Source organism: Limnohabitans rimovensis (SeqCode) (assembly GCF_965234775.1).
Lineage (GTDB): Bacteria > Pseudomonadota > Gammaproteobacteria > Burkholderiales > Burkholderiaceae_C > Limnohabitans > Limnohabitans rimovensis.
In genome coordinates this window covers 1-47,309 of the sequence record NZ_OZ248563.1, presented here as the reverse complement: position 1 = coordinate 47,309, position 47,309 = coordinate 1, and the positions used below count along the sequence as shown (strand labels likewise).

Genomic DNA, 47,309 nt, shown 5'->3' with positions numbered 1-47,309 from the left:
GAACCCCTTGGTGCCTGGTTCCACCATTCCCGAGGCGCTGCCTGGCGGCCCCAATTTGATGGGCAAACCGCTCACCCGCACCTTCATCAGCTCGCTGCAAGGCGCGCAAGATGTGCTCAAAAAGCTGGATGTGGCGATGGACAAGGTCAACCAAACCCGCGCCACCATGGGTGCGGTGATGAACCGGCTCGACCACGTGATCAACAACTTGACCAATGTGTCCATGAACCTGTCTGCCTCGCGCAGCCAGATCGAGGACGCCGACTACGCCTCGGCCAGCACAGAGTTGGCCAAGACGCAGATCATGCAGCAGGCAGCCACGGCAGTATTGGCGCAGGCCAATACCAGCCAGCAGTCGGTGATGAAGCTGTTGCAGGGTTGATGGCCTGACCTCAACCTGCACCGGTAAACCATGAGGCCCCATCGTGCCTGACCACACCGCCAACACAGGCGTGGGTGTCTACGCGAATGGACCCAACTGCATGAAGTGTCACTACTTCGCGGTCAGTTGGGACCCTGGAAAGCCGTATTCATGCCGTTTGATGGGCTTTAAAAGCCGTCGCTTGCCCGCCTTGGAGGTGCTCAGCACCGATGGCGCACCTTGCATGGGATTTGTCGAAAAACAAAATCCCTCACTGGCCATGCCATTGCCCGCCAAGTCAGACCCCAAGACGCCCGTCAAAGCAGCTGCCCCGTTGCGCAACCTGCGCTCGACCCAAGTGTGGGAAGCCTGAGGGCTTGTCGACACACCGGCCATGTCGGGTTTTCGTCTCAGCATTTAATTACAAACACATTAGGTTTCATTTTTAGCTTCACTTGACATTGAAAGGGTTGCATTAGAGGTTGGCACATCCCTTGCATAACAGTCTTACCTTAATTACAGGCTGTTCAAAGTGAATGCTTCTTCTGTCAACGCCATTCAAGCCGTCTGGTTGGACCCCTTCAGTCCACTGGCCGACGCCGATCGCGCTCAGCTCGATGCCGCTGGTATCAGCTTGCAAACCGTCGCTACCCTGGGTGAATTGCATGTGGCCTTGCGCCGCGCCCATGTGTTGATCATCCGCTTGGGTGACAACGCTGAGCTCTTGGGTGAAGTGCAAACCCTGATTGGCCAATTGGGTCACCGCATGCCGGTGATTTGCCGTGTCGAGCGCCGCCGCATGGAGGTCGCTGTGGACGCCATGCGCCTGGGTGCTTTGCATGTGCTGCCCGCCGATGAGTGGAGCACCCCGTTGTGGGCCGATGCCGTCGCCGCTTTGAACGTCAAGGCCCAAGCCCCTAAAAGTTTTGTGTTTGTCGATCCCGTCAGCCAACAGCTATTGGCCTTGGCCCAACGCGTGGCCCAAACCGAAGTCACCGCCTTGTTGGTCGGCCCCACGGGTGCCGGCAAAGAGGTGTTGGCCCGCGTGCTGCACGAAGCCTCGCCCCGCGCCAAAGGCCCGTTCGTGGCCCTCAATTGCGCGGCCTTGCCCGAGCACTTGATCGAAGACATGTTGTTTGGCCATGAAAAGGGTGCGTTCACTGGCGCGCACAAAGAACACAAAGGCATGTTCGAGCAAGCCCATGGCGGAACCGTGTTTTTGGACGAGATTGGCGAAATGCCCATCCATTTGCAAGCCAAGTTGCTGCGTGTGTTGCAAGAGAAAAAGCTCAACCGCTTGGGCGGCGAAGCCACCATTGATCTGGACGTGCGCTTGATCGCCGCCACCAACAAAGACCTGCGCGCTGCCATCGATGCGCGCGAATTCCGCGAAGACCTGTACTTTCGCATCAGCACTTTCCGCCTGCGCATCCAACCCCTGCGCGAGCGGGTGGGCGACATCTTGCCCTTGGTGGCGCAATCATTGGCGCGCCATGCCAAAGGCGGCGTGGCCTTGTCGGTGGAGCCCGATGCGCAAAAAATGTTGCTTCAGTACCCTTGGCCAGGCAATGTGCGGGAATTGGAAAACGTGGTGCAGCGTGCCGTGGTGCTGTGCACAGGCCGCACCATCACGCCTTCGCATTTGATGTTCGATGAAGCCATGGATGCGCAAGCCTCGTCCCCCGTGGCCTTGGGCCGCGACAACACCGGCGAAGCATCCGCCACAGATTTCGACACCCCATTGTTTGCGCCGCCTGCGCTCGCTGAAGCGGCACCGGCGGCGGACAGTGCGGCAGACCCCATGCCCATGCATTCAACCCTGGGGGTGCTGAAAAGCGCGGTCACCCATGCGATGAACGACGCGGCCAAGGCCATGCTCGTGGGTTTGCCAGCCAAAGGTGACCACAGTGACGTCAGTGCAGGCTGGTCCTTGCCCCCCACATTCGCCCCAGAGGCCGACAGCTTTTCATTCAGCCGCTTTGGCACCACCGATCCCATCCAGCCCACCTTGGACGGCTTGGACTTGCAACATGCCGTCAAAGTCAGCGAGCATCAAATGATCATGTCGGCCATCCAAACCACCGAAAGTCGTGTGGAAGCTGCCCGCAAACTGGGCATCAGCCCCCGCACCCTGCGCTACAAATTGGCGCAACTGCGCGAGCGTGGCATGCACCTGGCTTTTGCCGACTGAAGGGGTAAAGCATGATTGATCGCACATCCGCCACCAACATCCAGTCCATGCTGGAAACCATCCGTGCTTACCAAGCACAGGCCAGTGGCCAGGCGCAAAAAACCGAAGACACGGTGGCCCCCAAAGGCACACCCAGCTTCACCGATTCGGTCAAAAACCTGCTGGAAAAAGTCAATGACACCCAGGTGAAATCGACCCGCTTGCAAGAGGCCTATCAGCGTGGCGACGACATTCCCTTGACCGATGTGGTCTTGGGCATGCAAAAGTCGTCGCTGTCTTTTGAAGCCACCTTGCAGGTGCGCAACAAAGTGGTCAAAGCGTATGAAGAAATCATGAACATGCCCGTCTGAACTTAAGAGAACCCCATGGCAACAGCAACAATGAACACCGCGCTCACTGCGCCTGGCACCCCGCCCGCAGCGGGCGGCAATGAATCCAACGCGCCTGGGCGCAGCAGCGAAACCGGTTTGGCACCGGTGCGCAGCAATGACATCACCCGTGGTGCGGCCAGCACGGCCCTGACCGACCCGATGGGCATGGTGCGCGACATGATGCGCCAACCCACGGTGCGCAAGGTGCTGCCCCTGGCGGTGATTTTGCTGGTGGTGGCCGCTTTTGGTTTGGCCTCTTTGTCCATGAAAGCGCCGCCCTATCGCCCGCTGACCATGATGCTGTCCGAGGCCGACAAACAAGTGGCCTTGGAGGCCTTGAAAACCGCCGACTTCAAACCCGAAATCGACATCAACACCGGCCAAATCACCGTGCCGGCTGCGCGCTTTCATGAAGCCAAGATGCTGATTGCTTCCAAAGGCTTGCCGCGCAATGACCAACAAGGCATTGAGGGCCTCAAAGACATGCCCGCCATGACCACCAGCCAATTCATGGAGCAGGTGCGCTACAACAACGCCATGGAGCAAGAGCTGTCGCGCAGCATTGCCCAAATTGCCGGCATCAAAAGCGCCAGAGTCCACCTGGCCTCACCCAAACAAAGCGTGTTTGTGCGCGACCGCGTGCCGACCAAAGCTTCGGTCATCATCACCCGCGCGCCGGGTCGCGCCGTGTCGGCGGCCAACGTGACCGCCATCATCCAGTTGGTGTCGGCCAGCGTGCCCTATTTGGCCCCCGAAAACGTGTCGGTGGTCGACAACTTTGGCACCTTGATGAATGAAATGCTGGTCGAGCAGCCTTTGGGCTTGACATCGGCCCAGTTGCAGCAAAAGCAACAAATGGAAGACCTCTACCGCACCCGCTTGGTCCAGTTGCTCGCACCGATTGTGGGCGAGGCCAATGTCAGCGCCCAGGTCAGCATGACCCTGGACTTCAACCAAAACGAAATCACCACCGAAGACTTTGACCAGCGCAAAGAGGGCTCCAAAACCCGTTCTGAGTTGTATGTCGAAGACCGCAACACCATGCGGGACGCGATCGGCATCCCTGGCTCGCTCAGCAACACGCCGCCGGTGCCCAACATCAACCCAGCGGCTTCGGGCGACAACAACCCCGATCCGACCAAGGGTCAATCCGAAAAAGGCGTGCAAGTCACCGCCCGCAGCACCAAAAACTACGAACTCGATCGCCAAGTGCGCCACACCAAAACTGCCATGGGCAGCGTCCAGCGCCTGGGTGTCGGTGTGTTGATCAACGAGCGCCCCATTCCCGCTGGCATGAAAGTGGAAAAAGCCGCCGATGGCTCCACCCCCACCACCATTCCCTATACCCAAGAAGAGTTGGAGCGCCTGAACCAATTGGTGCGCGGTGCCGTGGGCTTCAAAGAAGACCGTGGCGACGTGGTCACCGTGGTGTCCACCCGTTTCGAGCCGCAAGTCGACCCCGACGCTGTGCCTTGGTACAAAGACGAATCCATTGCTGGCATGGCCAACAGCGCGGTGGTGGCCTTGTTGTTCCTGTTGTTCCTGTTCTTGGTGGTGCGCCCCATGGTGCGCAAGCTCACCACACCTGATTTTGACCCCGCCGTGATTGCGTCTGCTGCCGCCGATGCCGCTGCCCGTGAAGCCTCTGCCGGTGAACGACTCAAGGCCGAGCGGATTGCGATTGCCGTGGCCGAAGCCGCCGCCAAAGCGGTATCTGACAAAGCCGCTGTCGAGGCCGAAGCCGAGGCCAAAGCCAAAGAACAAGCCGAAGCCCTGGCCGCAGCGCAAGAAAAAGTGGCCGAACTCAGTGCCAAGGTGGAAACCATGGACGAGCCGCCGCAAGAGATTGAAATCCAAGACGGCGAGAGCCTGGAAGAGATCAAGGCGCGCATGTCCAGCCTCAAGCCCAAAAAGCCCACCATTTCGGCCGATATGCTCAACACCGCCAACACCTACGACGACAAAGTGGCCCTGATCCGCATGATCGTCTCCGATGACTCCACCCGGGTGGCGGGTGTGCTCAAAAACATGATTCAATCGTGATCTGAACAAGAGACTGCAGGACAGCAACATGGCCGACGATAAAAACCCCTTGGACCGCGCCAACTGGACGCCCAAATTGCGTGCCGAAATGGAGGCCATGACCAGCACCCAACGCGCAGCCGTGTTGATGCTGTTGCTCGGTGAAGACCAAGCGGCCAACATCATCAAATATCTCAACCCCAAAGAGGTGCAAGCCCTGGGGGCGGCCATGGTGGCTGCGGCCGACTTGTCGCAAGAGGCGGTGAATGTGGTGTTGGACGAATTTGTCGAGATGCTGAAAAACCAAACCAGCTTGAGTTTGGGCAATTCCGACTACGTGGAAAAAGTCATGCGCCGCGCCCTGGGCGATGACAAAGCCAATTCGGTGCTCAACCGCATCATGCCCGGACAAGGCACCAAGGGTTTGGACATCTTGAGCTGGATGGATGCGCGCGGCATTGCCGACATGATCCGCACCGAGCACCCACAGGTGATTGCCATCATCTTGTCCTTGCTCGACGGTGTGGTGGCGGCCGAGGTGTTGATCTTTTTGCCCGCTGAAGTGCGCCCCGAGGTGATTCAGCGCGTGGCCACCTTGGACACGGTGCAACCGGCGGCCATGGCGGAGCTGGAATCCATCATGAAGCAGCAGTTCTCCAAGAGTGCGTCGCAGCAGTCGTCGAGCTTTGGCGGCATCATGGCAGCGGCCAAGATCATGAATTTGACCAAGACCGAGTTGGAGTCTTCCATCATGCAAGGCCTGGGCGATATTGACCCAGATCTGATGATGAAGATCCAAGATCAAATGTTCACCTTTGACAACTTGGCCACGGTGGACAACAAAGGCGTGCAGGTGCTCATGCGCGCGGTCGAACCCGATTTGCTCATGACCGCCCTCAAAGGGGCCAGCGAAGAAGTGGCCAACCGTTTTTACGACAACATGTCCGAGCGTGCCCGTGGCATGTTCAAAGATGACATGGAAGCCAAAGGCCCGGTGCGTTTGTCCGACGTGGAAGAGGCACAAAAGAAAATCATGCGCCAAGCGCGCAAGCTGTCCGATTCGGGCGAGCTGATGCTGGGGGGCGCCGATTTTGTTTAAGCCCGACGCACTGGCGCCCGCAAACGCTTGGCACGGCGACCCCTTGTTGTCGACTGCGTCCAAGCACGCTGGTTTTTTGACTGCCGATTGGACGGCGGTGCCCAAAGTGGGCTTTGAGCGCGTGTTGATTCGCCAGCTCGAGGAGCACCCCTCGGCACGCGTGTTTGACGATTCGGTGGGCTTTGAGTTGGCTGACTACGAATTACGACCCGCCGCCAAAACGGCCGTGGCACCGGCCCCGGTGGCAGACGATGCGTTCACCGTGGATGCGGATGTCAGCCCTTTGTTGACCGAATCCGACACCGTTGTGACGGATGCGCCCCAGGTGCAGCTGGTCGAAGCGGTGCAAGCCAATGGGCGAACCGAAGATGCACATGCTGGGGCCAGTTTGGCATCGGCAGCGGATGAACAAGCGCCCAATGCCTTGGCTTTGTCCGCAAGCCATGACTTGGCACCCGCCACCGCCCCCGCCGAATCTGCCGCTGACCCGGCCATGTTGGCCCAATGGCGTGAACAAGCTTTTCAGGAAGGCTTGGCCCAAGGGCGCAGCGAAGGCTTGGCGCAAGGCCTTGAAGAAGGCGAGATCAAAGGGCGCAGCGACGGAGAGACAGCGGGCGAGCAACGTGGCATTGCCATGGGGCAAGCCCAGGCCCAGCAGGTGCAAGAAGAGCTGATGCAGGCTTTGCAAGAGCAAATGCAAGCGCAGGTCGATGCAGAGCTGAACTTGCTGCGCGAGGTCACGCAACGCGTGCAGGCCTTGGTGGAAAACCCCCAAGACCTGTACGAACCCCTCAAGCGCTTGGCTTTGCATGTGGCCGAGCAATTGGTCTTGGCCGAGTTGAATTTGTCGGGCAGCGCCATCGAGCGTTTGGTGCAACGTTGTTTGGATGAATTGGATTTTCACGGCCAAGGCCTTGTCACCATCGAGCTCAACCCCCAAGACAAAGCCCGCTTGGAGGAAAAAGCCGGCGACATGATGAAAAACATCCAATTGCAGGCGGTCACCCAGCTCAAGCCGGGCAGTGTGCGCGTGATCGCCAACGACACCCAGGTCGAAGACCTGGTGCAAACCCGTTTGCAGGCTTTGGCCCACAGCTTGTTGGGTCAGCCTGAAGTTTGGCGTGAGCAATCGTCGTTTTTCAACCAGCCCCTGGCACAGCGGGACACCGAGGTGACGGACGCCGCATCGCGCGACGTGGTGGACCCGCGCCAAGTGGTCGATGCGCGCCATTTGGGAGACATTGAACATGGTTGACCTGCTCAATGTGTTGTTGCGCGCTGTGATGTGCATCGCCTTCATCATGTGGGTGGTGCGGCCCATGCTCATGACCTTTAGCCGCCGCGAGTTGGACCATGCTGAAATTGAAGAGGCGGCCCAAATGGCCATCACCTCGGCTTTTCAAGCCTATAGCAATAACAACAACGCCAGCAACTATTACGACAACCCGCAGCTGGCGGTGTACATGGCCCAAAACCCAGACCTGCATATTCCCAGCGATGAAGAGCTGGCCCAACGACAAAAAGCCGCATTGGAGCAAGCCCAGGCTGATGAAGCCGCAGCCCAGCTGGCAGCCGCCAATCCCGAGGCTGAGGTGGTTGCCACCGAGGGTCCCACTGGTGAGGTCAGCGCCAGCGCTGGAACTGATCCGAATGCCACCACCGTGGCGCAGCAGTTGCCTGTCGAAGGCATACCTGCCGACGCCACAGCCGTGGCCGTGGTGGAGGGCACTGAAGGGGACGACGAAGGCGAAAGCTTGGCGCAAATGCGCGAACGCGTGAAGCTGGAGAACAAGCAGAAAAAGCCCACGATTCCCCCTGAATTGCTGCAAAACGCCAACAGCTATGAGGACCAATTGATGGTGGTGCGCATGATCGTGGACCAAGAGCAAAGCAGGGTAGCATCCGTCATCCGCAACATGATTCAGGTGAAGTGATGGCGCGCATTGTCGATTTTGACAGCGAGGTGACCCGCAGCATGGCCCAGCTGCGTGCGCCCGAGCCCCAGCGCAGCGGCACCTTGGTACGCTTGGTCGGGCTGACGCTGGAGACGCGCGGCATCATGGCCCCTTTGGGTGCCTGTTGCGAGGTGTTGGGCCGCCACGGTCACCGGGTGGAAGCCGAGGTGGTGGGCTTCAACGACAAAACTTTATTTTTGATGCCTTTCAGCGAGCCGACAGGCGTGGGCCCGGGCGACGTGGTGCGGGTGGTCAGCCACTCCTCCAACGTGAAGCTGGGACCGGCCTTGCTCGGGCGTGTGATCGACGGCCGTGGCGAACCCTTGGATGGTTTGCCCGCGCCGGAATGCCACGACACCTTGAGTTTGCTGGGTCGCCCCTTGAACCCCATGGAGCGCGGACCGATCGACAAGGTGCTCGATGTCGGGGTCAAGGCCATCAACGGCATGCTCACCATGGGGCGTGGGCAACGCATCGGTTTGGTGGCTGGCTCTGGCGTTGGCAAGAGTGTGTTGCTGGGCATGCTCACCCGATTCACCAAGGCCGATGTGGTGGTGATTGGTTTGATCGGTGAGCGCGGCCGAGAAGTGCAGGCCTTCATCAGCGAATCGCTGGGCAAAGAGGGCTTGGCCAAGTCGGTGGTGGTGGCGTCTCCGGCCAATGTGTCACCGGTGCTGCGCCTCAAAGCCACCCACATGACCCATGTGATTGCCGAATATTTTCGCGACCAAGGCCTGAATGTCTTGATGCTGGTCGACAGCCTCACCCGTGTGGCCCATGCCCAGCGTGAAATTGGCTTGGCCATTGGCGAGCCACCCACGGCCAAGGGTTACCCACCGTCGGTGTTTGCCTTGCTGCCCAATTTGATTGAGCGCGCCGGTGTGGGCCGCCATGGCGTGGGGTCAATCACGGCCATTTACACCGTGCTGGCCGAAGGCGACGACGCCTCCGACCCCATTGTGGACATTGCCCGTGCCTCCCTGGATGGCCAGGTGATGTTGTCGCGCAAATTGGCCGATGCGGCCCATTACCCCGCCATTGACCTGACCGGATCGATCTCACGGATCATGCAAAGCTTGCTCGATCCCAATGACCTCAAGCAAGCCAACCGCTTCCGCCGCATGTGGACGCTGTACCAGCAAAACCTGGACTTGATCCAGGTGGGCGCTTACGAGCGCGGCACCAACCCAGAGTTGGACGACGCCATACGCTTGCACGACCGCATGGTGTCGTTTTTGCAGCAAGACATGCACATCGACCAAGACTACGAAAGCACGCGCACTGAACTGCGCGCCTTGTTGGAATCATGAAAGCCCGTGCCGCCTGGCCCTTGCTGGCCCAAAAAGCTGAAGACGCGGTCAACGCGGTCATGGTGGAGTTGGTGGCCTCGCGCAAACGCATCGAGCATTTGCAAGACAGCCGCAGCCGCATGCTCACCATTTACGAAGACTATCGACAACGTGCTGCCCAGGCCCAAGAAAAGCTGCACACCATGGCAGAGACCACCAGCTATCGCCACTACATGCTTCAGTTGCAAGGCTTGGTGCAAAGGGTGGACAAAGATTTGGAGCTTGCGTTTCAAGACCAGCAGCAGATCAAGGTGAAACTGATCAAGGCAGAGCAGCACCAAATGCGCATGAAGTCTTTGGTGGAGCGCGATCTAGAAGCGATTCGCAAACACAACCGGGTGCAAGACCAAAAGCAAATGGACGCTTTGGGCCTGACGCTGTTTAATTTGCGTTCTTGACCCAGCCCGCTTGCAGCCAGTGCCAATGGCGCGGTTTGAAGGCCCAGGGGATCATTTGCCCGGGCGTTGGCGGTGGTAGTAGGTCGGCGGTGAGGTGGTCCAGCCACTCACCCTCAGCGCCGACGGATGCCAACAGGTGTTGCGCCCAGTCACTGTGGGTGAAGGTTCGCCCGGCATGCACCACGCCGCTGGTGTTGCGTTCAAACGCCAATGCCAAGGTGGCAGTGATCGCGGGTGGATGGGCGCGCACGCGACCCGAGTAGGCGTCGTGCACGCTGCCCCAGGGGTGGCCGCGCAGGTCGTGGTGCAACTGCCGCAAGCGATCTTGGGCCGCATCGGTATCGCCAAAGCGGTAACGCAGCTGGCCCAGCAAGTTATCAAACCACAGGCAGGCTTGCGGGTGCTGGGCGAGCAGGGCGGGTAAATGGGCGATGGCGTCGTGCCGGTGGTAGTGCAGCGCCACGCCGTGGGCGCGCAAATGTTTGGCGTGTCGGGCGCGAAACCACAGCCCGGCCAGGGGGTCGATGTCATAGGCATCAATGCGTTCAAAACGCTGCAAGAAGCTGGGCGGCATCATCCAACCCGCACTCGCGCCAATCAGCAGCAAATGGCGCCGTTGGGGGTGGATGCCTTCCAAATAAGCGGACAAGGCCTGCACCGTGGGTTGCCAGCGCTGACGCGATTGGTGGGCATGCAAGTGCCAGTTCAAGCCGCCCGTGCCGCCCGCGTGCCAAGCTTCGCTCAGCCAAGTCCACCAAGGCGTGCTGGGCTCAGTGGGCACACACCGCCTTCAGGATATTGGCCATGGGGGTGCTGGGTGGCACGCCCATCCAGTCTTGGAACACGCCTTCGCTCACCAGGACTTCGCCAGACAACCTGGAACCACTGTGAAACGACACCGTCAAGGCCCGCACCCGTTTGTCTTTGCAGTCGAATTCCATTTGCGCCCGGGTCGATTTGAAGCTTTGGCCCTGTTTGTTTTTTTGCGGGTCGCGGTAATCGAGCATGGTCCAGGCACGGCGCCGATCACCTTGGTGCTCAATTGCAGATGCATCGTAGTAATAAATGCCCAAATCGTGCAGGCCTGCGGAGCTCCATTGCGCGGCATGAGACAAGGCAGCGCAGAGCAAGAGGGGCCATACAGCAAGTCGACTGGAACAGTTCATGCTTAGATGATAACGCTGGACCTGTCGTGTCAAAAAATTGGCACGCGAGTTGAATCATTTGGTATTCATCAAAACCTGTTTTATCTGGACACATCAATGCAAGCCACCGATTGGTTTCAATACGCTTTCAGTGCCGTGGTCGTTTTGGCCACCTTGGGCGCTGTGTTGTGGATTTTGGTGCGGCGCAAAAATGCGTTTGCGCCCAAAGCCCAAGGCCGCAAGATTCAGCTGGTTGAAACCATGCCCTTGAGCCTCAAAAACAAACTGATGTTGGTGCAGGTGGACAACCAAATGGTGTTGCTCAGCGTCAACCCTCAAGACATCCACACCTTGCACGCTTGGCAACCCCAGACCGGCTCTGAGCCCAGCGCCGCCTCCCCCACGCCACCTGCCATCGATTTTCGGTCGGTGATGCAGTCCAAACTGTGAGAACCCCATGCGCAAAAACACATTGATCACGGTTTTGTTGTTGGTGGGCTTGCTGGTGATGGCACCGTGGGCGCAAGCCCAGGGCATTCCCATGCTCAATGTCAGCAATGCCAAGGGCGGTCAACAGTACAGCTTGACCTTGCAGCTGTTGGCCTTGATGACCACATTGACGCTATTGCCGTCGATGTTGGTGATGATGACCTCGTTTGTGCGCATCATCATCGTGTTGTCGCTGCTGCGCCAAGCACTGGGCACAGGTCAGACACCGCCCAACATGGTCTTGGTGGGCTTGGCGCTGTTTCTCACCTTGTTCATCATGTCGCCGGTGTTTGACAATATTTACCAAAATGCCTTGCTGCCTTACATGAACGGCAGCATGCCCTTTGAAAAGGCCTTGGCCTTGGCCGAAGCGCCGGTGCGCAACTTCATGACGCTGCAAACGCGCGAAGACGACATCACGATGTTCATGCAAATTGCACAGAAAAAAGAAGTGACCAGCGCTGCTGAAGTGCCCTTCACCACCTTGATGCCCGCCTTCATCACTTCCGAGCTGAAAAGCGCCTTCACCATAGGTTTCATGATCTATATCCCGTTTGTGGTGATTGATTTGATCGTGGCCAGCGTGCTGATGTCGATGGGCATGATGATGCTCTCGCCCATGATCATTTCCATGCCCTTCAAGCTGATGCTGTTTGTGTTGGTGGACGGCTGGTCCCTGATGATGGGTTCATTGGCCTCAAGTTTCATTTATAAATAAGGATTGCACCATGTTGGATTCCGCTTTGGTTGTGGATTTGGGACGCCAAGCCCTGTGGATGACCATGCTCATTTCAGCGCCTATTTTGGGCATTGGTTTGGTTGTGGGTTTGACGGTGGGCGTGTTTCAAGCGGCCACCTCGATCAACGAGCAGACCTTGAGCTTCATCCCCAAGTTGGTGGCGATGGGTGTGACCCTGGCCTTGGCCGGCGGCTGGATGATCAACACCATGGTGGATTACACCCGGGTGCTATTTGGCCGCATACCTACCTTGTTTGGTTGAGCGCAGACCATGAACCTGGAGATGCTCAACCTGCTGGACAAGTTTTATGCTGTGATCTGGCCGTTGCTGCGCATCTCTGCTTTTTTGGCGTTCGCCTCTATTTTTTCCATCCGAGCCGTTAACTTGCGCATCCGCGTGGTGATTGCTTTGGTGTTTGCTTTTTTCGTGTCGATGCAAATTGACATCCCTGTCATCGATCCCCTCACCGGCCCTGGTTTGGCGGAAATTTTCAATCAGGTGTTCATTGGCTTTGCCATGGGCATGATCATGCAAATTGCCACCGCTGGCGTGGTGGTGGCGGGCCAAGTGGTGTCGGGTTCCATGGGTTTGACCATGGCCACCTTGATCGACCCCAACGTGGGCAACGTGCCGGTCATCTCGGGTTTGTTCAATGTCTTGGGCACTTTGTTGTTTTTGGCCATGGGTGGCCATTTGATTGTGTTTGGCATTTTGTTGGACTCGTTCACCGTGTTTCCGATTGGCAAAAACCTGATGAGCCAAGATGTCTACGGCAAGATGCTGGCCTGGAGCGCCATGATGTTTTTGGCCTCGGTGCTGATTGCCTTGCCGGTGATGATGACCTTGTTGTTTGTCAACGTGGGCTTGGGCTTTGTGACCCGCGCCGCGCCGAGTTTGAATATTTTTTCGGTGGGTTTTTCGGCCATGTTGATGGCTGGCTTTGTCATTTTGTGGCTGGCCTTGCCCAGCACCGTGGGCCGGATGAACTGGCTGTGGGTTCAAACCTATGCGCAAATGCGCAATTTGTTATTGGGGTGACACATGGCTGACGACAGTGCAGAAAAAACCGAAGAACCGACAAGTCGGCGGCTGGAAAAGGCGCGTTCTGAAGGGCAGTTACCGCGTTCTCAGGAGTTGCCCATTGCGGCCATGGCTTTGGGCGCAGTCGGGTTTTTTAGCCTCATGGGTGGGTGGTTATTCAGTGGCATGAGCAAAATGTTTGTGTCCCAGTTGGAGTTTGACCGCAAGATCACCGACAAGGCGGATTTGCTGCCCGGGTATTTTGCGCAAGCCTTGGTGGACGCCTTTTTACTGATTCTGCCCATCATGTTGCTGATGTACTTCATTGCCATCGTATCGACCGTTTTGTCGGGTGGCATGGTGTTTTCTTTTGGCATGCTGGCACCCAAATTCAGCAAGCTCAACCCCTTGAGTGGTTTAAAACGCATTGTTGGAACCAAAGCATTGATCGAGCTGGGAAAGGCGATTGCCAAGTTTGTGGTGGTGGGCGGTATTTTGTTGTTGCAGGTGAGCAACCACATGGAGGAGTTGCTCAGCTTGGCCAATACGGACTTGAACCAAGCCATGGCGGTTGCGGGCAAATTGATTGTGGACGCCTGCTTTTGGCTGGCCATGGGCCTGTTGCTGATTGCCATGATTGATGTGCCCATCCAGCATTACCAGGTGCACAAAAAGCTGATGATGTCGCGTCAAGAGGTGAAGGACGAGATGAAAAATTCTGAAGGTTCACCGGAGATCAAGCAAAAAATCAAACAGCGCCAACGCGAAATGGCCAACAACAAAATGATGGCCAAAGTGAAAGACGCGGACGTGGTGATCACCAACCCGCAGCACTTTGCCGTGGCTTTGTCCTACGACCCCAATGGCGAGGGCGCACCGATTTTGTTGGCCAAGGGCAGCGATGAAATGGCGCGGCGCATCCGTGAGGAGGCGCAGGCCCATGCGGTGGAATTGTTCCCCGCCCCCGAGTTGGCCCGTGCTTTGTACTTCACCACCCAAGTTGATGAACCCATCCCTGAAGGCCTGTACCACGCGGTGGCCCAAGTGATTGCTTATGTGTTCAGCTTGAACCAGTCTTATGCCGCTGGCGAGGGCGTGTTGAAGCCCGTCCCGGTTGTGCCTGAGAATATGCGCTTTGACAGCAACGGTTTGCCAGTTTGATGGGATGGATGGACAAATGAGCAGTGTGTACCAAAGCCCGGGCGACAAGATGCGCTATGAGATCTTGGTCAAGTCCTTGATCGAGGGGCGTTTGAACCTGGCTGTGCTCAGTGAAAGCGACCTGACCCTGGACTTTTACGCCAACGCCATTCACGACGATTTGCGCGCCCGGGGTGAGCGCATGGTGGAGTTTTGTTTTTCTGCCGACTCGGCCAAACTGGTCGAAATGTTCAACGGCATTTTGTCTGAACTCACGGTGTCGCAAGCGCGGGACAAGCAGGTCAAGAGCGCACCCAAGCGCTATTTGATTTTTCGCGACATCATGGCCATGCAAGAGTTTGAGTTGCAATTGTTGGCCCGTTTGGTCAACGGCTTCCCAGCCAGCAACATCAATGTGGTGTTGTTGGTCAATTCCAGCGCATCGCACACCAGCAAGTTACAAACCTTTGGCAAAAACCTGTTGACCTGGGAGGTCGAAGGCGAGCCCGGCTCCGTCAAGGCCGAAGCGCCCGAACCACGCGGTTGGGCCAAGAGCGCCGAGCGCGAGCCCTGGCTGGCCCCCGCTGAACCCAGCGCCACGCCCATCAGCAAGCCCGCATCCCCCGCGGTGGCATCCACCGCGAACACTCGCAAAGACGAGCCCCCCTTGGCCCCCGATCTGGGCAAGCTCTCACCCAAAGACATCGCCGCTGAGGGTGATGCGACCGATCCCTGGGTGCCGGCCCAAGCGGCTGCGCCGCGCAAAGGCCTGGTGTGGGCCCTGGCGGTGGTGCTGATCTCGTTGGTGACGTTTGGCTTCATGTACAGCGACTTGTTGGTGCAAGAGTTCACCGCACTGAACAACTACATCAACCGCACGCCTGCACCCGCTGCTGCCCCCGCTGCACCTGCGGCCAGCGTGGGCATGGCCACTTCGGTCCCTGCGCCGCCCATCAATCCCACCGAATCTTTGGGGGACAAAGAAGAAATCGTTGACACCAAGCAGGCCGCCCCCACAGACGCAGCCCCTGCCGTCGCCCCTTTGCCGGCACCCCCCGCACCAGCGCCCGAAAAAGTGGCTGCCGAGGCCAAAGCGGAGGCCGTCAAACCCGCCACCGAAGCGGTCAAACCCAAGGCCGAAGCGGTCAAACCCGGATTGAGCGACAAGGCCGCAGCAGCCACCCAGGGCAGCTCACAAGATGGCGCCAACTGGGCGCGCCAATTGCCTGAAAAGAGTTTTGTGTTGCAACATGCGGCCTTTGATGCTTTGGACGATGCGTTGGCTGCGCAAAACAAATCCCCCGCTTTGGCCAATGCCCTGTTGTTGATGGCCAGCAAGAAAAATGGTGCCAAATATTTCATCATCGTCACCGGCCCGTACGAAAACCGGCTGGCCGCCGAAGGCGCCATGAAAGCCGAGCCCGCATTCGCCAAGTCGTGGATGCGTTCTGCACAGTCGGTCAAGCAGCAATACGCTGCCCTTTGACACCCCACACAGGAGCCGTCCATGGGTGAAGAAATTTTTGGCGATAAATCTCCACACCAGGTCAGTGTGTCTGAGGGGTCGGGCAATGCCGGAAGCTCTCGGAACCGATCGGGCAAATTCAAAGCCGACACTTCGCGCCGCATCAGCGTCGACGCGGATGAAGGCGAGATGGTGTCGCGCCACATCAGCAGCGACGGCGAAACCCATGTGACGGGTGGCCCGGGCCGCAACAACCCCGACCCGTTGGCTGCCCACCCAGAGAACGGCCACCCTGGGGGCACGCAGCAAAACACCGGCGATGACCGAACTGGGCCCATGCTGGGGCGTGAGGGCCTGTCCGACCGTTCTCTGTCTGTGAGCGAAGGATCGGCTGAAGAAAACCGCCAAGCCTTGCCCGGCAATGTAGCCCAGGCCACGCAGCGGCTCCGCATCCCAGCGACAGATGCGGCAGACAACCAGCAGCTGTTGCCCGACACCGACGCCGCTGCGCCCAACTTGGCGCGATTGCCCGCTCAAGGCGATGTGTCAAATCGCATCGCCTTGCCCGACATGGCCGACAGCGATGCGGGCCAGGGCCCCATCATCGAAGCCGATGGCTCGCGCCATTCGCCATCGGTGACCGGCACGGAATCTGCACCCGCGAGCGGCCCGGCGATAGAGCCTTCCAACTATCCGCATGCTGCTCCATTGGCGAAGTCTGACCCCACCGACCACCACGAAGGCTTGGTTTCCGTGGGACACAGCGACAACATGGTGCCCGTGCAAGGCGTTGGTTTGGCCGATCGACATGTGCCAGTGCCTGGCGAAGACGGCCCTGCCGACAACCGGCAAGCCGTGGACTCCCAGGCCTTGCAGGACCGCCACGAACCCGCCCCAGGCCCAGCGCGGGCTTCAAATGTGCAGCATTTGCCCACCGGCGATGGGGTGCTGGCGCACGCGGACATCGGCCATGCTCAGCCCAATGACGGGCATGAAAATGACGAAAATATTGATGAAAATGAGGCGTTTGCGCCCACTCACATGGATGATGGGGCCGAGCTGGCCATGGCCGAGGTGGGGGAAGAAAGCCATCCAGCGCCTCAAGCCATCAAGCTTCAAGCCGATCTATGGCGTGAGGGGTTTCGCGGCCGGGTGGCACAGATCAAGGAGCAAGTGGCCTTGATCCATGAAAACCTCGACAAGCTCGAAAAGTAAAAAACGGAACAACACATGTCGGACGAGAACAAGGGCCAAGACACCGAGCCCACACTGCAAGACCCCAACGGCGCGGACGCTGCGTCCGAGCACGGTCACGCCAGTCATCTCGACGACGTGGCCGCCGAGGTTCAGGCGGCTTCAGAAGCCCTGGCCGAACTGTCTGGCCAACCGCTGGACGCCGATGAGGTCGCCCGCCAGTTGGAGGAAATCACCAATGTGGTGTTGAACTCGGCCGAGGTGTCCACCCGATCGGCGTCAGTGGCGGCCAGCATTGGTCACCAATTGCGCGCCGTCAGCAATGACATCACCGATAACAACAAACGCAGTGTGTTGCATTCACGGGTCATCATGGGTGTGTTCATGCTGTTTGTGGCGGTGGCGGTGGGGACCTTCTTTGCCATCTCCACCCGCATGCAGCAAAACATTCGCCAGCTCGACACCATCACCACCGCCGCGGCCAAGCGCGTCATCGAACTCGACGCGGCCATCAGCTACTCTGTGGACTCGACCAAACGCCAACAAGAGTTGCAAGACAAGCAGGCCGAGTTCACCGAAAGCCAGACCAAGATCACCGCGCGGCTCGATGACATGAGCAAAGCGGTTTTGGCCCTGCCCCAATCGGTGGCCGATCAAAACACCAAGGCCAACGACGCCAAAATGGCCGCCTTGGAGAAAAAGCTTCAAAGCCTAGAGACCAAGCTGCAAACCTTGGTGGACAAACCCGCGCCCAGCATGGGCCCGAGCCAGCAAGCGCTGATGGCCGACAAGCAGGCCTTGACGGCAGAAAAGCAAAACCTGAACGCCGAAAACCAAAGGCTGAAAAAAGAGATCGACAACCTCGCGGCCAAGTTGCGCGAAAAACCCCCTGCGCCCAAACCGGCCGTGGCCGAACCCAAGCCCACGCCACCGCCCAAGCCTGCGCCCAAACCCGCACCTGCGCCCAAAGCCGAGGTTCAGCCCGAGCCCAAGCCCATTCCTGCGCCGGTGGCCGTGGCACCAGAGCCGCGCCCCGTGGTCCCAGCGGTGCCTCAAACCCCGCCCCGCGAGCGGCCCATTCAGTACCCGCGACCAGCCGACTGACAGCGACGCCGTTCAGGCAAAGCGCGATGCGCTGGCCATGGGGTATTGGTTGAACGGTGCGGGCAAAGCGCCGGCACCTTCCAGCAAAGCATTGGCTGGCAATTGGGTGAACAAATCAGACAAAGGCTTTGACTCGGTATCGCTGACACGGCGCATGATGTGGCGCAGCGCCAAATCTTGCGGTTGGTGCAAGCCAGCGGCCTCCAGCAGTTCTTTGAGCGCTTCCAAGGTGTGGTGGTGAAAGTGCAGCACGCGTTGTGCTTTGTCGGGCACCACCAGGGCGATTTGGCGTTTCGGGTCTTGGGTGGTCACACCCGTGGGGCAGTTGCCGGTGTGACAGGTTTGCGCTTGGATGCAGCCCAGGGCAAACATGAAGCCACGGGCGCTGTTGCACCAATCGGCGCCCAAAGCCAAGGTGCGCGCCACATCAAAAGCACTGATGATTTTGCCGCTCGCCCCCAGGCGGATGTGCTCGCGCAAGCCCACGCCCACCAGCGTGTTGTGCACCAAGCGCAGGCCTTCTTGCATGGGCGTGCCCATGTGGTCCGAAAACTCCAAGGGTGCAGCACCGGTGCCACCTTCGGCGCCGTCGATGACGATAAAGTCAGGGCGGATACCGGTGTGCAGCATGGCATGCACGATGCCAAACCATTCCCAGGGGTGGCCGATGCACAGCTTCATGCCCACCGGTTTGCCTTGCGACAAGGTGCGCAGCTCTTGCACAAAGGCCATCAACTCCAGTGGTGTTGAAAACCGGCTGTGGGCGGCGGGGGAGACGCAATCCACGCCCTCGGGCACGCCACGGGCTTGGGCGATTTCGGGGGTCACCTTGGGGCCGGGCAGCACGCCGCCATGACCGGGCTTGGCCCCTTGGCTGAGTTTGATCTCCACCATCTTGACTTGCGGGTCGCGGGCTTGGGCGGCAAATTTTTCGGGGTCGAAGTTGCCTTGTGCATCGCGGCAACCGAAATAACCTGAGCCAATCTCCCAGATCAGGTCCCCGCCATGCAGCCGGTGGTGGCTGGAGATGGAGCCTTCGCCGGTGTCATGGGCAAAGCCGCCCAACTTGGCCCCTTGGTTCAAAGCCATGATGGCGTTGGCACTCAAAGCGCCGAAACTCATGGCCGACACATTGAACAAGCTCATCGAATAAGGCTGGGTGCATTGGTCGCCGCCCACCGGCACGCGAAAGTCGTGGGTTTCAATCCGGCTGGGGGCGATGGAGTGGGTCAGCCACTCATAGCCCAAGGCGCGCAGATCGAGTTGGGTGCCAAAAGGCCGTTTGTCCGACTGCCCCTTGGCCCGTGCGTAAACCAAAGAGCGTTGCGCACGAGAAAAGGGCGCTGCGTCGGTTTCGCTTTCTAAAAAATACTGTCGAATTTCAGGCCGGATGTACTCCAACATGAAGCGCAAGTGGCCAATGATGGGGTAGTTGCGCAACACGGCATGGTGTTGCTGTTTCAGGTCATAGGCCCCAATGGCGGTGAGCGCTCCAAAAAAAAGCAACCACAACACATGCCCTGCCCCGGCAAAGACCATCAAAGCCGACAGGCTAAAGCCCGCCATGGCGACCAAAAAAGCCGTGTAGCGGATCGGGTAAATTTGATTCAGGCGTTCAAGCATGTCTGATTCCGCCCAATGGAGCGGCCTATTCTGGGGGATGTTGCAAGCGGGTGGCCAAGCGATTTTGCGCCAAAGTTGAAACCTCGCTGCGCAGGCGCGCTTGCACCAATTGGTGATCGGCGATGCGCTGAACCAGATGCAAGTCATTCAAGATGGTGCTGCGCAAGTCCAGCAACTGGGCTTCGATCGTGGCCAACTCTTCGCGCAGGCGCTTTTGTTCGCGCATGCCTTGGTTGAGTCGGGCCACTTCTGCGGCGATGCGCTGCCAGTGGTCGGTCAACTCATCGGTGGGCGGGGTATGCAGTTGCTCGAGCAGCTCGCCCAACAAAGGGTCGCGCAGGCCTTCGCCCAAGTGGCTGTCAAAGGTGGGCGTGGGACTGGCGCTGTGGCCAGCGCTTTGCAAGTCCTCAGTCGGCACAAGGTCTGCGGCGTCCAGGGTCGGTTCATCTGGAGGGACCAACGCCGTGATGGCGGGGTCAGTCGCTGGCCCAGGCGTGACCCAGCCTTGATCCGGAATGTATTGTTTGAGCCCCTTGCGGGGGATGAATCGGCTGGTCTTCATGCGCGTGGCGTTCACGGTTTGGTGTCCACAGCGGTGCGTGCCATGCGGCGCAAAAACTGCGGTATCCCCAAGGCGGTCATGCTGCGAGCAGCCAATGAAGCGGGTTCTTTTTCGAGCACCTTGCGCTGGCGGTGTTGGCCCAGCACCGAGTGTTGTGGGCTGGCCGAGGCCTGGGCCAAAATGCCTGCCCCCGTGCTGGGCATCGCTGCCGTGGTTGCACCTGGCAAGGGGTTGTTGCGCCGACCCAAGATGGGCCCAGCAGGGGCTCGGGTGGTGCGCAGCGCGGCTTCGCGGTTGTGCATATCGCGCACTTCGCACACGGCGCGGGCAAACTCCAAGAACGATTGGCCGCAGTCGTTGCGCGCATCCATCAGGTAGCCGCGCTGGAACATGTCGCGCGCGGTTTGCGACTCCAACACGGGCGGTGCCAGCATGAAGCTGACCGGAAAACGCTGCATGGAGAACATGTCGGTCTCAAGTTGTTCCAAGGTGACCCGTGTCGGGCACAGCAACAAGGTGGGCGAGCGCAGGGTGGCTGAGTCAAACACCCAGCGGTGGCGGGCCAAAAAGCCGGCCGTGGTGGCCATTTCTATCTCTGACACCGAGGTGGGCACGATGATCAGATCAAACTCAAACATCAGCTCGGCCGCGATGGCGTCGCTCCAGGTCAGGTCGCACACCACCACCTCGCTGCTGCTGGCAGCGCGGCGCAGGTGCAACCGCGCTTCCAAAATGGGCCGGTTACCGCCTTTGTCCAAGGGCAGATGCTCGTGCAAGACCACCACGCCAACCTGAGGTGCTTGTTTCAGCCAGGTGCTGGATGACCCGTGTGAGTCCCAATCGATCAGCGTGGTCTCCAAGGCCATGCGACGGCGAAAAAACGCCGCCAAGTTGGCCGAAACCGTGCTTTTGCCCACGCCGCCCTTTTGGCTGGTCACCAAAATTTTGTATGCCATGTCGATCAACCTTTTTGTTGCCAACTGCCCGAGAAGTCGCAAGTGTTTTAAATCAACTACTTGCGAATATTTCCTCGTGCAGGGGATCGGATGTTATCCGGAACCCTTTGTATGTCAACAAAACTGTTGCTGAAATGTTAAATACGCAAAAAGCATTAAAAAATTAAATTACCTTGGCCAGGCCCAATTTTTCGATCAAGCGCTTTTCGCTGGCATAGGTGCGCTGGGCAAAGCGGGCATATTCATCGCTGCCCATGTAAATCACCGGTTGGTCGTACTTTTCAAAGCTGGCGATGACCTGTGGATCTTCCAAGGATTTTTTGAACGCCTCGTCCAAGCGTTTGGTCAAGGCCGGGTCCATGCCGCGTGGGGCGCCAATGCCAAAGGGTGAATCGGACACCGTTTCAAAGCCCAGCTCGTTCAAGGTGGGCACCTGCGACCAGCGTTTGGTGCGCTTGCTGCCGTAGGTGGCGAGCAAGCGCATGGTGCCTGCGTCCACATGCGGGGCCCAACCGGTGGCATCGCTGTGCGCCGCGATATGGCCTCCCAGCAAAGCCTGCAGCCCGTCGCTGCTGCCTTTGAAGGGCACGTGCTGCAATTCAATGCCCGCCTTCAGGGCGAACTCTTCCACCGCCAAGTGGGGGGTGGTGCCGGTGCCGGTGGAGCCATAGGTGAACTTGCCCGGGTTGGCCTTGGCAAAGGTGACCAGGTCTTTGATGCTTTTATAAGGACTGTCCGCACGCACCGCCATGCCAAAGGTATAGCCGGTTAAGCAGGCGATATAGGTGAAGTCGCTCAAGGGATTGAAGATCATTTTTTGCATGTGCGGCAGTCGCAATACGCCGATGGTGAGTTGCGACAAGGTGTAGCCATCGGGCTTGGCCGATACCAGCTCATTGGGGCCGAGCATGCCGCTGGCACCGGGTTTGTTCTCGACCACCATGGTGCCGCCCAGCACGCGCCCCGTGGCGTCGGCCAGCGCGCGCATGACCTGATCGCTGGAGCCGCCAGCGGGCCACGGACAAATGAGCTTGATCGGACGATTGGGGTAGGACGCTTGCGACCAGGCCGGTGCGGCCAATGTGCCAGCGCCCACGGCCAAGGTTTTGAGCAAGCTGCGGCGAGAGGGTGCGGTCTTCATGGATGAACCTCAAAGTTGAAAATGGTTGGCGCGGGCCACAACGTCAACCCACCCCTGTATTTTCAAGGGCCTGGGTGGCGGGTCATACAGGGTTCATATGGAAGTGAAAACCCCATTCCCCAATGACTACATTTGGCCCCATGCTTTGCCCTGTTCCTCATGCCTTGTTTGAAAGCGCCGAAGATGTATAAAAAACTGTTGTTGGCTTATAACGGCTCTGTGGCCGGACAAAAAGCTTTGCTCGAATCGCGCGAGCTGGCCCAATGGGGGCAGGCCGGTTTGCACTTGGTGGCGGTGATGCCCATGGCGCTCAATGCGGTGGTGGCCGAGGGCATTGTGTTCTCTAGCGAACAAGAAGCGGCGCATCGCAAAGGTTTTGAGCAGGTGCTGGCGCAAGGCTTGTCTATCTTGGCCGACCAAGGTTTTGCCGCCACCGGCGAGTTGCTGTTGGGCGACCCGGTGCATGAAATATGCGCCTGTGCCAAGCGCATTGGCGCCGATTTGATCGTGGTGGGGCACCAACACAAAAACAGTTGGGTTCAGCGCTGGTGGCATGCCTCCATCTCACCGTCGCTGATTGAAGAAGCCCCGTGCAGTGTGCTGGTGTCCATCGTTTAGGCCGCGTTCGCACTGGCAAGCCGCGTGTGGACGCGCGCTGATGGGTTTTATTTGTCCACCGATGCGCTCCAGCGCTCGTCCCAACCGTGGCGCGCTTGTTCCAAATCGCGCCGATCGCGCTTGGTGGGGCGGCCTTGCTCTTGGCTCAAAGCGGGTTCGCGCGCATAACGCTGTTGCAAAGCCTGTTTGGCGCGTTGTTCAATGCTGTCGGCGGTTTCTTGGTACAGCAACTGGGCCACGGGGGCGGGTCCCCGCTGGGCGCTCAAGCCCGCAATCACCACGGTGCGCTGCACCGCACCTTGGCGCACTTGAACCGTGTCGCCAGTTTTGACCTCGCGCGAGGGCTTGGCGGTTTGGCCATTCACCTCGATCCGGCCTTTGTCGATGTCTTCGCTGGCCAAGGAGCGGGTTTTGTAAAAACGGGCCGCCCACAGCCATTTGTCGATGCGCATTTTCTCCATGCCGCCATTGTCGCCCCTGGGCGGCACAGGCAGGCTGGGCCTGAATGGGGGGCACCCCAGGCGTTGGAAAACCCAATGTCCTTTTGGCCCCAGGGCCCAGTCCAGGTCGGTTAGGCTATGCCCCCTATGTTGCCCCGCCTCACCCAAGCCCGTGCGCCACTGACCTGCCCCGTGCAAGCGGTCAATGAGCATGGCCAGACTGAAGACTTGTCCATACCTGCCGAGCGCGCTTTGACCGTGTATGTGGACAAGCGCGAGTTGGTCACCTTGATGACCTTGGGCGCCCACCCCGAATGGCTGGTGCTGGGCTATTTGCGCAACCAACGCCTGATCGATGCGCCCAGCGCGGTGGATTCCATCACCGTTGATTGGGACGCGGGCGAGGGCGGCGCAGGGGTCGCGGCGGTCAAAACCCATGGCGGCATTGCCGACCTCAGCGCCAAAACCGCGCAGCGCGTGGTCACCACCGGTTGTGGCCAAGGCAGCATGTTTGGCGACTTGCTCACCGATTTGGATGGGCTGAGCCTGCCCGCGGCGCAATGGCCTCAGGAGGACTTGTACGCCATGGTGGACTCGATTCGCCTGCAGGAGAGCACCTACAAGTCGGCCGGTTCGGTACATGCCTGCGCGCTGTTTCACAACGGCGAGATGAAATTGTTTGTCGAGGATGTGGGCCGCCACAATGCCATTGACACCATTGCCGGATGGATGTGGATGCACGGCATCCACCCCGACCAAGCGCCCATCCACGCGCCTTGGGCTTTTTACACCACGGGTCGATTGACCAGTGAAATGGTGCTCAAAGCCGCGCAAATGCAAGTGCCAGTGGTGGTGTCGCGCAGTGGCATCACCCAAATGGGTTTTGAGATGGCCCAGCGCTTGGGTCTGTGCACCGTGGGGCGCGCCACCCACAAGCGTTTTCTTTGTTACACCGCGCCCCAGGTGCTGTTGTGGCAACCCGAGTTGGCGCAAACCAATGTGAAAAGAGCCCCCACATGATGCGTTTATGGTCTTTGGCGTGGCGCAACCTGTGGCGCGATGCACGGGCTGGCGAGTTGCGCTTGCCCATGGTGGCCGTGGCCTTGGGCGTGGCCGCACTCAGCTCAGTGGCATTTTTGGCCGATCGCATGCAAGCCGGCATGGCGCGCGACGCCCGCCAGTTGATGGGCGGTGATGTGGTGGTGGTGAGCGATCAGCCCACGCCGGCGCCCTTTGTGCAAAAGGCCAAGGCCCTGGGTCTGAACAGCGCCACCACGCTCAGCTTTCCCACCATGGCGCGGGCCAGCGACGAGCGCGGTGGCGCCAGCCGCTTGATTGCCCTCAAAGCGGTGGAGCCGGGCTACCCCTTGCGCGGGGCTTTGCAGGTGTTGCAATCCACGGCAGGCGATTTGGTGGGCGCTGTGTTGCCCACACCGGGGCTACAGCCTGGCACGGTGGCCGCGCCCAACAACCAAACGGCCTACGACGGCCCCTCTGTGAAGGTGCGCACCATCCCAGCGCCGGGGCAGGCGTGGGCCGAGCCGGGCTTGTTGGAAGCGCTGGAATTGCAACCCGGCGACAGCTTGTGGCTGGGCAAACACCGCGTCACCTTGTCACAGGTGCTCACCGCCGAGCCCGATCGGGGCGCAGGCTTCATGAACTTTGCCCCGCGCTTGTTGATCAACATCACCGACCTGGACGCCACCGGTTTGGTGCAACCGGCCAGCCGCATTGCTTGGCGCTTTGCGGTGGCCGGGCCAGACAAACAGGTGGCAACCTATATGCAATGGGCCCAGGACCAAGTGGGCCTGGCAGAGGTGCGCGGTGTGCGCCTGGAGTCGATGGAAGCGGGTCGCCCCGAAATGCGCCAAACCCTGGAGCGCGCAGAAAAGTTCCTCAACCTGGTGGCGTTGTTGGCCGCCTTGCTCAGTGCCGTGGCCGTGGCCTTGGCTGCGCGCGGTTTTGCGGCACGCCATTTGGACGACTGCGCCATTCAGCGCGTGCTCGGGCAAAGCCAGCGCCAGATTGCTGCGGTGTATGCCATCGAATTTGGTTTGCTGGGCATTGGCGCGAGCTTGATCGGCGCGGCTCTGGGTTACGGCTTGCACGAGGTGTTTGTGGGCTTGCTCAGCGGTTTGATTGAGGCCGACTTGCCCGCGGCCGGTTGGCGGCCTTTGGCTTACGGGGTGGGCACCGGCCTGACGCTGTTGGTGGCCTTTGGGTTGCCGCCGGTTTTGCAATTGGCCCGGGTGCCACCTTTGCGGGTGATCCGCCGAGATGTGGGCAAACCACAAGCCGCTTCCTTGGGGGTCATGGGTGCGGGCTTATTGGGTTTTTCGTTGCTGCTCATGGCGGTCAGCCGCGACCTGGTGTTGGGCCTGTGGGTGGTGCTGGGCTTTGCTGGGGCGGTGGCTTTTTTCGCAGCGCTGTCCTGGCTGGCGGTGCGCAGTTTGCGTTGGGCGGTGAATGAAGCGCGCTCGCCACAATGGCTGAGTTTGGCCACGCGCCAAATTTCTGCCCGACCGGTGTTTGCCATGGTGCAAGTCAGTGCTTTGTCGGTGGGTTTGTTGGCCCTGGTGTTGTTGGTGTTGTTGCGCACTGACTTGGTGGCCAGTTGGCGCAACGCCACACCTGCCGACGCGCCGAATCGCTTTATTCTGAATGTGCAACCCGATCAGTCGCAGGCCTTTCAAGACCATTTGCGCCAAGCCCAGGTTCAGCGCTACGACTGGTACCCCATGATCCGCGCCCGCTTGGTGGCGGTCAACGGCCAAAACGTATCGGCCCAAAACTACACCGACGAGCGGGCCAAGCGATTGGTGGACCGCGAGTTCAATGTGTCTCACAGCGTGGCTGCACCGGCGCACAACAGCATCGTGGCGGGTGCTTGGGTGCCCGACGAGCCCGAAGCCTTGAGCCTGGAAGAAGGTTTGGCCAAAACCCTGGGCTTGAAAATGGGCGACCGGTTGCGCTTTGACATGGCGGGGGTGGCCATAGAAGCGCGCGTCACCTCGATACGCCGGGTCGACTGGACGTCGATGCGCGCCAACTTCTTTGTCATGTACCCACTGGCACGCATGCCCGATGTGCCCATGACCTACATCGCCGCGTTTCGCGCCCCATCGGTGCGCGGCTTTGACAATGCCTTGGTGGCGCGCTTTCCCAACATCACCAATGTGGACTTGGGTGCCAGCCTCAACCAGGTGCAAAAAGTGTTGGGCCAAGTGGTCCAAGCGGTGGAATTTTTATTCGTCTTCACCCTGGCCGCTGGTTTGGTGGTGATGTTTGCCGCCGTCACCGCCACCCGCGAAGAGCGGGCCCGCGAATATGCGGTGTTGCGCGCTTTGGGTGCATCCAACCGTTTGTTGGCTCGGGTGCAAGCCGCCGAATTGGTGGGCGTGGGCGCCTTGGCAGGTGCCCTGGCCTCCTTGGTGGCCTTGGCCGTGGGCTGGGGCTTGGCCCGCCATGTGTTTGAGTTCGCTTGGACACCGCCCATCTGGGTGCCACTGGTGGGCACGCTGGCAGGTGCGCTGTTGGCGCTATTGGCCGGTTGGTGGGGCTTGCGCGAAATTTTGCGCCGCCCTGTGGTGCAGACCTTGCGCCAAGCAGCGATGTGATGTTTTCGGGACCACTGCATGGATGACGCCAACCAACCCGACAGCGTCACCGCGTTTGACATGGTGGGTGGCGAAGCCCAGGTGCGCGCCTTGGTGGACCGGTTTTACGACCTGATGGATTTGGAGCCGGCATACACCCATTTGCGCGCTGTGCATGGCAGCGACTTGCAATCGGCACGGGATAAATTGTTTTGGTTTTTGTGCGGTTGGCTGGGCGGGCCATCGCATTACACCGAGCGCTTTGGCCACCCGCGCTTGCGCATGCGCCACATGCCGTTTGCGATTGGGGTGCGCGAGCGCGACCAGTGGCTGGCCTGCATGGCCCAGGCCATGCAAGAGGTGCAGTTGCCAGAGGCCCTGCAAACGCGTTTACAGGAAAGCTTTTTCCAAACCGCTGACTGGATGCGCAACCTCAACGGAGCGTGATGTGGCCCGGGCCCGACCCTGGGGCCAGCAACACCCGCAAGGCCCCGGCCCCGCCTTCCGAGGGCGTGGCCTGCACAAACGCCAAGACCTCGTTTTTTTGCACCAACCAGCGCAGCACTTTGTTTTTCAGCACCGGTGTTTTGCCAGGCGAGCCCAGGCCCTTGCCATGCACCACCCGCACGCAGCGCCACCCTTGGCGGTGGGCTTGGCGGATAAAGCCACCCAAGGCCTCGCGCGCCTCGTCGCTGCGCAGACCGTGCAAGTCAATCTCGCCTTGTAAAGCCCAATCGCCTTGGCGCAACTTGCGGATCACGTCGCGGCCCATGCCGTCGCGCAGGTAGCTGAGTTGGTCATCGGTGTCGATCATGCGGCTGATGTCGATCTCATCGCTCAAACTCTCGCGCAGCACCGCTTCTTGGTCGCGTTGCAGTTGCAGTGGCTCGGGCGCTGGCGCCGGGGTTTGCAGCCGCACACGCGCTTGGGGGTTGAGGGGTTTCACGGCCCCGACGGAACGCACAAATAGTTCTTGTTCGGCCCGCGCTTGGCGCAGCGCCTCGGCGCGGGCTTGGGCCGCCAATGCGTCGCTCGCTTGCTGCTGGGCCAATTTTTGGCGCAGGGCATCCAGGTCTTTGAGGGAGCGCGATTTCATGGGGGCAACACAGGCAGGGGTGGGGACGGTGCCACGGAAGTGGCCGAGAGCATGGTTGGCATCATAGCCAGCCACAGCCAGTGCCGGACCATCGCTTTGCGGCGCAACTTCAGTGACCCAGCGGTGCAGCGCTGGGTGTGTCGAATGCTTGGATTTTTTAGATCAAGCCCGCCTCGGCCATCGAAAACGCGCAACCTGGGGCCACGATGATGTGGTCCAGCACCCGCACATCCACCAGGGCCAAGGCCGACTTCAGAGTTTGCGTCAGGGCTTTGTCGGCGGCCGAGGCTTGCACGCTGCCACTGGGGTGGTTGTGGGCCAGCACCACGCCGCTGGCGCCCACATCCAGGGCCAGCTTGACCACTTCGCGCGGGTACACGCTGGCTTGGCTGAGCGTGCCTTGGAACATGGCGCGGTACTGCAACAAGTGGTGTTGGTTGTCGAGCAACAGCAGTGCAAACACCTCATGGCCCAAATGACCCAATTGCAGTTGCAAATATTGCTTGACGCGTTCGGGCGAGTCCAGCACCGGGCGCTGGCGCAGTTGCTCGGCCAAGGCCCGGCGCGACAGCTCCAACACCGCCAGCAATTCGGCCCGTTTGGCCGTGCCGCCCAAACCTTTGAAGCGCTGCAAGTCCTTGGCCTGGGTCTGCAGCAGGCCCGAAATGCCGCCAAACTGCGCCAAAAGCTCGCTGGCCATGTGCAACACATGCCGGCCCGGTGTGCCGGTGCGCAGCAGCAAAGCCAGCAACTCGGTGTCGCTCAGGGCGGCAGGCCCCAAGGCCAGCAGCTTTTCACGGGGGCGCACTTCGGTGGGTAAATCGCGCATGGGGGTGTGGGTGGAATATTTTTGTTCTAATGCCACCCGAGCACCATTCGTTGACAGGCCTCTATCAGGGATTTCTACAATGGGATGAGAAATCCCACCGCTTTATGACCTCTCCCACCTCTGAACCCATTGTGCGTGTCACCCCCGGCGCCTTTTTGACCTTGCACTACCGCTTGACCGGCCCGCAAGGCGACATCATCAACACCTTTGAGGACAAGCCCGCCACCTTGTCGCTGGGCTCGGGTGAGTTGTCGCCGGCCCTGGAGCAGCATTTGATGGGCTTGGCCGAGGGCGCGCGCACCAGCTTTCAGTTGGCCGAGGGCGAAGCCTTTGGGCCGCGTAACCCCGACATGGTGCAGTGGGTCAGCCGCGATTTGTTGCGCCAAATGGGCGACCCGCATGAAAGCTATGCCGTGGGCGATGTGGTTGCCTTTCCGGCGCCCGATGGCGCGGGCAGCTATGCCGGCGCGGTGTGCCAGTTGGGCGACGCTGCGGTGCTGTTTGACTTCAACCATCCCCTGGCCGGTCAGGCCGTCCAATTCGAAGTGCAATTGATCGGAGTGTTATGAACGCACCCACACCCTCTGAAATCATTTTGGCCGAACCCCGGGGTTTTTGTGCCGGTGTGGACCGGGCCATTGACATCGTTGAGCACGCCCTGAGCAAGTTTGGCGCGCCCATTTATGTGCGCCACGAAATCGTGCACAACACCCATGTGGTCAACGACTTGCGCTCGCGGGGCGCCATCTTCATCGAAGACTTGAACGATGTGCCTCCCGGGGCCACCTTGGTGTTCAGCGCGCACGGGGTGCCCAAAGCGGTGGAGCACGAGGCCGAAAGGCGTGGCTTTCGGGTGTTTGATGCCACCTGCCCGTTGGTGACCAAGGTGCACGTCGAAGTGGCCAAGCTGCACCGCGAAGGCTATGAATTCATCATGATTGGCCACAAAGGCCATCCTGAGGTCGAAGGCACCATGGGCCAGTTGTCCGAAGGCATCCACTTGGTGGAAGACGTGGACGATGTGGCCACGGTACAGCCCAGCCAATCCGAGCGCCTGGCGGTGGTGACCCAAACCACCTTGAGCGTGGACGATGCCGCAGAAATCATGGCGGCTGTGCAAAAACGCTTTCCGCAAATTCGCCCACCCAAACAGCAAGACATTTGCTATGCCACGCAAAACCGCCAAGACGCGGTCAAATTGCTCAGCCCCCAAGTGGACATCGTGATCGTGGTGGGCAGCCCCAGCAGCTCCAACAGCAACCGCTTGCGCGATGTGTCGCAAAAGTACGGCACGCCCAGCTACATGGTCGACCATGCCGACGAATTGCAAGCGGCTTGGTTTGAGGGCAAGCAACGCATTGGTTTGACCGCAGGCGCGTCTGCGCCCGACATCTTGGTGCAACAAGTCATCACCCGCTTGCGAACCCTGGGCGCGGTGTCGGTGCGCACCTTGGACGGGATCCAAGAAACCATCAAATTCCCCCTGCCCAAAGGCCTCAAGCACGATGCCTGATGCCGTTGGCCGTTGCTGGGCCCGATAAAAATTACAATCGCCCCCCATGCTCGATATCAATTTGCTCCGACGCGATCTGCCCCACGTTTTGGAGCGCCTCAACGCCCGCAAGTCACCGCAACTTTTTTTGGATGTTGACGCCTTTCAGGCCATGGAGGGTGAGCGCAAAACCTTGCAAACCCACACCGAAGAGCTGCAAGCCCGGCGCAACAGCCTGTCGAAGCAAATTGGCCAGCGCAAATCCAAGGGCGAAAGCACCGACGACATCATGGCCGAAGTGGCCAGCATCAAAGACGATCTGGAGCGCTCCGCTCAGCGCTTGGAGTTGCTGCAAGCCGACATGCTGGCCTTGCTGCAAGCCCTGCCCAATTTGCCCCACCCCAGTGTGCCGGTGGGCAGTGACGAGCATGGCAATGTGGAATTGCGCCGTTGGAGTCCGCAGCAGGGCTTGGGTGGGGAGCCTGCCCCCCTGAGTTTCGAAGTCAAAGACCATGTGGACATCGGCGAACCCCTGGGCCTGGACTTTGAAACCGGCACCAAATTGGCGGGATCGCGCTTCAGCGTGCTCAAAGGCCCCATCGCCCGATTGCACCGGGCGCTGGCGCAGTTCATGCTCGATGTGCAAACCCAAGAGCATGGCTACACCGAGTGCTACACGCCCTACATCGTCAATGCCGATAGCCTGCGTGGCACGGGGCAGCTGCCCAAGTTTGAAGCCGATTTGTTTGCCGCCAAAAAAGGCGGCCAAGACGGCGACGACGCCACCGCCCTGTACCTCATCCCCACCAGCGAAGTGCCGCTGACCAATTTTGTGCGCGATGAAATTGTGGCCGAGGCCGACTTGCCCATCAAGCTCACCGCCCACACACCGTGCTTTCGCTCAGAAGCGGGCAGCCACGGGCGCGACACGCGCGGCATGATCCGCCAACACCAATTCGACAAAGTGGAGATGGTGCAAATCGTCCACCCCGAAAAGAGTGATCAGGCGCTGGACGACATGACCGCCCACGCCGAAGCCATTTTGCAAAAGCTCGGTTTGCCCTACCGTGTCATGCTGCTGTGCACTGGCGACATGGGCTTTGGTGCGGTGCGCACCCACGACTTAGAGGTGTGGTTGCCTGCGCAAAACACCTATCGCGAAATCAGCTCGGTCAGCAATTGCGACGCCTTTCAAGCCCGGCGCATGCAAGCGCGGTTTAAAAACGCGCAAGGCAAAAACGAATGGGTGCACACCCTCAATGGCTCTGGCCTGGCCGTGGGCCGCGCCTTGGTCGCCGTGCTCGAAAACTACCAGCAAGCCGATGGTTCGGTGCGCGTGCCAGACGTTTTGCAGCCCTACCTCGGGGGCCTGAAAACCCTCCAACCCTTGAAAGCCCTCCCATGAAATTCCAAACCTTGTGCCCCCTGTTGGCTTTGTGTTGCCTGGCTGCATGCAGCACCACGCCCATGGGCGCAGACGGTGGTCCGGCGGCCTTGCCCATCCAAGAGTTGATCGGCCAAACCCAACTGCCTCCGGGCAGCCGGGTGGTTCATGAGCAGTCGCTCATCTTGGGCGCGGGCGACAACTGGGTGGGCCGTTTGGCTCTGGATGTGGGGCGCGACACCAGCACCGCCTACAACTACTTTTTGGACCAATACCAACGCAATGGCTGGGGCTTGATTTCAGCCAGCCGTGGCAAGACCAGTTTGTTGGTGTTCACCAAACCCGACCGCAGTGCCACCATTGAAATATCCGAAGGCGGGGCCCTCAGCGGCCCCAACCTGGTGATGACCATCACCCCGCGCAGCGCCAACACGCCGCCGGTGGCGCGGCCGCCAGCCGCCTCCGTGCCTCCAACCACCGCAGTGCCCAACCCGGTGCGCCCCTGAAGACGGCCCGCCACACCCTTTGAGGCCCGTGGCGTGCATGGGGCGCTGATAGAATCGCGCCCTCGACACGCGGAGAGATGGCAGAGTGGTCGAATGCGCCGGACTCGAAATCCGGTATACGGTTTTTGCCGTATCGAGGGTTCGAATCCCTCTCTCTCCGCCAGTGACTTCTTTCAATATTTCAATCCTTCAAACGCCTGTTTGTAAGTTGTTGATCTGATTGAATTTTTTCTTCTCAAGCTTTCCCCGATCTTGAAGAAAGTCACCCTTTTAAATGGTGATCGAACTGTTGAGACGGCTTTCTGCTCAAAACCTCTTGACTTAGCCCGTTCAAAACCTGAATTTGAACCGTACCGATTGCACGCGGTTTTATGCGATGCTGCACACCAACATGAGCACAAAAAATACTCTTGCGAATGCCAGAATCCCGTCAGTCGTCCCAAGGTTTCTCAGCTTTTGAACCTGTCCGATGCTGATTTGAGATGCCCCTTTGCTTCAACCAGCAGACCGGTCTTCCCAAGACCGAAGGCAGGCATGTTCACGTAAAGGTTCTCATAAGTACCGGGGCTGGCTTTGTAGGTTTCGTGCCATATGCCAACACTACCGTCCGTACCAACAGCTTTATTGAACGCTTGCCAAGCTGGCAAATGAGCCGAATCTTTGTTCTTTGCGTAATCAATGAGTTGCTCCATTGAACGCCAGTATTGAACCAAAATGATCGTTCGAGAAAACCACATCTCGTGGTGTAACAAGCCCAACTCTGGTTTTGTATAAAGTTCCGTCAGCATCTTGGGCATCGCATTTAGCACAGGCAAATACTTGTGAACTGCCAATGGCTTGTTGATCCGCATTCCAATGAGAAAGACAACGAAATCGCCATCCATTCGTGCTGTCATTCGGTCTTTGTAAATCATATGTCCTCCAATTGCTAGATCCTATTTGGGTGCTATTTAATCTGAATCTCTATTTTTCTTTTCGGAAAAAATTAAGCTTATTAAAAAAGCTTTTGATTTTTCCTAAAAACTCTTTGCCGAGTAATGCGATGCTTAAAACAAACGCGATCTCACCACCAACAATAAGAGCAGTCGTGATAGCCGCACTCATCTCAATGGATAAATTCAAAAAAGGCAGAATTGCAATTGCAGCCCAAGCCATGAATGACAATACAAAGAGGAAGTAGCCAATTACTTTTTTCATTGTCTTTTTTCTATTGGGGTTTTGCAATTTCCAAGTGTGTTAATTCGTTCTTTAGGAAAAACGATTGGGAGTTTCAAGTGCTCATGGCTGGCTGACCGTTGCGCGGCATCAGGAGGGAAGCAAGCCACCGAACAGATCGGCAATCGCGCAGGCGGTGGCTTTCGTGTCCACTGCCAAACCTACCTCTCTTTCTAGCTGTAGACCGCTGAACAGGGCCAGCAAAATGGTTGCGGTACCCTCGCTATCGATTGACTTGCGGATCCAACCCTCAGCCTTTCCCTGCTCGAGTTGATGCGAGATCATCTGTCTCCATCCGTGGTTGACCTCCAGCAGTCGTTTACGACCCTCGCTGTCGCGAGCCAGTTCTAACCAGCTGTCGGTACCAAGCTCGAAACCCTTGGGCTCGATGAGTTGTGCGAGTTCTTCCGCCGTTAACCGGGTCAGCCAGAGGATGCCTTCTCGTGTCGAGAGCTGCTCGATTTCTGATCGCAAGCGCTCGAACTCAACATCGGCGATCGCCGCGATCATTGATCGCTTGTCGGGAAAGTGACGGAACAGGGTGCCTGCGCTTAGACCTGATTCCGCACAGATGTCTTCAGTTCTCGCAAGGTGAAAGCCCTTGGCTTTGAATACGCGGGCTGCTGCTGCGAGGATGTCCTGTCTACGCGTCGCATGCAACGCCTCGTCCCGTGTTCTGGCCATGTGTTACCTCAATAAACAATTATGGATGGAGTAATTCGTCGCATTATATTATGATCGTGGACAGCTTAACTTTATTGAAGTCTGACATGACCACCCCTTCACTTTCCTCGTCTCTTGCCCCGTTGCCGCGGCAAGAGTTCGCTGACGAACTGCGCGGCTTCGCTCTTCTTGGCATCATATTTGTCAACGCCCCATTCCTCGGTATCTCCGCTGAGGGATTCACCGCAGACTCGGTACACGCCTGGTACGACCGCGCGGCAGCATTTGCCGTCGTAGCGTTCGCTCAGGCAAAGTTCTATCTGCTGTTCGCCTTCCTGTTCGGCTACAGCATGCACTTTATAGTCAAAGACGAAGGTGTAACTTCTGTACGTCGCTTCCGGCGTCGCCTGCTGGGCCTCGGTCTTTTGGGTATCGCGCATGCTGCACTACTTTTTGTGGGCGACATCTTGTTTTTATATGCAGTATTGGGTCTTACTCTGACGTGGATGCGCCGTCTCAGTGATCGGATGGTTCTGCGCGTGGCAGTTTTTGCGGGGATTGTTTGGCTACTTCTGCTGGCTGCTCTCCCGATGGCAGTTATGACGGAGCCAGGCGGATCTCTTACTGATAAGCAGTGGATAGCTGCCGGTCAATCGTTTAATCAAGCGATGCGTGAAGGTGGTTTTTTTGAAGCAACCGTTGCGCGGATTTCTTTCTGGCCATTGGCTTCATCAAGTATCTTCTTGCTCAACGGCTTGGGCGTACTGGCGGCGTTTGCACTCGGCCTAGTGGCTGGACGTCGGAGCCTTTTTGCTCGACCCGAACTTCACAGGCCACTTTGGCAGGCTGGTCTGCGCTGGGGCCTAAGCCCTGGACTGTGTCTTGGAATCCTGTCGGCGTGGCTCGTTGTAGGCCCTGGCGCTCAGGTCGGCTCTTGGGGGCTGCGCGAAACGGCAGGGATAGCACTCGGATTTGCCGGAGCGCCGCTACTCAGTTGGGGTTATGTGTCGGTACTCGCCACGATGCATGCAGGTGGAGTGCAGACTCTAGCCATCTTCAGGCCGGCGGGCAGGATGAGCCTGAGCGGGTATATCGGAGAGTCACTCATTTTGTCGATTGTTTTCTGTGCCTATGGTTTGGGCCTGTTCGGCAAACTCAATGCGGGAGCAGTATCGGCGCTGGCTCTGGGTACATGGATCGTGCTGGACCTGCTAGCGAAGGCGACGCAATCTCGCTGGGCGATAGGACCTTTGGAAAGCCTGCTACGGCGATTCAGCGCTAGATGATGGCTGTCATATAGGCATAACAAAAAGGAGTTTGAAAACTCACATAACCAGTGTCTGTCTCAACATTTAGAAAGATGAACTGGACACCAAGTGCTTGATTTGCTTGCCCATCAAAATCTTAGGCGGTTTGTGATGAGGTATGTTCTGGGCCGCCAAGACTATTTCGAACTGAATCCAATTCATTCGAACAATTTCAAATCCGTTCGGGGTCTCCTTGGATACGCCCCTAGAACACCTTCCGGACCAGGCTGGCTTCCTCGTAGGCCTCAATGTCTTTCAGCCGGTACAAAACTTTCCCCACGATCTTCAAGTACTGCGGGCCCTCGCCGACGGTGCGCCAGCGCTGAAGGCGTGCGACTGAACACACCCAGCGATCGGCGAGCATTATTTCGGTCAGTAGCTGGCGGGCAGGTTCGGCTGGGGCCTCTGGAACCAACATTTGGGGCTCGAACTTGGGTTCGTTGGCTGCGGTTTTGGCGATGCCACTGGACAGGGCGTCCAGCACGTCACCCATTTTTTCAGCCCGTGGGTTCGAAGATGAGGTGTTGTTAGAAGCCATGGCCTTGCTCCTTGATGCCTATATGCAGTGGTTTCATATAGGTTCATACCGGTTGGCTAGGCGTTTTTTCTCAGCGGGGGGGGGTGGTGCATCCCAAGGGATGGGCTGCTTTCGGCCAATTGCTGTCGGTCATGAGTGACTGCTTTTGTGTGTGCAGGCGAGACATCAAATTGGCAGAAAACTAGACGAGCCATTTGAATCTGCACATTTTGGCGTATTTTGATTGCTGATTGGCGCGCTTGGACAGTGTCAGTTCCTTGCCTCCCGTCTACATTTATTGCAGGAGGTTCAAGACCATGAACATGACTGTATTGATCACCGGGGCATCCAGCGGGATCGGCAAGGCCACCGCAAAACGTTTCCAATCAGCCGGCTGGAACGTTGTCGCAACCATGCGCTCTCCCGAAGACGAACGGGAGTTGAATAACCTGGATCGCGTCCTGGTCACACGGCTGGACGTACTGGACTTGCCCTCCATCCAGTCAGCCGTGCAAGAGGGATTAGCTCGGTTCGGCAAACTTGATGTACTGCTGAACAATGCCGGATACGGTGCGTATGGGCCGCTGGAGGTCACACCCATGGAGAAGATTCGTCGGCAGTTTGACGTCAATGTAACGGGTCTGTTGGCCACAACTCAGGCTGTGTTACCGTACTTTCGTGCCCAGCGAAGCGGCACGATCATAAACATCTCGTCGATTGGAGGGAGAATAACTTTCCCCCTCGGTACGTTGTACCACGGCACCAAGTTCGCGGTGGAGGGCCTTTCCGAATCACTGCACTTTGAGTTGCTGCCTCTGGGGATCCGGGTGAAGCTCGTGGAGCCTGGCATGGTGAAAACAGACTTTTCTGGACGTTCGTTCGATTTCAACAACGAACCTGCACTGCCCGATTACCAGCCGTTAGTGCAGGCATTCATGTCGGCACTCGGGCCCATGGCAGAAAATGCCTCTCCAGCGGAATTGATTGCCGACACCATCTTCGGCGCTGCAAGCGACAGTGCCGATCGACTTCGCTATGAAGCGGGTGCTGACGCTGTGCACCTATTGAACGCTCGTCGCCAATCTGACGATGCCACTTTTATTGGTGGTATGCGATCACAGTTTGGATTGAGTGCATGATTGGCTAAATGCACTCCACTACCTACGCTCTGGACTCCACCTGGCGCCCCCTACTCAAAGATTTGGGGGTGTCTGGTGCGAATGTATTGCGGCGAGCGGGATTGCCTGAAGATTTGCTACTCCGTCCATCGGTCCGCCTAGAGGCCGAGGACTTTCACAGGTTTTGGCAAGGCATCGAGGCGGAGATTGCTGATCCGTTGCTTCCCCTAAGACTCTGCCGCGATGTGCGCAGCGAATCGTTCTCCCCGCCTCTTTTTGCTGCATTGTGCAGCCCCAACTTGCTCGTGGCTGCACAGCGCATAGCGCGTTACAAGGCCCTGGTTGCCCCTGTGCGGCTGGAGGTGCGCGAAGACGAGCAAGAGGTAGCGTTCGAGTTTGTGTGGCTGAGCGCGGGTAACAAGCCTCCAACCTCGCTGGTGGTGACGGAACTGCTCTTCGTTGTGACATTGGCGCGCATGGGTACGCGTGAGGTGGTCAATCCGCTGATGGTCACCACCACCGCATTGCCGCTGGAAACTACTCCGTATGCAGACTTTTTGGGCGTGAATTTGAAGAAAGGCAGTGCTCACTGCATCACGTTCTCCAAGGCCGATACTTTGCGTCCTTTTCTTACCTCGAACGAAGAAATTTGGGCAGCATTCGAACCGGAATTGCGAACACGATTGGCACAGCTCGATGCTTCCGTACAAGTAGGTCAACGGGTCCGATCGGTCTTGCTAGAAGCATTGCCGGGGGGAGGGGTGGGTATGGAGGCGGTGGCACGGAGGCTCGGGATGAGCCAGCGATCGCTTCAAAGACATCTTGAGCAGGAGGGCCTGACCTATACGGGATTGCTGCAAGCCACTCGGCAATCGCTGGCACAGCATTACCTCCTGAAGACTGAGTTGCCAACAGCTGAGATCTCATTTCTTCTCGGGTTTGATGAGCCAAACTCATTCTTTCGAGCGTTCAGGGGTTGGACTGGACAGACCCCCGACGGTCTGCGCCAACTGCTACGCGCCGCACCTTGAATCATCTTTCACGCTTATTCCGATTAGGCGCCCAGACAGTAATTGAAAGGAATTTTTATGACCGGCACACCATCCGATTCAGGGCTACTTGAAGCCATGCAAATTTACTTCCAAGGCGAGAAATTGGAAGCGTTGGTCTTCATCCTCCCGGCCGGTCTGATCAGCCTTGTGGTCGGAGCCTGGTTGATGACTGACAGCCCCACCAGTTTTGCACGAGGTGTTGCAATACCTTTCCTGCTGATGGGATTGCTTATGACTACGGTGGGCGCTGTAGTGGGCTACCGCTCGCCAGCACAAGTGCAAGCTCTTGAGCAGTCACTGAAAACTAATCCCCATGCGGCTGTCACAGAAGAATTGACAAGGATGAGCAAGGTCAATAAAGCATGGCCCGTCTACTTGGCCATTTGGGGCCTGTTGGGCGTTGCCGGTTTAGCACTCCGCTTTTTAACCTCTGCCGATTTATTGCAAGGGATCGGCATTGCTCTGGTCTTATTTGCCGGAGTAGGTTTGCTGGTTGACGGATTTGCTGAGCGAAGAACCCATCCCTACACCTCAGCACTCCATGCTTTGGGTTGAGTGCGGCCAGTTACGTGAGCGAATGGGTGCGCTATTTGAAAATATTGCAGTGAAGTATGACTGCTTGAGTGACCACTCAACCTGTTCCCACTTCCGCTTTGGGTCGAAGGGGCGCAGTGGGACAACCTAGCAGGTTCTAATTCCGGAGCCTTTAGCACAGAGGTTCTGAAAACTCTCGGTACAAGAAGATGTCTCAACATTTAGAATGATGAACCGGACCCCAAGAGCTTGATCTACGTGCCCTTGGGAAACTTAGGCGGTTTGTGATGAGGCGTGTTCTGCCCCGCCAGATGCCTAGTATTCATGCGCCTTTCGGGCGCATTTTTGTATCTACCCACCAATTTACCCGCCATCGATTTTGCATCGATTGAGCTGTGCTTCGAACCATGTACATCATGAGCACAGTTGGTAAAAACACTTGTCAGTACGCTGTCCGGACGCTATGATGGGGCAACCATCCAAAAAAAGGGTTGCCATGACATCAGTCATTCATTCCAAATCTGAGCGCATCGATGTGCGCGCCAGTGCGCCCGTGAAGCAATTGCTTCAGGAAGCGGCACGTGTGGCACACAAAAATGTGAGCGAGTTTTTGCTCGACGCGGGCATCATCGCGGCCAATCAGACCTTGGCTGACCGCACCCGTTTCGAGCTGAGTGAAGAGAAGTGGCTGGCGTTTCAGGCTGCACTGGATCAACCCGTGAGCGCCAAGCGCAAGCCCAAGCTCAAGAAACTTTTGTCTGAGCCGGGGTTGCTTGGTTGAGTTCGCGGGCTTATGAGCCAGTGCGCAAACTGGCCGGTTTGGACGCCGTTGAGTCCTTTGATTGTGGTCAGCCTGCACTGAACCAGTTTTTGCAGCGCTTTGCGCTCGTCAACCAAAAATCCAACAGCGCGCAAACCTATGTGAGCTGCCAATCCGGCTCGGTCGTTGGTTTCTACAGCTTGGCGGTTGGCAGTGTCGAGCCATCCAATGCAGCACCGCGTGTGACCAAAGGTATTCCACAACACCCTGTGCCCGTGATGATTTTGGCCCGGCTTGCCGTGGACCTTCAGCACCAAGGCGCAGGGCTTGGCAAAGCACTGCTCAAAGATGCGCTGCTGCGCACAGCGCAGGCGGCGGATATTGCCGGGATTCGTGCACTGTTGGTTCACGCCAAGGACGAGCCTGCCAAGCAGTGGTATCTCCATTGGGAGTTTGAACCCAGCCCATCTGACCCGTTTCACCTGTTCCTTTTGATGAAGGACATCAAGGCCATGGTGGGCAAAGCCTGAGATAAAAGTTCCGGGAATTTGGCCGATTGATAAATCGCACGAAAAGCCCTTGAAGCCGTCCAATATTGACCGCCGCGGGTGCTGCGTAAAACTTGGACTGGTTGATGTCGAAAAACCAAGACTTGCTCAGCAGTCCATGCGCACAGCAGGACTCGAATCAAGATTCAAGTTCCCTCTGCAAGTCAATCCAAGCTGGATCAAAACTCAGTTTTTTTGCCATGGGTGAACTGGATTCGACAACTCGCCAAAAAGGGGCCAGATCTCTAGTGCTTCCGGTCCGGCCATACTCCTCCCAAGCGTGCTCCGTCACGATTCTCAGAAAAAGGGAAGTTGAGACGGGGCATGTGGCATCGCAATTGTTTTTCGCCGCCAGTTTGCGCCTGAAAGCTTGGATCGACATGGTGGAGCCTGGCGTGATCGTCTTGAGCTCTGCCGCAATCTCAACTGGGCATGAAATGAGCAATTTCGCCCCTTTGGGGATGCCTGCGAAATCCTTCTCAAGGATGACATGGTGGGGCGGTTTGGCCTTCATCTTTTCGCCCCATGTTTTCTTTGCTCTTGGCATTGCTGGCTCCTGAAATGTGGTTCGGCTTCAGTATGCAGATTCCGGTCTTTAGTGCAAATAATCCCCGGGAAAACACTGATCCATCGGAGTTCAAAATCAGAATCGAGTTGGAACCCCCGACCCCATAAAAAGAATTCAGGAAACTCACGCAACGAGTGGCGGTCTCAACATTTAGAAAGATGAATTGAACCCCAATTGACTACTGCGGAGTCGCCATATACAATTGCTATATACTTTTCTCGGGGGTCATCATGTCCATCGGTACTGTTTTCGTCAATAACCGTACCCAGGCCGTTCGTCTCCCTTTGGACGTGCGTCTACCCGAGGGAGTCCAAAAGGTAGAGATTCGCGTCAAAGGTAACGAGCGCATCATCTCACCCCTAGGCCAAACCTGGGACAGCTTCTTTCTGGGTGGCCCCACAGTTAGCGACGACTTCCTGCCCGAGCGCGCCACCCAGCACCAGCCGGAGCGGGAGGCGCTCTGATGCTGCGGTACCTGCTGGACACCAACATCGTCATATACGTGTTGAAGCGGCGACCTGTCGAGGTGCTTTCCACTTTCAACACCAACGCCAGCCGCATGGCAATTTCCTCAGTTACCCTCGCCGAACTCTTTCACGGTGCGGAGAAAAGCAGCCGGGTGAGCGAGAACCTAGCCGCTATCGAGGACTTTTGCAGTCGCCTAGCAGTTCTGCCCTATGGCCCCAAGGCCGCGCAACATTACGGAGCCATTCGCGCCGCCTTGGAAAAACTCGGCCAGCCTATCGGTGTGAACGACATGCACATTGCAGCGCACGCCCGCAGCGAAGGCCTGGTGCTGGTGACGAACAACATGGGGGAGTTCGCACGGGTGCCTGCGCTGGAAGCAGAGAACTGGCTCCACACTGCGCAGTAATTTACGAGTTGTCGTGCATCAGCTGTAATGACCCAGTGAAAACCTGCTCAGGTCAGTTCTTCGTTAAACCTCGCCGGTGTATTCGCCACGCGCGGGATAGTCTTTTGCGATGGCAAATTCAATGGCTCCCAACAGTTCTTGGAACGAAGGGCGAGCGAAGGGCATTGTCTGCGTAGACACGTAATACAACGTGTTGTCAGGGCGGACGATGAAAACGCCCGGTTCGCTAAAGAGTGCGGGCTCTTCAATGCCTAAGGATGTCTTGCCCCTAGAGGTGCTGATGTACAGACCCCACTGGCGGGCACTGGCCATGCTCAAGCCGTAACCCATTTTCAGGTGGGTCGCTTTGATCTTCTCCGCCATGGCCTGGGCACGCTCGGCGTTGTCGCTGCTAAGTGCCACCACATTGACGCCAAGCTTGTGAAACTCGGGTGTCAAGGTTTCTAGTTCGATCAAGTATTTCGCGCAGATTGGGCAGTGCAGTCCCCTGTAGACCACAACAAGATCAAATTTGGCGGCGGGTTTTTCGCCAAGAACAAACTGGCCGCCAGTGACCAGAGGAACGTTCAATGCAGGGACGGGCTGTCGGGGCGTCAGTGCTGTGGTGCTCATCAATACTCCTTTTTAATTGTGATGGCGCGCTGGCCAAAGGTCATACGCCGCCTGTGTTGCCCGCCACACTTCAGCGGCGCCACTATTGATCACTTTGGACAGTGTGGGATGGCATTGACTTGATTTTGGGCAAGGTCGTTACTTATTCATCATCCATTCATGGCGCCTATTCAATCATGCGGCTAACTTTGCAGACACCAGACGGTTGATGCTGATGCCCTGTTCCGCCGCCTGTGTTGCCAATGTGCGGTGCACCATGGAAGGAATGCGAACCATAAAACGCCCGCTGTAGGTTTTCTCTGAGAGCGCATCAGGAACCACTTCGCCTGAAGCTTTCATTTCCTCGACCACCTCTCCCACAACCCGACGAATGCCGGAGAGGGCTTTTTCTGGGGTGGGGGCGAGCCAGGAAAGCGAAGGAAATTCAGCACATAAACCAACGTGTTCGTTGTCCTCGGCAGACCAAGTGACTCGATAGGTGTAGTGATTGATGTTCATGGTTTCGCTCCTAAGCGTTCAAAGGGCGTGAGTAAGTTGCCTCATCAGAATGGGCGTGAATTTCTCTGGGTTACCCGTATCCCGCGCCAAGCTAGCCAGCGTTGAGTTCTTTCAACATCAAGGCCAAGGCCTTTTTTTGTTTGGGGTCGCGGGCATCTTCCACGGCGTCTTCCAACACCACGCGGATGTCTTCGGCTTCCACCAGCTCCATGGCCCAGTCCGGGAACAGCCGCTCGCGTATTTCATCCTCTTGGCTCAGTACCACCACGCTGTCGTGGCGCGGGTCGGCTGAAATGATTTTCATCAGGCTTTGCACGTTGTCTCTGGGGCCTTCGAGCCATTGAAAGAAATAACCACTGCCAAAGACCAATAGACCCGTGATGCCAAATTTGGGGTTGTGGCGTTGGGCTGTGGCAATGATCTTCGCTATTTCAGCGTCATCCATGTCAGCAGCACCACGGCTGCAATACACCAGGTTGTGGATGGATTGGCCGGCATGGCCTTCGTCGTTTTGGAAAGGATGGTTTGCTTGCATCACCGCAGTCGGTAAAAAATCTCGGTCTGGACCATACAAGACTTGAGAAGTGAAAGGCGCCTTTGTGCTTTTGACATGGTTGCTCAAAACAACACCTGAGCGATTGTGCACGGGTGCGCCTTAACCGGCACCCAGGGACGGAATGATCAGCGCAGCCCGTCGCGTGCTTGGATGTCGGATGCTTTCAGCCCGCCCAACCGGGCATGCAGTCGCCCCCGGGTGGCGACGGCAAACGCCACGATGATTTCATCGGGGTTGGGTCCGTCGTGGAAGGTGGCGGTTGCTGTGTCGTAGTGCGAGCGAACGTACAGGGCGTCACGGTGGGCCAATGGAATGTCGATGGTGCAACCCGGCCCACCGCGTTTGCCCGTGGAGGGCACCCAAGCCAAACCACCACCGAGCAAATCGCGCAGCGGGTCCATCATGGTGGCGGTCAAAAAGGCGTTGCCGTGTTCGTATTCGCCACCCAGGCCCACGATGCAGGCTTTGCCATAGCTCTCAAAGGCCTCGCCACGCAGTGCCAGCTGCAACCTGCGCCCGATCTCAAGACCCAGCGCTGGGGACCGTTTGACCACATCGCCCAAATCTGGCGTGAACTTCCGGTGGGCATAGGGGTTGGCCAAGCAGGCGGCAATGACCAGCTTGCGCAGAGGCGCACCATCGGCCGCTTGGCCAGTTTCGTTCAGAAGGGTTTCGTCTTCTTGCACATACCAACGACGGATACCAAACTCATTTGCAATGTGCTTGTCCATAGGTACCTCTGGGGTGGGGTGTTGCAGTTTCAATGGGCCGTGCCGCTGAAGTCGTGCGGTACGCGGTTTTGCGCCACGCGCACCGTTTTCATGGGCGCAGGTGTGTTGCGGCTGCGCCCCACAAATCGGGGCACGCCATCGGTGACCACAGCGGCCACGGCTGCAATGTCGCCATTGGTCAGCGATGCCAGCGCGTCGTTTTTGGAGCCGCCCACGCAGGCATCGATGATCACCACATCAGCGTCGCGCCCCGGCGCGATGAAGCCCGAATTGCGTTTGTACACACGCGCGTTGTTGCCGGTGGCGGCGGCAATGGCCATTTCCACAGGCATGTCGCCCAGGCTGGCCAGGTGGCTGATGGTGTACATCAGCCCCAGCGGCATGATGCCCGAGCCTGTGGGGGTGTCTGTGGCGATCAAAAAGCGATCGAACTGATCGGCCTCGCGAACCAACTTTCCCAACCACAGCGTGGTGCGCAGGTTGCCCGCGGTGCACACCTGCAAAGCGATTTGCGACTCATGGACCAGGCGGGGATAGTCCGCATCGGGCATGGCCACCGGGCCGCCATTGGTGTGAAACGACACATCGGGCTTCATGTCCAGCAAGTGGTCGGCCCAAATGCCAGAGGAGCCGGGGATGGAAGAGCCGCCGGTGTGCACCAGGGTGGTCATGCCGTGTTTTTTGGCCGCAGCGATCATGGGCGTGTATTCATAAGGTGTTTTCACCGCACCAAACCCTGCTTTGGCCAACCACACGCCTTGGCGGGCGATGTCAGCGAAGTCTTGCTCGAGCAAGCCAGGTTCAAGGATGACGGCCCCGGCCCACACCCGCATGCCGCCGGGGCGGTAGGTTTCGAAGCATTTCATCGCCGCCACGGCCAGGGCCTTGACCCCTTCAGGGTCTTTCGGTCGACCCGGCACATGGACTTCTGAGGCGCTGATCGCTGTGGTCACGCCACCGTGCACATAGCTCTCCAAAAACCCAACGGTTTTTTGGCGGGGCGTGTAGTCACCAAAGGTGTTGTGCACTTGCGAGTCGATCAGCCCAGGGATGGCGGTTGCGCCGCCTGCATCGATCACCACGTCACACGATAGCAATTCACTGTCTGCCACCTGGCCCGCTTGGGTGATGATGCCGTTGTCCATGAGGATGGCATCCCCCGCTACCCATGGCTTGCGCCAGTCTCCCGAAACAATCCGACCCAGATTCACGATGGCTGTGCGCATTGAAAAATTCCTTTCGCATTCAAGGGGTGGCAAAACCGTTGTGTTTTACCACTGGCGTCAAATCAGCAAAGTAGCCCTGACCCTGACCAGACTGGCGGGTCGCACCTGAGGAAAATGTGTGGAGGGGGCTCCATGCATTTTGCCTGTGGCTGGGGCAGCCCCTGACGGCACCGTTGGTGAGCGCAGGGGGATTGGCGATTGTGGGCGTGTGGTCGATGAACTTTGGGCGGTTGCGCATGGCGCACGACGGTGTTCAAAAATCAGCCTGATGGTGTTTAATCTGCCAGCAACTTGAGCACGCTTTGCTGGCTGAGGTTGGCCTGCGCCAGAATCGCGGTAGAGGCCTGCTGCATGATCTGCGTCTTGGCCAATTGGGTGCTGGCTGCGGCGTAGTCGGCGTCCTCGATCTGGCTGCGAGAGCCCGACAAGTTCATGGACACATTGGTCAAGTTGTTGATCACGTGGTCGAGCCGGTTCATCACCGCACCCATGGTGGCGCGGGTCTGGTTGACCTTGTCCATCGCCACATCCAGCTTTTTGAGCACATCTTGCGCGCCTTGCAGCGAGCTGATGAAGGTGCGGGTGAGCGGTTTGCCCATCAAATTGGGGCCGCCAGGCAGCGCCTCGGGAATGGTGGAGCCAGGCACCAAGGGGTCCAGGTCCGCGTCCCAGGTGATTTCACCGGTGATGGGGCCACCCTTGCCGAAGTCGGCCAGGTCGATGGTGATGCGCTGGCCCTCGTTGGCGCCAATTTGGAACGCCAAGCGACCGGTGCGCGGGGGTGACATTTTGCTCACCGCGGCGTCCACTTCGCCACCAAAGGTGCCTTGATAAAAGCCCAGGTCCACAAAATGGCTGTCGGTATGGCTTGTGCTGGGTGTCATGGTGCCAGCCGTTTTGTTGTCGGTCACCGTTTGCGCCGAAATGGTGTTGCCCAAGTGATTGGTGCTGGCGGCCGACAGGTCAAAAGCGGTGCCAGGCACCGTTGATTGCAAGTTCAGGGTGTTGCCGTAACGTTGCACCACCACATTTTGGAGCGTGCCGGCATTGATGCGTGCGTTGATGGCCGTTTCCAGGGCTGTGGCGATCGACTCCCCACCCCGCAGGGTGGGCGCAGAAGTGATGGTTTGCCCATTGATCGTGACAGAGGCCGTGTCTGAATTGGCCGAGCTGTCGCTGTAAATGACCCTGGATCGTATATTTTGCAAGTCGGTGTTGGTGAGGGTGGGGGCCGCATAAGTGCCAAACGCACCGCCACCACCGTACTCCACAACATATGATCTAACACGGTAGTTACCATTTTCAGGATAATCATTCCATAGCCCGTCGCCTAATATATAAGCATAGTCTTCATTCCGACCAGAGTCATTGGGTTCGCCCCCAGACCAATTGGCATAATTGCCTGCGAGTGCTGACCCTGCTTCTGGCCCTGTCAACCAGGCCCAATTGCCTTCACCCAGCCCACCCAAAACCACCTCTTGATCGCTGGCGCCAATCCACCCTTCCTTGCGAGCCAGTTGGACATTGATAAAGCTTTGTTCACTGGCATCGGTCACCGTTGCCAAGTACCCATTCAAACTGAATAAGCTTCTGCTTTGGGCCAAAACTTTTGCTTGCTGCCAGGTCACATGCGATGAATGCGTCACCACTTCGTAAAAGTGCTGGTTGGCTGGATTAAAAAATTGATTCGCTGCGTCAGAAAACACATATCCCAGGTTGATTCTCAATGGCTTTCCCAGGGTTCCGTTTAAATTGGAATCTACTCTGCCAATGGCGATGGGATTGGTGCCATCCCCCCGGTAAAGAATGCCACTTTGGAAACTGAGCGCGCCTGAAGCGGACGCTGGACCAGCACCACCGTCATACCCGTTGTAATTTGGAATGCTCAAGCTTTCAGTGGCCGTGCCCATATCGGCAAATTCAATATATGTACCTGTAAGGGTGGAGGTCACCACATCTTGTGGGCTGGTGATGGATATTTGACTGACCTGCGCCACGGCCGGTGTTTGCTGCACGCCCAAGCTGACCTCACCCACACCATTGGTGCCCGCTTCGACCTTGATCGCCTTCTCAGACTGCAAGGCCACCGATGCATACAGCGTGGCCGCGCTGGTGGTGTTGATGTTGCCACCGTTGACCGCCGTCACACCCTCGGGGGTGTGGGTGACTGTGCCTTCGCCCAAGCCAAAGCTGCCGGCGTTGACCTTGTTGCTGTCAAACCAAATCGACACATTGCGCCCGTCC

At 58.2% G+C, this 47,309-nt stretch carries 54 protein-coding genes and 1 tRNA gene; 36 read left to right on the top strand and 19 right to left on the bottom strand.

The annotated features are described in order from the left end of the window. The 10 genes from AC8GFZ_RS08565 to AC8GFZ_RS08520 form a co-directional block, all read left to right on the top strand. The coding region (locus AC8GFZ_RS08565) for a flagellin (RefSeq protein WP_506644393.1) at positions 1–382 on the top strand (382 nt) is incomplete at its 5' end. A 43-nt stretch (positions 383–425) separates the two neighbouring features. Next, complete coding sequence (locus AC8GFZ_RS08560; protein WP_506644391.1) at positions 426–734, top strand: hypothetical protein; 309 nt, start codon at positions 426–428, stop codon at positions 732–734. A 159-nt stretch (positions 735–893) separates the two neighbouring features. Next, the gene (locus AC8GFZ_RS08555; RefSeq protein WP_506644389.1) at positions 894–2,552 is read left to right on the top strand and encodes a sigma 54-interacting transcriptional regulator; all 1,659 of its coding nucleotides are present in this window, start codon (positions 894–896) and stop codon (positions 2,550–2,552) included. Between the two features lie 11 nt (positions 2,553–2,563). Continuing rightward, a complete protein-coding gene (gene fliE / locus AC8GFZ_RS08550) occupies positions 2,564–2,902 on the top strand; it encodes a flagellar hook-basal body complex protein FliE (protein ID WP_506644387.1) in 339 nt (112 codons plus the stop codon). Between the two features lie 15 nt (positions 2,903–2,917). Beyond that, positions 2,918–4,966: a flagellar basal-body MS-ring/collar protein FliF gene (gene fliF, locus AC8GFZ_RS08545; RefSeq protein ID WP_506644385.1), complete on the top strand. Its 2,049-nt coding sequence runs from the start codon at positions 2,918–2,920 to the stop codon at positions 4,964–4,966. A 28-nt stretch (positions 4,967–4,994) separates the two neighbouring features. Continuing rightward, positions 4,995–6,044, top strand: a complete 1,050-nt coding sequence (fliG, locus tag AC8GFZ_RS08540) for a flagellar motor switch protein FliG (protein ID WP_506644383.1) — start codon at positions 4,995–4,997, stop codon at positions 6,042–6,044. Continuing rightward, positions 6,037–7,299, top strand: a complete 1,263-nt coding sequence (locus tag AC8GFZ_RS08535) for a FliH/SctL family protein (RefSeq protein ID WP_506644381.1) — start codon at positions 6,037–6,039, stop codon at positions 7,297–7,299. The genes fliG and AC8GFZ_RS08535 overlap by 8 nt, the downstream gene beginning before the upstream one ends. Further along, positions 7,292–7,978 carry a hypothetical protein gene (locus AC8GFZ_RS08530; protein ID WP_506644379.1) on the top strand — a complete coding sequence of 229 codons (687 nt, stop codon included), beginning with the start codon at positions 7,292–7,294 and terminating at the stop codon, positions 7,976–7,978. Before AC8GFZ_RS08535 ends, AC8GFZ_RS08530 begins: the two co-directional genes overlap by 8 nt. Then, on the top strand, positions 7,978–9,309 hold the full coding sequence (locus AC8GFZ_RS08525) for a FliI/YscN family ATPase (protein WP_506644377.1): 1,332 nt from the start codon (positions 7,978–7,980) through the stop codon (positions 9,307–9,309). Before AC8GFZ_RS08530 ends, AC8GFZ_RS08525 begins: the two co-directional genes overlap by 1 nt. Beyond that, positions 9,306–9,746: a flagellar FliJ family protein gene (locus tag AC8GFZ_RS08520; RefSeq protein ID WP_506644375.1), complete on the top strand. Its 441-nt coding sequence runs from the start codon at positions 9,306–9,308 to the stop codon at positions 9,744–9,746. Before AC8GFZ_RS08525 ends, AC8GFZ_RS08520 begins: the two co-directional genes overlap by 4 nt. On the opposite strand, the gene AC8GFZ_RS08515 is transcribed toward AC8GFZ_RS08520, so the two are convergent. Further along, the gene (locus AC8GFZ_RS08515; RefSeq protein WP_506644373.1) at positions 9,730–10,527 is read right to left on the bottom strand and encodes a hypothetical protein; all 798 of its coding nucleotides are present in this window, start codon (positions 10,525–10,527) and stop codon (positions 9,730–9,732) included. The genes AC8GFZ_RS08520 and AC8GFZ_RS08515 overlap by 17 nt on opposite strands. Beyond that, complete coding sequence (locus tag AC8GFZ_RS08510; RefSeq protein WP_506644371.1) at positions 10,517–10,861, bottom strand: surface-adhesin E family protein; 345 nt, start codon at positions 10,859–10,861, stop codon at positions 10,517–10,519. Before AC8GFZ_RS08510 ends, AC8GFZ_RS08515 begins: the two co-directional genes overlap by 11 nt. A gap of 147 nt (positions 10,862–11,008) precedes the next feature. On the opposite strand from AC8GFZ_RS08510, the gene AC8GFZ_RS08505 reads away from it, so the two are divergent. From AC8GFZ_RS08505 to AC8GFZ_RS08470, 8 genes are read left to right on the top strand one after another with little or no spacing between them, the layout of a single operon-like run. After that, the gene (locus AC8GFZ_RS08505) at positions 11,009–11,341 is read left to right on the top strand and encodes a FliO/MopB family protein (protein WP_506644369.1); all 333 of its coding nucleotides are present in this window, start codon (positions 11,009–11,011) and stop codon (positions 11,339–11,341) included. 7 nt (positions 11,342–11,348) lie between these two features. Beyond that, positions 11,349–12,098 carry a flagellar type III secretion system pore protein FliP gene (gene fliP, locus AC8GFZ_RS08500; protein WP_506644367.1) on the top strand — a complete coding sequence of 250 codons (750 nt, stop codon included), beginning with the start codon at positions 11,349–11,351 and terminating at the stop codon, positions 12,096–12,098. Positions 12,099–12,108: 10 nt separating this feature from the next. Beyond that, complete coding sequence (gene fliQ / locus AC8GFZ_RS08495) at positions 12,109–12,381, top strand: flagellar biosynthesis protein FliQ (protein ID WP_506644365.1); 273 nt, start codon at positions 12,109–12,111, stop codon at positions 12,379–12,381. A 9-nt stretch (positions 12,382–12,390) separates the two neighbouring features. Next, positions 12,391–13,158, top strand: a complete 768-nt coding sequence (gene fliR, locus AC8GFZ_RS08490; RefSeq protein WP_506644363.1) for a flagellar biosynthetic protein FliR — start codon at positions 12,391–12,393, stop codon at positions 13,156–13,158. 3 nt (positions 13,159–13,161) lie between these two features. Continuing rightward, on the top strand, positions 13,162–14,301 hold the full coding sequence (gene flhB, locus AC8GFZ_RS08485; RefSeq protein ID WP_506644361.1) for a flagellar biosynthesis protein FlhB: 1,140 nt from the start codon (positions 13,162–13,164) through the stop codon (positions 14,299–14,301). Positions 14,302–14,317: 16 nt separating this feature from the next. Next, positions 14,318–15,766, top strand: a complete 1,449-nt coding sequence (locus AC8GFZ_RS08480) for a hypothetical protein (RefSeq protein ID WP_506644359.1) — start codon at positions 14,318–14,320, stop codon at positions 15,764–15,766. A gap of 21 nt (positions 15,767–15,787) precedes the next feature. Next, the gene (locus AC8GFZ_RS08475) at positions 15,788–16,960 is read left to right on the top strand and encodes a hypothetical protein (RefSeq protein ID WP_506644357.1); all 1,173 of its coding nucleotides are present in this window, start codon (positions 15,788–15,790) and stop codon (positions 16,958–16,960) included. A 15-nt stretch (positions 16,961–16,975) separates the two neighbouring features. After that, complete coding sequence (locus AC8GFZ_RS08470; RefSeq protein ID WP_506644355.1) at positions 16,976–18,043, top strand: hypothetical protein; 1,068 nt, start codon at positions 16,976–16,978, stop codon at positions 18,041–18,043. Between the two features lie 12 nt (positions 18,044–18,055). On the opposite strand, the gene AC8GFZ_RS08465 is transcribed toward AC8GFZ_RS08470, so the two are convergent. The 4 genes from AC8GFZ_RS08465 to AC8GFZ_RS08450 all read right to left on the bottom strand — a co-directional run bounded on the left by AC8GFZ_RS08465 (position 18,056) and on the right by AC8GFZ_RS08450 (position 22,325). Continuing rightward, the gene (locus AC8GFZ_RS08465) at positions 18,056–19,666 is read right to left on the bottom strand and encodes an FMN-binding glutamate synthase family protein (RefSeq protein WP_506644353.1); all 1,611 of its coding nucleotides are present in this window, start codon (positions 19,664–19,666) and stop codon (positions 18,056–18,058) included. Between the two features lie 25 nt (positions 19,667–19,691). Beyond that, on the bottom strand, positions 19,692–20,243 hold the full coding sequence (locus tag AC8GFZ_RS08460) for a hypothetical protein (RefSeq protein WP_506644351.1): 552 nt from the start codon (positions 20,241–20,243) through the stop codon (positions 19,692–19,694). Continuing rightward, positions 20,240–21,184, bottom strand: a complete 945-nt coding sequence (locus tag AC8GFZ_RS08455) for a nucleotide-binding protein (RefSeq protein WP_506644349.1) — start codon at positions 21,182–21,184, stop codon at positions 20,240–20,242. Before AC8GFZ_RS08455 ends, AC8GFZ_RS08460 begins: the two co-directional genes overlap by 4 nt. A gap of 163 nt (positions 21,185–21,347) precedes the next feature. Then, a complete protein-coding gene (locus tag AC8GFZ_RS08450; protein ID WP_506644347.1) occupies positions 21,348–22,325 on the bottom strand; it encodes a Bug family tripartite tricarboxylate transporter substrate binding protein in 978 nt (325 codons plus the stop codon). Positions 22,326–22,508: 183 nt separating this feature from the next. On the opposite strand from AC8GFZ_RS08450, the gene AC8GFZ_RS08445 reads away from it, so the two are divergent. After that, positions 22,509–22,943 (top strand): universal stress protein, encoded by a 435-nt coding sequence (locus AC8GFZ_RS08445; RefSeq protein ID WP_506644345.1) that lies wholly within the window; start codon positions 22,509–22,511, stop codon positions 22,941–22,943. A 47-nt stretch (positions 22,944–22,990) separates the two neighbouring features. Here the strand turns inward: AC8GFZ_RS08445 and AC8GFZ_RS08440 are convergent, their stop codons facing one another. After that, positions 22,991–23,404, bottom strand: coding sequence for an RNA-binding S4 domain-containing protein (locus AC8GFZ_RS08440; protein WP_506644343.1), 414 nt, complete (start codon positions 23,402–23,404; stop codon positions 22,991–22,993). A gap of 126 nt (positions 23,405–23,530) precedes the next feature. Here AC8GFZ_RS08440 and AC8GFZ_RS08435 point away from each other — a divergent pair, with 126 nt between their 5' ends. Genes AC8GFZ_RS08435 through AC8GFZ_RS08425 form a run of 3 tightly spaced genes read left to right on the top strand, consistent with a single transcriptional unit; the run spans position 23,531 to position 27,426 of the window. Further along, positions 23,531–24,403: a formate dehydrogenase accessory sulfurtransferase FdhD gene (locus AC8GFZ_RS08435; RefSeq protein ID WP_506644341.1), complete on the top strand. Its 873-nt coding sequence runs from the start codon at positions 23,531–23,533 to the stop codon at positions 24,401–24,403. Next, complete coding sequence (locus AC8GFZ_RS08430; RefSeq protein ID WP_506644339.1) at positions 24,400–27,000, top strand: ABC transporter permease; 2,601 nt, start codon at positions 24,400–24,402, stop codon at positions 26,998–27,000. The genes AC8GFZ_RS08435 and AC8GFZ_RS08430 overlap by 4 nt, the downstream gene beginning before the upstream one ends. An 18-nt stretch (positions 27,001–27,018) precedes the next feature. Continuing rightward, positions 27,019–27,426 carry a group II truncated hemoglobin gene (locus AC8GFZ_RS08425; protein WP_506644337.1) on the top strand — a complete coding sequence of 136 codons (408 nt, stop codon included), beginning with the start codon at positions 27,019–27,021 and terminating at the stop codon, positions 27,424–27,426. Here AC8GFZ_RS08425 and AC8GFZ_RS08420 read toward each other — a convergent pair. Both AC8GFZ_RS08420 and radC read right to left on the bottom strand, forming a co-directional pair. Further along, positions 27,413–28,075, bottom strand: coding sequence for a Smr/MutS family protein (locus tag AC8GFZ_RS08420; RefSeq protein ID WP_506644335.1), 663 nt, complete (start codon positions 28,073–28,075; stop codon positions 27,413–27,415). The genes AC8GFZ_RS08425 and AC8GFZ_RS08420 overlap by 14 nt on opposite strands. A 157-nt stretch (positions 28,076–28,232) precedes the next feature. Next, positions 28,233–28,904, bottom strand: a complete 672-nt coding sequence (radC, locus tag AC8GFZ_RS08415; RefSeq protein ID WP_506644333.1) for a RadC family protein — start codon at positions 28,902–28,904, stop codon at positions 28,233–28,235. Between the two features lie 104 nt (positions 28,905–29,008). Here radC and AC8GFZ_RS08410 point away from each other — a divergent pair, with 104 nt between their 5' ends. From AC8GFZ_RS08410 to AC8GFZ_RS08390, 5 genes are all read left to right on the top strand, one after another. After that, positions 29,009–29,473 carry an FKBP-type peptidyl-prolyl cis-trans isomerase gene (locus tag AC8GFZ_RS08410; RefSeq protein ID WP_506644331.1) on the top strand — a complete coding sequence of 155 codons (465 nt, stop codon included), beginning with the start codon at positions 29,009–29,011 and terminating at the stop codon, positions 29,471–29,473. Then, complete coding sequence (ispH, locus tag AC8GFZ_RS08405; protein WP_506644329.1) at positions 29,470–30,417, top strand: 4-hydroxy-3-methylbut-2-enyl diphosphate reductase; 948 nt, start codon at positions 29,470–29,472, stop codon at positions 30,415–30,417. Before AC8GFZ_RS08410 ends, ispH begins: the two co-directional genes overlap by 4 nt. A gap of 46 nt (positions 30,418–30,463) precedes the next feature. Then, a complete protein-coding gene (gene serS / locus AC8GFZ_RS08400) occupies positions 30,464–31,801 on the top strand; it encodes a serine--tRNA ligase (protein WP_506644327.1) in 1,338 nt (445 codons plus the stop codon). Next, entirely contained in the window at positions 31,798–32,286 is a 489-nt protein-coding gene (locus tag AC8GFZ_RS08395; RefSeq protein ID WP_506644325.1) for a hypothetical protein, read from the top strand. Before serS ends, AC8GFZ_RS08395 begins: the two co-directional genes overlap by 4 nt. A gap of 71 nt (positions 32,287–32,357) precedes the next feature. Further along, positions 32,358–32,449: transfer RNA gene (locus AC8GFZ_RS08390), tRNA-Ser, on the top strand. Positions 32,450–32,735: 286 nt separating this feature from the next. Here AC8GFZ_RS08390 and AC8GFZ_RS08385 read toward each other — a convergent pair. The 3 genes from AC8GFZ_RS08385 to AC8GFZ_RS08375 all read right to left on the bottom strand — a co-directional run bounded on the left by AC8GFZ_RS08385 (position 32,736) and on the right by AC8GFZ_RS08375 (position 34,185). Further along, a complete protein-coding gene (locus AC8GFZ_RS08385; RefSeq protein ID WP_506644323.1) occupies positions 32,736–33,200 on the bottom strand; it encodes a DUF4188 domain-containing protein in 465 nt (154 codons plus the stop codon). Positions 33,201–33,249: 49 nt separating this feature from the next. After that, complete coding sequence (locus AC8GFZ_RS08380) at positions 33,250–33,510, bottom strand: transporter suffix domain-containing protein (RefSeq protein WP_506644321.1); 261 nt, start codon at positions 33,508–33,510, stop codon at positions 33,250–33,252. Positions 33,511–33,591: 81 nt separating this feature from the next. Beyond that, on the bottom strand, positions 33,592–34,185 hold the full coding sequence (locus tag AC8GFZ_RS08375; protein ID WP_506644319.1) for a TetR/AcrR family transcriptional regulator: 594 nt from the start codon (positions 34,183–34,185) through the stop codon (positions 33,592–33,594). A gap of 86 nt (positions 34,186–34,271) precedes the next feature. Here AC8GFZ_RS08375 and AC8GFZ_RS08370 point away from each other — a divergent pair, with 86 nt between their 5' ends. Further along, a complete protein-coding gene (locus AC8GFZ_RS08370) occupies positions 34,272–35,450 on the top strand; it encodes a DUF418 domain-containing protein (RefSeq protein ID WP_506644317.1) in 1,179 nt (392 codons plus the stop codon). Positions 35,451–35,676: 226 nt separating this feature from the next. Here the strand turns inward: AC8GFZ_RS08370 and AC8GFZ_RS08365 are convergent, their stop codons facing one another. Beyond that, complete coding sequence (locus AC8GFZ_RS08365) at positions 35,677–36,009, bottom strand: hypothetical protein (protein ID WP_506644315.1); 333 nt, start codon at positions 36,007–36,009, stop codon at positions 35,677–35,679. 296 nt (positions 36,010–36,305) lie between these two features. Between AC8GFZ_RS08365 and AC8GFZ_RS08360 the strand changes: the two genes are divergently transcribed. The 8 genes from AC8GFZ_RS08360 (at position 36,306) to vapC (ending at position 41,442) form a co-directional block, all read left to right on the top strand. Then, the gene (locus AC8GFZ_RS08360) at positions 36,306–37,127 is read left to right on the top strand and encodes an SDR family oxidoreductase (protein WP_506644313.1); all 822 of its coding nucleotides are present in this window, start codon (positions 36,306–36,308) and stop codon (positions 37,125–37,127) included. Between the two features lie 8 nt (positions 37,128–37,135). Then, positions 37,136–38,137: an AraC family transcriptional regulator gene (locus AC8GFZ_RS08355; RefSeq protein ID WP_506644311.1), complete on the top strand. Its 1,002-nt coding sequence runs from the start codon at positions 37,136–37,138 to the stop codon at positions 38,135–38,137. A gap of 57 nt (positions 38,138–38,194) precedes the next feature. After that, positions 38,195–38,713, top strand: a complete 519-nt coding sequence (locus AC8GFZ_RS08350) for a hypothetical protein (RefSeq protein WP_133240064.1) — start codon at positions 38,195–38,197, stop codon at positions 38,711–38,713. Positions 38,714–39,188: 475 nt separating this feature from the next. After that, positions 39,189–39,473: a type II toxin-antitoxin system TacA family antitoxin gene (locus AC8GFZ_RS08345; protein ID WP_506644309.1), complete on the top strand. Its 285-nt coding sequence runs from the start codon at positions 39,189–39,191 to the stop codon at positions 39,471–39,473. Positions 39,474–39,493: 20 nt separating this feature from the next. Next, on the top strand, positions 39,494–39,982 hold the full coding sequence (locus tag AC8GFZ_RS08340) for a GNAT family N-acetyltransferase (RefSeq protein ID WP_506644307.1): 489 nt from the start codon (positions 39,494–39,496) through the stop codon (positions 39,980–39,982). Between the two features lie 104 nt (positions 39,983–40,086). After that, a complete protein-coding gene (locus tag AC8GFZ_RS08335; RefSeq protein ID WP_506644305.1) occupies positions 40,087–40,560 on the top strand; it encodes a hypothetical protein in 474 nt (157 codons plus the stop codon). 238 nt (positions 40,561–40,798) lie between these two features. After that, entirely contained in the window at positions 40,799–41,032 is a 234-nt protein-coding gene (gene vapB, locus AC8GFZ_RS08330) for a type II toxin-antitoxin system VapB family antitoxin (protein ID WP_108355070.1), read from the top strand. Beyond that, on the top strand, positions 41,032–41,442 hold the full coding sequence (gene vapC / locus AC8GFZ_RS08325; protein WP_506644303.1) for a type II toxin-antitoxin system tRNA(fMet)-specific endonuclease VapC: 411 nt from the start codon (positions 41,032–41,034) through the stop codon (positions 41,440–41,442). Before vapB ends, vapC begins: the two co-directional genes overlap by 1 nt. Before the next feature lie 63 nt (positions 41,443–41,505). Here vapC and AC8GFZ_RS08320 read toward each other — a convergent pair whose 3' ends face one another. The 6 genes from AC8GFZ_RS08320 to AC8GFZ_RS08295 all read right to left on the bottom strand — a co-directional run. Further along, positions 41,506–42,054 carry a peroxiredoxin-like family protein gene (locus tag AC8GFZ_RS08320; RefSeq protein ID WP_506644301.1) on the bottom strand — a complete coding sequence of 183 codons (549 nt, stop codon included), beginning with the start codon at positions 42,052–42,054 and terminating at the stop codon, positions 41,506–41,508. Positions 42,055–42,228: 174 nt separating this feature from the next. Continuing rightward, positions 42,229–42,552 carry a type II toxin-antitoxin system HicB family antitoxin gene (locus tag AC8GFZ_RS08315; protein ID WP_506644299.1) on the bottom strand — a complete coding sequence of 108 codons (324 nt, stop codon included), beginning with the start codon at positions 42,550–42,552 and terminating at the stop codon, positions 42,229–42,231. A gap of 91 nt (positions 42,553–42,643) precedes the next feature. Continuing rightward, positions 42,644–43,087, bottom strand: coding sequence for a BLUF domain-containing protein (locus AC8GFZ_RS08310; protein WP_506644297.1), 444 nt, complete (start codon positions 43,085–43,087; stop codon positions 42,644–42,646). Positions 43,088–43,233: 146 nt separating this feature from the next. After that, positions 43,234–43,839: an amino acid synthesis family protein gene (locus AC8GFZ_RS08305; protein WP_506644295.1), complete on the bottom strand. Its 606-nt coding sequence runs from the start codon at positions 43,837–43,839 to the stop codon at positions 43,234–43,236. A gap of 29 nt (positions 43,840–43,868) precedes the next feature. Continuing rightward, positions 43,869–45,065 carry an amidohydrolase family protein gene (locus tag AC8GFZ_RS08300; RefSeq protein WP_506644293.1) on the bottom strand — a complete coding sequence of 399 codons (1,197 nt, stop codon included), beginning with the start codon at positions 45,063–45,065 and terminating at the stop codon, positions 43,869–43,871. Positions 45,066–45,340: 275 nt separating this feature from the next. Next, a partial coding sequence (locus AC8GFZ_RS08295) for a flagellin (RefSeq protein ID WP_506644291.1) occupies positions 45,341–47,309 on the bottom strand: 1,969 nt, incomplete at its 5' end.

What these genes read in the sequence shown, in the direction of transcription:
- AC8GFZ_RS08300 (WP_506644293.1), bottom strand. Translation starts at nt 45,065, where the DNA reads ATGCGCACAGCCATCGTGAATCTGGGTCGGATTGTTTCGGGAGACTGG.
- AC8GFZ_RS08355 (WP_506644311.1), top strand. Translation starts at nt 37,136, where the DNA reads ATGCACTCCACTACCTACGCTCTGGACTCCACCTGGCGCCCCCTACTC.
- serS (WP_506644327.1), top strand. Translation starts at nt 30,464, where the DNA reads ATGCTCGATATCAATTTGCTCCGACGCGATCTGCCCCACGTTTTGGAG.
- AC8GFZ_RS08480 (WP_506644359.1), top strand. Translation starts at nt 14,318, where the DNA reads ATGAGCAGTGTGTACCAAAGCCCGGGCGACAAGATGCGCTATGAGATC.
- AC8GFZ_RS08435 (WP_506644341.1), top strand. Translation starts at nt 23,531, where the DNA reads ATGTTGCCCCGCCTCACCCAAGCCCGTGCGCCACTGACCTGCCCCGTG.
- AC8GFZ_RS08365 (WP_506644315.1), bottom strand. Translation starts at nt 36,009, where the DNA reads ATGGCTTCTAACAACACCTCATCTTCGAACCCACGGGCTGAAAAAATG.
- AC8GFZ_RS08410 (WP_506644331.1), top strand. Translation starts at nt 29,009, where the DNA reads ATGACCTCTCCCACCTCTGAACCCATTGTGCGTGTCACCCCCGGCGCC.
- radC (WP_506644333.1), bottom strand. Translation starts at nt 28,904, where the DNA reads ATGCGCGATTTACCCACCGAAGTGCGCCCCCGTGAAAAGCTGCTGGCC.
- AC8GFZ_RS08525 (WP_506644377.1), top strand. Translation starts at nt 7,978, where the DNA reads ATGGCGCGCATTGTCGATTTTGACAGCGAGGTGACCCGCAGCATGGCC.
- AC8GFZ_RS08455 (WP_506644349.1), bottom strand. Translation starts at nt 21,184, where the DNA reads ATGGCATACAAAATTTTGGTGACCAGCCAAAAGGGCGGCGTGGGCAAA.
- fliG (WP_506644383.1), top strand. Translation starts at nt 4,995, where the DNA reads ATGGCCGACGATAAAAACCCCTTGGACCGCGCCAACTGGACGCCCAAA.
- AC8GFZ_RS08450 (WP_506644347.1), bottom strand. Translation starts at nt 22,325, where the DNA reads ATGAAGACCGCACCCTCTCGCCGCAGCTTGCTCAAAACCTTGGCCGTG.
- AC8GFZ_RS08310 (WP_506644297.1), bottom strand. Translation starts at nt 43,087, where the DNA reads ATGCAAGCAAACCATCCTTTCCAAAACGACGAAGGCCATGCCGGCCAA.
- AC8GFZ_RS08395 (WP_506644325.1), top strand. Translation starts at nt 31,798, where the DNA reads ATGAAATTCCAAACCTTGTGCCCCCTGTTGGCTTTGTGTTGCCTGGCT.
- vapC (WP_506644303.1), top strand. Translation starts at nt 41,032, where the DNA reads ATGCTGCGGTACCTGCTGGACACCAACATCGTCATATACGTGTTGAAG.
- fliP (WP_506644367.1), top strand. Translation starts at nt 11,349, where the DNA reads ATGCGCAAAAACACATTGATCACGGTTTTGTTGTTGGTGGGCTTGCTG.
- flhB (WP_506644361.1), top strand. Translation starts at nt 13,162, where the DNA reads ATGGCTGACGACAGTGCAGAAAAAACCGAAGAACCGACAAGTCGGCGG.
- AC8GFZ_RS08350 (WP_133240064.1), top strand. Translation starts at nt 38,195, where the DNA reads ATGACCGGCACACCATCCGATTCAGGGCTACTTGAAGCCATGCAAATT.
- AC8GFZ_RS08520 (WP_506644375.1), top strand. Translation starts at nt 9,306, where the DNA reads ATGAAAGCCCGTGCCGCCTGGCCCTTGCTGGCCCAAAAAGCTGAAGAC.
- fliE (WP_506644387.1), top strand. Translation starts at nt 2,564, where the DNA reads ATGATTGATCGCACATCCGCCACCAACATCCAGTCCATGCTGGAAACC.
- AC8GFZ_RS08475 (WP_506644357.1), top strand. Translation starts at nt 15,788, where the DNA reads ATGGGTGAAGAAATTTTTGGCGATAAATCTCCACACCAGGTCAGTGTG.
- AC8GFZ_RS08360 (WP_506644313.1), top strand. Translation starts at nt 36,306, where the DNA reads ATGAACATGACTGTATTGATCACCGGGGCATCCAGCGGGATCGGCAAG.
- ispH (WP_506644329.1), top strand. Translation starts at nt 29,470, where the DNA reads ATGAACGCACCCACACCCTCTGAAATCATTTTGGCCGAACCCCGGGGT.
- AC8GFZ_RS08345 (WP_506644309.1), top strand. Translation starts at nt 39,189, where the DNA reads ATGACATCAGTCATTCATTCCAAATCTGAGCGCATCGATGTGCGCGCC.
- AC8GFZ_RS08445 (WP_506644345.1), top strand. Translation starts at nt 22,509, where the DNA reads ATGTATAAAAAACTGTTGTTGGCTTATAACGGCTCTGTGGCCGGACAA.
- AC8GFZ_RS08320 (WP_506644301.1), bottom strand. Translation starts at nt 42,054, where the DNA reads ATGAGCACCACAGCACTGACGCCCCGACAGCCCGTCCCTGCATTGAAC.
- AC8GFZ_RS08335 (WP_506644305.1), top strand. Translation starts at nt 40,087, where the DNA reads ATGTCGAAAAACCAAGACTTGCTCAGCAGTCCATGCGCACAGCAGGAC.
- AC8GFZ_RS08420 (WP_506644335.1), bottom strand. Translation starts at nt 28,075, where the DNA reads ATGAAATCGCGCTCCCTCAAAGACCTGGATGCCCTGCGCCAAAAATTG.
- AC8GFZ_RS08305 (WP_506644295.1), bottom strand. Translation starts at nt 43,839, where the DNA reads ATGGACAAGCACATTGCAAATGAGTTTGGTATCCGTCGTTGGTATGTG.
- AC8GFZ_RS08505 (WP_506644369.1), top strand. Translation starts at nt 11,009, where the DNA reads ATGCAAGCCACCGATTGGTTTCAATACGCTTTCAGTGCCGTGGTCGTT.
- AC8GFZ_RS08530 (WP_506644379.1), top strand. Translation starts at nt 7,292, where the DNA reads ATGGTTGACCTGCTCAATGTGTTGTTGCGCGCTGTGATGTGCATCGCC.
- AC8GFZ_RS08465 (WP_506644353.1), bottom strand. Translation starts at nt 19,666, where the DNA reads ATGCTTGAACGCCTGAATCAAATTTACCCGATCCGCTACACGGCTTTT.
- fliQ (WP_506644365.1), top strand. Translation starts at nt 12,109, where the DNA reads ATGTTGGATTCCGCTTTGGTTGTGGATTTGGGACGCCAAGCCCTGTGG.
- fliR (WP_506644363.1), top strand. Translation starts at nt 12,391, where the DNA reads ATGAACCTGGAGATGCTCAACCTGCTGGACAAGTTTTATGCTGTGATC.
- AC8GFZ_RS08440 (WP_506644343.1), bottom strand. Translation starts at nt 23,404, where the DNA reads ATGGAGAAAATGCGCATCGACAAATGGCTGTGGGCGGCCCGTTTTTAC.
- AC8GFZ_RS08425 (WP_506644337.1), top strand. Translation starts at nt 27,019, where the DNA reads ATGGATGACGCCAACCAACCCGACAGCGTCACCGCGTTTGACATGGTG.
- AC8GFZ_RS08370 (WP_506644317.1), top strand. Translation starts at nt 34,272, where the DNA reads ATGACCACCCCTTCACTTTCCTCGTCTCTTGCCCCGTTGCCGCGGCAA.
- AC8GFZ_RS08470 (WP_506644355.1), top strand. Translation starts at nt 16,976, where the DNA reads ATGTCGGACGAGAACAAGGGCCAAGACACCGAGCCCACACTGCAAGAC.
- AC8GFZ_RS08430 (WP_506644339.1), top strand. Translation starts at nt 24,400, where the DNA reads ATGATGCGTTTATGGTCTTTGGCGTGGCGCAACCTGTGGCGCGATGCA.
- fliF (WP_506644385.1), top strand. Translation starts at nt 2,918, where the DNA reads ATGGCAACAGCAACAATGAACACCGCGCTCACTGCGCCTGGCACCCCG.
- AC8GFZ_RS08375 (WP_506644319.1), bottom strand. Translation starts at nt 34,185, where the DNA reads ATGGCCAGAACACGGGACGAGGCGTTGCATGCGACGCGTAGACAGGAC.
- vapB (WP_108355070.1), top strand. Translation starts at nt 40,799, where the DNA reads ATGTCCATCGGTACTGTTTTCGTCAATAACCGTACCCAGGCCGTTCGT.
- AC8GFZ_RS08385 (WP_506644323.1), bottom strand. Translation starts at nt 33,200, where the DNA reads ATGATTTACAAAGACCGAATGACAGCACGAATGGATGGCGATTTCGTT.
- AC8GFZ_RS08315 (WP_506644299.1), bottom strand. Translation starts at nt 42,552, where the DNA reads ATGAACATCAATCACTACACCTATCGAGTCACTTGGTCTGCCGAGGAC.